60 protein-coding genes and 1 tRNA gene (1 of these 61 only partly in view) are annotated in these 54450 nt (G+C 71.0%); 33 read left to right on the top strand and 28 right to left on the bottom strand.

Going from position 1 to position 54450, the window contains the following annotated elements:
- Together EYW40_RS00305 and EYW40_RS00300 are read right to left on the bottom strand one after the other, a co-directional pair.
- Positions 1 to 658, bottom strand: partial view of a 2Fe-2S iron-sulfur cluster-binding protein gene (locus EYW40_RS00305; RefSeq protein ID WP_135819633.1) — the 5' portion only. It extends 302 nt beyond the left edge of the window; the window shows 658 of its 960 coding nt (coding positions 1-658); the start codon lies at positions 656 to 658; the stop codon falls past the left edge of the window.
- Complete coding sequence (locus EYW40_RS00300; protein ID WP_237560545.1) at positions 655 to 2052, bottom strand: NADH-ubiquinone oxidoreductase-F iron-sulfur binding region domain-containing protein; 1398 nt, start codon at positions 2050 to 2052, stop codon at positions 655 to 657. The genes EYW40_RS00305 and EYW40_RS00300 overlap by 4 nt, the downstream gene beginning before the upstream one ends.
- An 887-nt stretch (positions 2053 to 2939) precedes the next feature.
- Here EYW40_RS00300 and EYW40_RS00295 point away from each other — a divergent pair.
- From EYW40_RS00295 to EYW40_RS00275, 5 genes are read left to right on the top strand one after another with little or no spacing between them, the layout of a single operon-like run.
- Entirely contained in the window at positions 2940 to 4001 is a 1062-nt protein-coding gene (locus EYW40_RS00295) for a PstS family phosphate ABC transporter substrate-binding protein (RefSeq protein WP_135819631.1), read from the top strand.
- Between the two features lie 38 nt (positions 4002 to 4039).
- Positions 4040 to 4975, top strand: coding sequence for a phosphate ABC transporter permease subunit PstC (gene pstC / locus EYW40_RS00290; protein WP_135819630.1), 936 nt, complete (start codon positions 4040 to 4042; stop codon positions 4973 to 4975).
- A gap of 19 nt (positions 4976 to 4994) precedes the next feature.
- Entirely contained in the window at positions 4995 to 6722 is a 1728-nt protein-coding gene (gene pstA / locus EYW40_RS00285; RefSeq protein WP_135819629.1) for a phosphate ABC transporter permease PstA, read from the top strand.
- Between the two features lie 2 nt (positions 6723 to 6724).
- Positions 6725 to 7618, top strand: coding sequence for a phosphate ABC transporter ATP-binding protein PstB (gene pstB / locus EYW40_RS00280; protein WP_135819628.1), 894 nt, complete (start codon positions 6725 to 6727; stop codon positions 7616 to 7618).
- 54 nt (positions 7619 to 7672) lie between these two features.
- The gene (locus EYW40_RS00275) at positions 7673 to 8698 is read left to right on the top strand and encodes an AbrB/MazE/SpoVT family DNA-binding domain-containing protein (protein ID WP_135819627.1); all 1026 of its coding nucleotides are present in this window, start codon (positions 7673 to 7675) and stop codon (positions 8696 to 8698) included.
- Between the two features lie 21 nt (positions 8699 to 8719).
- Here the strand turns inward: EYW40_RS00275 and EYW40_RS00270 are convergent, their stop codons facing one another.
- Positions 8720 to 9964: an ATP-binding cassette domain-containing protein gene (locus tag EYW40_RS00270; RefSeq protein WP_135819626.1), complete on the bottom strand. Its 1245-nt coding sequence runs from the start codon at positions 9962 to 9964 to the stop codon at positions 8720 to 8722.
- Positions 9961 to 11067 carry a vitamin B12 ABC transporter permease BtuC gene (gene btuC, locus EYW40_RS00265; protein WP_135819625.1) on the bottom strand — a complete coding sequence of 369 codons (1107 nt, stop codon included), beginning with the start codon at positions 11065 to 11067 and terminating at the stop codon, positions 9961 to 9963. The genes EYW40_RS00270 and btuC overlap by 4 nt, the downstream gene beginning before the upstream one ends.
- A gap of 60 nt (positions 11068 to 11127) precedes the next feature.
- On the opposite strand from btuC, the gene EYW40_RS00260 reads away from it, so the two are divergent.
- From EYW40_RS00260 to EYW40_RS00245, 4 genes are all read left to right on the top strand, one after another.
- The gene (locus EYW40_RS00260; RefSeq protein ID WP_135819624.1) at positions 11128 to 12300 is read left to right on the top strand and encodes a PGF-CTERM-anchored ABC transporter substrate-binding protein; all 1173 of its coding nucleotides are present in this window, start codon (positions 11128 to 11130) and stop codon (positions 12298 to 12300) included.
- Between the two features lie 38 nt (positions 12301 to 12338).
- Positions 12339 to 12620 carry a signal recognition particle subunit SRP19 gene (srp19, locus tag EYW40_RS00255; RefSeq protein ID WP_135819623.1) on the top strand — a complete coding sequence of 94 codons (282 nt, stop codon included), beginning with the start codon at positions 12339 to 12341 and terminating at the stop codon, positions 12618 to 12620.
- Positions 12620 to 12847: an H/ACA ribonucleoprotein complex subunit GAR1 gene (locus EYW40_RS00250; RefSeq protein WP_135819622.1), complete on the top strand. Its 228-nt coding sequence runs from the start codon at positions 12620 to 12622 to the stop codon at positions 12845 to 12847. The genes srp19 and EYW40_RS00250 overlap by 1 nt, the downstream gene beginning before the upstream one ends.
- Positions 12848 to 12938: 91 nt before the next feature.
- On the top strand, positions 12939 to 13988 hold the full coding sequence (locus tag EYW40_RS00245; RefSeq protein WP_135819621.1) for a presenilin family intramembrane aspartyl protease PSH: 1050 nt from the start codon (positions 12939 to 12941) through the stop codon (positions 13986 to 13988).
- A 7-nt stretch (positions 13989 to 13995) separates the two neighbouring features.
- Here the strand turns inward: EYW40_RS00245 and EYW40_RS00240 are convergent, their stop codons facing one another.
- Both EYW40_RS00240 and EYW40_RS00235 read right to left on the bottom strand, forming a co-directional pair.
- The gene (locus EYW40_RS00240; protein ID WP_135819620.1) at positions 13996 to 14994 is read right to left on the bottom strand and encodes an ornithine cyclodeaminase family protein; all 999 of its coding nucleotides are present in this window, start codon (positions 14992 to 14994) and stop codon (positions 13996 to 13998) included.
- A 114-nt stretch (positions 14995 to 15108) separates the two neighbouring features.
- Positions 15109 to 15330 carry a DUF8015 family protein gene (locus tag EYW40_RS00235; RefSeq protein WP_135819619.1) on the bottom strand — a complete coding sequence of 74 codons (222 nt, stop codon included), beginning with the start codon at positions 15328 to 15330 and terminating at the stop codon, positions 15109 to 15111.
- Between the two features lie 387 nt (positions 15331 to 15717).
- Here EYW40_RS00235 and EYW40_RS00230 point away from each other — a divergent pair, with 387 nt between their 5' ends.
- Complete coding sequence (locus tag EYW40_RS00230; RefSeq protein WP_135819618.1) at positions 15718 to 16932, top strand: MFS transporter; 1215 nt, start codon at positions 15718 to 15720, stop codon at positions 16930 to 16932.
- Here the strand turns inward: EYW40_RS00230 and EYW40_RS00225 are convergent.
- Both EYW40_RS00225 and EYW40_RS00220 read right to left on the bottom strand, forming a co-directional pair.
- Positions 16929 to 17348 (bottom strand): DUF3054 domain-containing protein, encoded by a 420-nt coding sequence (locus tag EYW40_RS00225; protein ID WP_135819617.1) that lies wholly within the window; start codon positions 17346 to 17348, stop codon positions 16929 to 16931. The genes EYW40_RS00230 and EYW40_RS00225 overlap by 4 nt on opposite strands.
- Before the next feature lie 23 nt (positions 17349 to 17371).
- A complete protein-coding gene (locus EYW40_RS00220) occupies positions 17372 to 17947 on the bottom strand; it encodes a class I SAM-dependent methyltransferase (protein ID WP_237560544.1) in 576 nt (191 codons plus the stop codon).
- Positions 17948 to 18026: 79 nt separating this feature from the next.
- Here EYW40_RS00220 and EYW40_RS00215 point away from each other — a divergent pair, with 79 nt between their 5' ends.
- The 3 genes from EYW40_RS00215 (at position 18027) to EYW40_RS00205 (ending at position 20197) form a co-directional block, all read left to right on the top strand.
- Positions 18027 to 18593, top strand: coding sequence for a DUF2391 family protein (locus tag EYW40_RS00215; protein WP_135819616.1), 567 nt, complete (start codon positions 18027 to 18029; stop codon positions 18591 to 18593).
- Positions 18594 to 18782: 189 nt separating this feature from the next.
- Entirely contained in the window at positions 18783 to 19763 is a 981-nt protein-coding gene (gene corA / locus EYW40_RS00210; RefSeq protein ID WP_135819615.1) for a magnesium/cobalt transporter CorA, read from the top strand.
- Between the two features lie 119 nt (positions 19764 to 19882).
- Entirely contained in the window at positions 19883 to 20197 is a 315-nt protein-coding gene (locus EYW40_RS00205) for a HalOD1 output domain-containing protein (RefSeq protein ID WP_135819614.1), read from the top strand.
- A gap of 24 nt (positions 20198 to 20221) precedes the next feature.
- Here the strand turns inward: EYW40_RS00205 and EYW40_RS00200 are convergent, their stop codons facing one another.
- The gene (locus EYW40_RS00200) at positions 20222 to 20926 is read right to left on the bottom strand and encodes a helix-turn-helix domain-containing protein (protein WP_135819613.1); all 705 of its coding nucleotides are present in this window, start codon (positions 20924 to 20926) and stop codon (positions 20222 to 20224) included.
- 80 nt (positions 20927 to 21006) lie between these two features.
- Positions 21007 to 23310, bottom strand: a complete 2304-nt coding sequence (locus EYW40_RS00195; protein WP_135819612.1) for a heavy metal translocating P-type ATPase — start codon at positions 23308 to 23310, stop codon at positions 21007 to 21009.
- Between the two features lie 180 nt (positions 23311 to 23490).
- On the opposite strand from EYW40_RS00195, the gene EYW40_RS20130 reads away from it, so the two are divergent.
- Complete coding sequence (locus EYW40_RS20130; RefSeq protein WP_135819611.1) at positions 23491 to 24189, top strand: J domain-containing protein; 699 nt, start codon at positions 23491 to 23493, stop codon at positions 24187 to 24189.
- 30 nt (positions 24190 to 24219) lie between these two features.
- On the opposite strand, the gene EYW40_RS00185 is transcribed toward EYW40_RS20130, so the two are convergent.
- Complete coding sequence (locus EYW40_RS00185; RefSeq protein WP_135819610.1) at positions 24220 to 24834, bottom strand: toll/interleukin-1 receptor domain-containing protein; 615 nt, start codon at positions 24832 to 24834, stop codon at positions 24220 to 24222.
- Positions 24835 to 24969: 135 nt separating this feature from the next.
- Between EYW40_RS00185 and EYW40_RS00180 the strand changes: the two genes are divergently transcribed.
- Positions 24970 to 25269, top strand: a complete 300-nt coding sequence (locus EYW40_RS00180) for a PadR family transcriptional regulator (protein WP_135819609.1) — start codon at positions 24970 to 24972, stop codon at positions 25267 to 25269.
- 52 nt (positions 25270 to 25321) lie between these two features.
- A complete protein-coding gene (locus tag EYW40_RS00175; protein WP_135819608.1) occupies positions 25322 to 25708 on the top strand; it encodes a DUF8048 family protein in 387 nt (128 codons plus the stop codon).
- Here EYW40_RS00175 and EYW40_RS00170 read toward each other — a convergent pair.
- The 6 genes from EYW40_RS00170 to hisC form a co-directional block, all read right to left on the bottom strand.
- Positions 25698 to 26063, bottom strand: a complete 366-nt coding sequence (locus EYW40_RS00170; protein ID WP_135819607.1) for a DUF8159 domain-containing protein — start codon at positions 26061 to 26063, stop codon at positions 25698 to 25700. The two genes, EYW40_RS00175 and EYW40_RS00170, sit on opposite strands and share 11 nt — an antisense overlap.
- 63 nt (positions 26064 to 26126) lie before the next feature.
- Complete coding sequence (tpiA, locus tag EYW40_RS00165; protein WP_135819606.1) at positions 26127 to 26771, bottom strand: triose-phosphate isomerase; 645 nt, start codon at positions 26769 to 26771, stop codon at positions 26127 to 26129.
- A 69-nt stretch (positions 26772 to 26840) separates the two neighbouring features.
- On the bottom strand, positions 26841 to 27380 hold the full coding sequence (locus EYW40_RS00160) for a multiprotein bridging factor aMBF1 (protein WP_135819605.1): 540 nt from the start codon (positions 27378 to 27380) through the stop codon (positions 26841 to 26843).
- 43 nt (positions 27381 to 27423) lie between these two features.
- Positions 27424 to 28032 (bottom strand): CDP-alcohol phosphatidyltransferase family protein, encoded by a 609-nt coding sequence (locus EYW40_RS00155; protein ID WP_135819604.1) that lies wholly within the window; start codon positions 28030 to 28032, stop codon positions 27424 to 27426.
- On the bottom strand, positions 28029 to 28535 hold the full coding sequence (locus tag EYW40_RS00150; RefSeq protein ID WP_135819603.1) for an adenylate kinase family protein: 507 nt from the start codon (positions 28533 to 28535) through the stop codon (positions 28029 to 28031). The genes EYW40_RS00155 and EYW40_RS00150 overlap by 4 nt, the downstream gene beginning before the upstream one ends.
- Positions 28532 to 29653, bottom strand: coding sequence for a histidinol-phosphate transaminase (gene hisC / locus EYW40_RS00145; RefSeq protein ID WP_135819602.1), 1122 nt, complete (start codon positions 29651 to 29653; stop codon positions 28532 to 28534). The genes EYW40_RS00150 and hisC overlap by 4 nt, the downstream gene beginning before the upstream one ends.
- A 175-nt stretch (positions 29654 to 29828) precedes the next feature.
- On the opposite strand from hisC, the gene EYW40_RS00140 reads away from it, so the two are divergent.
- Entirely contained in the window at positions 29829 to 30509 is a 681-nt protein-coding gene (locus EYW40_RS00140) for a hypothetical protein (protein ID WP_135819601.1), read from the top strand.
- A gap of 30 nt (positions 30510 to 30539) precedes the next feature.
- On the opposite strand, the gene EYW40_RS00135 is transcribed toward EYW40_RS00140, so the two are convergent.
- Genes EYW40_RS00135 through EYW40_RS00125 form a run of 3 tightly spaced genes read right to left on the bottom strand, consistent with a single transcriptional unit; the run spans position 30540 to position 33466 of the window.
- Entirely contained in the window at positions 30540 to 32147 is a 1608-nt protein-coding gene (locus EYW40_RS00135) for a GMC family oxidoreductase (RefSeq protein ID WP_135819600.1), read from the bottom strand.
- Positions 32144 to 32686, bottom strand: coding sequence for a gluconate 2-dehydrogenase subunit 3 family protein (locus EYW40_RS00130; protein WP_135819599.1), 543 nt, complete (start codon positions 32684 to 32686; stop codon positions 32144 to 32146). The genes EYW40_RS00135 and EYW40_RS00130 overlap by 4 nt, the downstream gene beginning before the upstream one ends.
- A gap of 48 nt (positions 32687 to 32734) precedes the next feature.
- On the bottom strand, positions 32735 to 33466 hold the full coding sequence (locus EYW40_RS00125) for a fumarylacetoacetate hydrolase family protein (protein ID WP_135819598.1): 732 nt from the start codon (positions 33464 to 33466) through the stop codon (positions 32735 to 32737).
- Positions 33467 to 33594: 128 nt separating this feature from the next.
- On the opposite strand from EYW40_RS00125, the gene EYW40_RS00120 reads away from it, so the two are divergent.
- The 4 genes from EYW40_RS00120 to EYW40_RS00105 all read left to right on the top strand — a co-directional run bounded on the left by EYW40_RS00120 (position 33595) and on the right by EYW40_RS00105 (position 36097).
- A tRNA-Glu gene (locus EYW40_RS00120) sits at positions 33595 to 33669 on the top strand.
- Positions 33670 to 33855: 186 nt separating this feature from the next.
- Positions 33856 to 34728 carry a nuclear transport factor 2-like protein gene (locus EYW40_RS00115; protein WP_135819597.1) on the top strand — a complete coding sequence of 291 codons (873 nt, stop codon included), beginning with the start codon at positions 33856 to 33858 and terminating at the stop codon, positions 34726 to 34728.
- 69 nt (positions 34729 to 34797) lie between these two features.
- Positions 34798 to 35586, top strand: a complete 789-nt coding sequence (locus tag EYW40_RS00110; RefSeq protein WP_135819596.1) for a hypothetical protein — start codon at positions 34798 to 34800, stop codon at positions 35584 to 35586.
- 52 nt (positions 35587 to 35638) lie between these two features.
- Positions 35639 to 36097 (top strand): phosphopantetheine adenylyltransferase, encoded by a 459-nt coding sequence (locus EYW40_RS00105; RefSeq protein ID WP_135819595.1) that lies wholly within the window; start codon positions 35639 to 35641, stop codon positions 36095 to 36097.
- A gap of 22 nt (positions 36098 to 36119) precedes the next feature.
- On the opposite strand, the gene EYW40_RS00100 is transcribed toward EYW40_RS00105, so the two are convergent.
- On the bottom strand, positions 36120 to 37073 hold the full coding sequence (locus EYW40_RS00100) for a TIGR03557 family F420-dependent LLM class oxidoreductase (protein ID WP_135819594.1): 954 nt from the start codon (positions 37071 to 37073) through the stop codon (positions 36120 to 36122).
- A gap of 127 nt (positions 37074 to 37200) precedes the next feature.
- On the opposite strand from EYW40_RS00100, the gene EYW40_RS00095 reads away from it, so the two are divergent.
- The 6 genes from EYW40_RS00095 to EYW40_RS00070 all read left to right on the top strand — a co-directional run bounded on the left by EYW40_RS00095 (position 37201) and on the right by EYW40_RS00070 (position 44146).
- Positions 37201 to 37476, top strand: a complete 276-nt coding sequence (locus EYW40_RS00095) for a DUF8152 family protein (protein WP_135819593.1) — start codon at positions 37201 to 37203, stop codon at positions 37474 to 37476.
- A gap of 69 nt (positions 37477 to 37545) precedes the next feature.
- Positions 37546 to 39945 (top strand): amino acid permease, encoded by a 2400-nt coding sequence (locus EYW40_RS00090; RefSeq protein WP_135819592.1) that lies wholly within the window; start codon positions 37546 to 37548, stop codon positions 39943 to 39945.
- A 59-nt stretch (positions 39946 to 40004) separates the two neighbouring features.
- Positions 40005 to 41666 (top strand): potassium channel family protein, encoded by a 1662-nt coding sequence (locus EYW40_RS00085; RefSeq protein WP_135819591.1) that lies wholly within the window; start codon positions 40005 to 40007, stop codon positions 41664 to 41666.
- Positions 41667 to 41768: 102 nt separating this feature from the next.
- The gene (gene sucC / locus EYW40_RS00080; protein WP_135819590.1) at positions 41769 to 42917 is read left to right on the top strand and encodes an ADP-forming succinate--CoA ligase subunit beta; all 1149 of its coding nucleotides are present in this window, start codon (positions 41769 to 41771) and stop codon (positions 42915 to 42917) included.
- On the top strand, positions 42914 to 43783 hold the full coding sequence (gene sucD, locus EYW40_RS00075) for a succinate--CoA ligase subunit alpha (RefSeq protein ID WP_135819589.1): 870 nt from the start codon (positions 42914 to 42916) through the stop codon (positions 43781 to 43783). Before sucC ends, sucD begins: the two co-directional genes overlap by 4 nt.
- Before the next feature lie 51 nt (positions 43784 to 43834).
- Positions 43835 to 44146 (top strand): nucleoside triphosphate pyrophosphohydrolase, encoded by a 312-nt coding sequence (locus EYW40_RS00070; RefSeq protein ID WP_135819588.1) that lies wholly within the window; start codon positions 43835 to 43837, stop codon positions 44144 to 44146.
- A 35-nt stretch (positions 44147 to 44181) separates the two neighbouring features.
- Here the strand turns inward: EYW40_RS00070 and EYW40_RS00065 are convergent, their stop codons facing one another.
- The 3 genes from EYW40_RS00065 to EYW40_RS00055 form a co-directional block, all read right to left on the bottom strand.
- Entirely contained in the window at positions 44182 to 45021 is an 840-nt protein-coding gene (locus EYW40_RS00065) for an aldo/keto reductase (protein ID WP_135819587.1), read from the bottom strand.
- Positions 45022 to 45049: 28 nt separating this feature from the next.
- Positions 45050 to 45505, bottom strand: coding sequence for a hypothetical protein (locus tag EYW40_RS00060; RefSeq protein WP_135819586.1), 456 nt, complete (start codon positions 45503 to 45505; stop codon positions 45050 to 45052).
- A 64-nt stretch (positions 45506 to 45569) separates the two neighbouring features.
- Entirely contained in the window at positions 45570 to 46052 is a 483-nt protein-coding gene (locus EYW40_RS00055; RefSeq protein ID WP_135819585.1) for a hypothetical protein, read from the bottom strand.
- 94 nt (positions 46053 to 46146) lie between these two features.
- Between EYW40_RS00055 and EYW40_RS00050 the strand changes: the two genes are divergently transcribed.
- On the top strand, positions 46147 to 47124 hold the full coding sequence (locus EYW40_RS00050; RefSeq protein ID WP_135819584.1) for a Gfo/Idh/MocA family protein: 978 nt from the start codon (positions 46147 to 46149) through the stop codon (positions 47122 to 47124).
- 45 nt (positions 47125 to 47169) lie between these two features.
- Here the strand turns inward: EYW40_RS00050 and EYW40_RS00045 are convergent, their stop codons facing one another.
- A complete protein-coding gene (locus EYW40_RS00045) occupies positions 47170 to 47448 on the bottom strand; it encodes a DUF7577 domain-containing protein (RefSeq protein WP_135819583.1) in 279 nt (92 codons plus the stop codon).
- Positions 47449 to 47499: 51 nt separating this feature from the next.
- A complete protein-coding gene (locus tag EYW40_RS00040; RefSeq protein ID WP_135819582.1) occupies positions 47500 to 47991 on the bottom strand; it encodes a metal-dependent hydrolase in 492 nt (163 codons plus the stop codon).
- 84 nt (positions 47992 to 48075) lie between these two features.
- On the opposite strand from EYW40_RS00040, the gene EYW40_RS00035 reads away from it, so the two are divergent.
- The 5 genes from EYW40_RS00035 (at position 48076) to EYW40_RS00015 (ending at position 51686) form a co-directional block, all read left to right on the top strand.
- Positions 48076 to 48648, top strand: coding sequence for a peroxidase-related enzyme (locus tag EYW40_RS00035; protein ID WP_135819581.1), 573 nt, complete (start codon positions 48076 to 48078; stop codon positions 48646 to 48648).
- Positions 48649 to 48734: 86 nt separating this feature from the next.
- Positions 48735 to 49325, top strand: coding sequence for an AsnC family transcriptional regulator (locus EYW40_RS00030; RefSeq protein WP_135819580.1), 591 nt, complete (start codon positions 48735 to 48737; stop codon positions 49323 to 49325).
- Between the two features lie 62 nt (positions 49326 to 49387).
- A complete protein-coding gene (locus EYW40_RS00025) occupies positions 49388 to 49585 on the top strand; it encodes a heavy-metal-associated domain-containing protein (RefSeq protein ID WP_135819579.1) in 198 nt (65 codons plus the stop codon).
- A gap of 102 nt (positions 49586 to 49687) precedes the next feature.
- Entirely contained in the window at positions 49688 to 50347 is a 660-nt protein-coding gene (locus EYW40_RS00020; protein WP_202614396.1) for a uracil-DNA glycosylase family protein, read from the top strand.
- Between the two features lie 85 nt (positions 50348 to 50432).
- Complete coding sequence (locus EYW40_RS00015) at positions 50433 to 51686, top strand: glycosyltransferase family 87 protein (protein ID WP_135819578.1); 1254 nt, start codon at positions 50433 to 50435, stop codon at positions 51684 to 51686.
- Here EYW40_RS00015 and EYW40_RS00010 read toward each other — a convergent pair.
- Complete coding sequence (locus EYW40_RS00010; protein ID WP_135819577.1) at positions 51658 to 52830, bottom strand: J domain-containing protein; 1173 nt, start codon at positions 52828 to 52830, stop codon at positions 51658 to 51660. The two genes, EYW40_RS00015 and EYW40_RS00010, sit on opposite strands and share 29 nt — an antisense overlap.
- A 42-nt stretch (positions 52831 to 52872) precedes the next feature.
- Entirely contained in the window at positions 52873 to 54177 is a 1305-nt protein-coding gene (dinB, locus tag EYW40_RS00005; RefSeq protein WP_135819576.1) for a DNA polymerase IV, read from the bottom strand.
- Between the last annotated feature and the right edge of the window lie 273 nt (positions 54178 to 54450).

The following is a 54450-nucleotide window of genomic DNA, read 5'->3' as shown; positions in this document are numbered from 1 at the left end:
CGTCGTTCTGGAAGCCGATCCGCGTGTCCTGCCCCGACCCCTCCATGCGGAGGACGCCCTCGACCTGCACGTCGTTGCAGGCCTCGACGCAGCGGTTACAGAGGATGCACTTGTTGCGGTCTATCTGGATGAACGACGAGGAGTCGTCGATCGGCTCGTACTCCTCGCGGTCGTCCAGCACCCCGTAACGCGGCTCCTCGACCTCCTGATCGATGGCGGCGTCCTGCAGTTCGCAGCGGCCGTTCTTCCCGCAGGTCGTACAGCGCAGGTTGTGGTCCGACAGCACCAGGTCGAGGTTCACGTCGCGCGCCTCGGCGGCCGCCTCCGCCGCGGTGCTGACCGTCATGCCGTCCTCGACCGGGAAGCTACAGGCCGGGACGACGCCGTACGCGTCGGTTTCGACCATGCAGGTCCGGCACTCGCTCCGCGGGCCGATCTCCTGTCTGTCGTAGCTACACAGCGCCGGAACCGACTCGTCGGGCTCGACCGCCTCGACGGCGTCCAGCAGCGTGTCGCCCGCGTCGAGCGACACCTCGATCCCGTCGACGGTCACCGTGGCCGGCTCGTCGCTCGATACGTCCGGGTCGGTCGCGGTTCCGGGCGCGATCCCCTCCGTCAGCGGCGGGACGTCCGCCGTATCCGTGCGTTCCGAACTCATTGTGCGATCCCCTCCGTGGTCTCCATGCAACGACCCGCCGGACAGCGCCCGCGGGCGTGGGCCTCGAACTCCGATTCGAACGCCGCCATCGCGGTCCGGGCGGGCCGGCCCGCGTCCTCCCCGAACGCGCAGATGCTCGACCGCTCCATCACGCGGACGAGCTCCTCGATCCCCGCGGCGTCGTAGTTCCGGTCGTAGACGTCGCGGAGCCGCTCGGCGAGCTGGGTCGTCCCCTCGCGACAGGGGACACAGCGGCCGCAGTTCGTCTCGGACGCGAACTGCGCGCGCTTCCCGACGAACTCGACGATGCAGCGGTCCTCGGCGAGCACCTGCACGACGCCTTCGGTGCCGAGGCCCGCCTCCGCGAGGTCCTCGGGCGCGTGCGCGACGTCGAGCGACCGCGTGACGCCGCCGAACCGCCCGCCGACGCAGGCGGCCTTGAACTCGCCGTCCACGGTCGCGGCGTCGACCGCGGCGGCGAGCGTCTCCGACTCGGGCAGTTCGACCGTCGCGGGCGCGTCGACGTCGCCCGTCACGGTCACGGCGCGCGTGTCGGCCGGCCCGCCCTCGCGGAGCGCCACCGCGAGGTAGGCCAGCGTCCGCGGCGTGTGAACCAGCGTCGGGCAGCCGTGGAGCCCCTCCTTTTCGGGGCCGGGCGGGCGGAGCCGCGCCTCCAGCCGGTGGTTCCCCTCGATCGCTTCGAGCGCCATCGTCGGCTCGGCCGCGCGGTACTCCGGCGGCCCGGCGACCACGTCGACGCTCGCCGCCGGGTCCGGGTAGCGCTCGGCGGCCTCGCGGACCGCCTCGACCGCGCGGGCGTCGTCGCTCGACGCGTACACGACCACGCGGTCGCCACCGACGGCGCGGGCGGCCGCCTGCGCCCCCTCCAGAACCTCGAAGGGCGCGCTGGCGAGCAGCAGCGCGTCGGCGGGGTTGCCGTGGCCGTTGACGACGACGCAGGGGTCGCCGTCGGCCGCGCGGGCGGCGTCCCACGTCCCGCCAAGCGGGCGGTCGCGACACCAGTCGCCCCACCCTCTGCCGCGGAGGTCCGCGGCGGCGTCCCGGACGGCGGTCGCCTCGTGCTCGGCGAACCCGCCGGCGGCCTCGTGGTCGGCCGGTTCGGTCGGCCGTCGCCACCCGCACGCGCCAAGGACGCGCCGGTCGCCCGCGTCGAGGCCCGAGAGGTCGAGCGCCGGGAGCCGGGGTCGTCCGGGCTCGTGTTCGACGACGGCGTCGGCACCGTCCGCGATCCCGTCGGGGTCGTCGGCCGCCGCGGCGACCACGTCCGCGGCGCGGTCGGGCGTGCAGCGCGCGTGGGCGGCGGTCCGACCGTCGTGGGTCACCAGCACGAGCGGCTCGACTGCCCCGACCCCCGTCGAGCCGACTGCCGCCACTGGGAGGTCGGTGTTCGGTACGGCTTGCAGCGTTTCCGTCGGATCGCGGTCGGCGATCCGAACCACGGGGTCTCGCCCCGATGTGATGATTGTCATCTACTACCGTGTCCAACCCAACCATCCGATTCCAACCAATAAATACCCGTGGTCGGCGTCAACCCTCGCGACGTCCGGCGTAACCGATACCGGTTAGTCCCCCGTCGGGTCGACTAATTTCAACCGACGACCGCCGCCGACCCGGGGGCGAAGACAGGGACGACGTCGGCCGGCGGCCTCGCGCGCGGCGAACGTGTCTCGGGTGCCGCCGGACGGCGCGTGACGGTCCGAGGATCTATATAGAAACGTGTTCCCGAACTCCCACGGGCTTGGCGCGTCGGATCGCACGGCCTGGACTAAACTCGCCAGTTCCGGTGGATCGCCGACCACAGGCGTGATCCGGGGGTCGGGGTGCGGAAGGAGACGAAGTCCCGTAGCCCCGAAAGCGGCTCCGAGGACCGTCGTTATTTGATCTCCGAGCCGGGATCCGAAGTATGGGCGATCGGTCCCCGTTCGTGCCGGTAACGTAGGCCGCCGCGGACATCCGGGACCGCTCGTTGCTCGACTGCTGGCGGTTCCACGGTGAGTTCTCGGCTTCGTCGATATCGACGGGACACCTCACCGGGTCGGCTGATTGCTGGTCGACGGCTCCACCGTCCCGCGGTTTCTTCTTGCCAGCTCCCGTACTCATGTTCGGACGCCGCCCCGGGTATGTACCGATATATACCCTACATATTGGGCATGTATGCTATAGTCCCGACTGTATCAGTAACCCCCGTTACCCACCCGCGGGTAGCGACCCGTACCCCTCATATAAGACTACTTTAACTACTGCTACCCCCGATTAATCGATGACGCCCGACTTGACGCGTCCGCTCGATTCGGTATCGCGGAGAGACTTCCTGGCGGCGACCGGCTCCGCCAGCGCCCTGGCAATCGCGGGCTGTACGGAGGAAACCGACGCCAACAACGACAGTAACGATGGCGGCGGCGGTGGCGGCGGCGGCGGTGGCGGCGGTGACGACGACGGAAACGGCGGTGGCGGCGGTGGCGGTAGCCTGTCCGGTGACGTCGTCATCACCGGGAGCAGCACGGTGTTCCCCATCTCCGACGCGATGGCGGAGCTGTTCATGGAGGACCACCCGGAGGTCAACGTCACGGTGGACTCCACGGGGAGCGGCGGCGGGTTCGAGAACCACTTCTGCCCGGGCAACTCCGACATCAACGGCGCGTCGCGCCCGATCAAGGACGCCGAGACGGAGAACTGTCAGAGCAACGGCGTCGAGCCGGTCGAGTTCCACATCGCCGGCGACGCGCTGACGATGGCCGTCAACAACGACGCCGACTGGGTCGACAGCATGACCTTCGACGAGCTGTCCCAGATCTGGCGCGAGGACGGTGCACAGCAGTGGTCCGACGTCCGCGACGAGTGGCCCGACGAGGACCTCGAACTGTTCGGTCCGGCCTCGACCTCCGGCACGTACGACTGGTTCAACGAGAACGTCATCGGTCCGGACTACAACCACACGGCCCAGCACGAGCCCACGGAGGAGGACAACCTCATCGTGCAGGGTATCCAGGACAGCCAGTACGCGATGGGTTACTTCGGGTACGCCTACTACAACCAGAACTCCGACGCCGTGAAGGCGGTCAACATCGCGGCCGAGGAGGGCGACGAGCCCACCGAGCCGAGCCTCGCGAACGCGAAGGACGGCTCCTACCCGATGGCCCGCCCGCTGTTCATCTACCCGGCCCAGTCGTCCATTCAGAACAAGGAGCAGGTCTACGAGTTCCTCAGCTTCTACCTGGAGCAGGCCGAGACCGACATCGTTCAGGAGATCGGTTACGTCCCGTCCAGCCAGCAGATGCGCGACGACAACCTCAGCAAGCTCGACGAGATCGCGGGTAACTAACAGCTCCGTCCCACGGAGCCCGTTCGAACTTTCAACCAATGAGCAACGAATCGAGCCGTTTGCAGTTGACCGGGGGCCAGCAGCGGCGCGTGGTCCGGGAGCGGCTGTACCGCTGGATCCTGTTTCTCTGTGCGGCGCTGTCCGTGTTCGTAACCGTTAGTATCGTCGTGGCGCTGGCCGTCGATGCGGTGCAGTTTTTCGAGATGGTCCATCCCGTCGAGTTCTTCACCGGAACCACCTGGATCACCAACCGGGAGCAGTTCGGCGTGCTCCCGCTCGTCACGGGCACGGTGCTCGTGACCGCCGTCGCCGCGGTCATCGCGGTGCCGGTCGGGGTCGGCGCGGCCGTCTACTTGAGCGAGTACGCCAGCGACCGCGCCCGGGCCGTGCTGAAGCCGGGGCTGGAGATACTCGCCGGGATCCCGACCGTCGTGTACGGCTACCTCGCGCTCGTGTATCTCACTCCGTTCCTCCGGACGCTCGGGATCGAGCTGGGTACGTTCAACGTGTTGAGCGCCTCGATCATGGTCGGCGTGATGATCATTCCGATGGTGTCGAGCCTCAGCGAGGACGCCATGAGCGCCGTCCCCGACGCGCTTCGGGAGGCAGGGTACGCCCTCGGTGGCACGAAGTACGACGTATCGACCGGCGTGGTCATCCCCGCTGCTGTCTCCGGGATCTTCGCCTCGTTCATCCTCGCGCTGTCGCGGGCGATCGGCGAGACGATGATCGTCGTGATGGCGATGGGGCTCAGGCCGAAGATGCTCGACCTGACGAACCCGACCGCGAGCCTCACCGAGTCCGGACAGACGATGACCTCCGCGATGGTCCAGGCCGTCACGAGCGACGTCGGCGCGCAGTCCCCGACGTACAAGAGCATGTTCGCGCTCGGCCTGACGCTGTTTGCGATCACCTTCCTCATGAACTACCTCAGCAACCGCATCTCGGAACGATACAGGGAGGAGTACCAATGACCGACGGGGTGATCGCCTGATGGCGACCGAAGACGCGCCGGACGGGACGGGCACCGGGATCTCGTCGACCCAGGCGACGGTGAGCCGGGTCCGCGGGGTCGTCTTCGAGGCGCTGACGCTCGCCTCGACGGTGTTCGGCCTGGCGATGGTCGCGTTCATGCTGCTGTACGTGTTCAACGACGCGCTTGAGCCGCTGTCCGCGGACCCCGGCTGGCACCTGACGTTCCTGCTGACGTTCGTGTTGCCGGTCCTGCTGCTCGCCGGCTACTTCTACGTCCGCGACCCCGCGGCCGGGTCGGTCGCGTACGCGAGCACCGGCATCCCGATCGTGGGGCTGGTGGCCGGCGGCGGCCTGATCGTGTTGTTCGTGGAGATCATCACGCCGCTCGAGTGGCTCGGGATCGTCCTCGGCCTGCTCGTCGGCGTCGGCGTCATCCGCGCGCACCGCCGGTACCGCCCCGAAGCCGCGGTCCAGCGGCTGTTCGTGACCATCTTCGCCCCGATCGTCGGGGTGTTCGGTGTCCCGTCGTTCGCGATCGACTTCACCGCGACGACGCCGTTTACCGGGACCGAACTGTTCACGATCGACGTGACCACGCCGGCGTTGGTACCCTCGATGACAGACCTGCTCGCGCTGTTGCCGATGCTGCCGGTCGGCTGGATCCTCCTCGTGCTTACGCTGACGGTTCCCGCCGCGGCCGCCTTCGGCAGGTTCGTCGAAACGCGCCGCGAGGACGGCCGGGGACTCGTCGAGACGGTCGCCGTCTCGGTCGCAGTCGTCGCGGTCGGGGCGGTCGCCGTCGCGCCGCTGCTCAACCTGAACGCCGAGAACTGGGTCGTCATCGCCACGTCGACGCTGGTCCCGACCGGCGTCTACCTTGAGGGCGTCGTCAGGCGGCGCAAGGGGATGACGGGCCTGTTGTTCCCGGTCGTGCTGGTCGCGGGGGCGTTACTCGGCGCGGCGGCCGTCGACGCGTTCGGCTTCGCCGGCCCGACCACGTGGCTGGACTGGGGCTTCCTGACGAACGCCACGTCACGCTTCCGTCCCAGGGAGGCAGGCATCTACCCGCCGCTCGTCGGGTCGGTCCTGATGCTGGTCGTCATCATCGTCAGCGTGTTCCCGGTCGGCGTCGGCGCGGCCATCTACCTGGAGGAGTACGCGCCGGAGAAGGGCATCGCCGGGCGGGTCGTCGACCTGATCGAGATCAACATCGGGAACCTCGCCGGCGTTCCGTCGGTCGTCTACGGGCTGCTCGGCCTGGCGCTGTTCGTGAAGGGGATCGGGCTCGAGGCAGGCATCGTCATCGTCGGCGGCCTCACCGTCGGCCTGCTGATCCTGCCCATCATCATCATCTCGGCTCAGGAGGCCATCCGTTCGGTGCCCGACTCCATGCGGAAGGCGTCGTACGGGATGGGCGCGACCCGGTGGCAGACGACCCGCAACGTCGTCCTGCCGGAGGCGCTGCCCGGTATCCTCACTGGGACGATCCTCGCGCTCGGCCGCGCGATCGGCGAGACCGCGCCCCTGCTGATGATCGGGGCCGCCCAGAGCGTCCGGCTCCCGCCGGACGGGTTCTTCGCGAAGTTCAGCGCGATGCCGCGCCAGATCTACGGCTGGTCCTCGGAGTTCAACGAGGCCTTCCGCTTCGGCGTGCTCGCGGCCGGGGTCGTGACGCTGCTGCTCGTCCTGCTCATCATGAACGGGACCGCGATACTGATCCGCAACAGGTACCAGCGAGACGGTTAACAATGTCAAAGGAAGTATCAGCTGAAGACGAGGCGGGGAGCATCGTTCGGGACGACGAGAGCAGCGACGGTAGCGCAAGCGACGGCGAGCCGCTCATAGAGACATCGGTCGACGCGAGCGCGGCCCCGGAGCGGTCCGGGCCCTCCGAGACGGTGATCGAGTCCCGTGACCTGGACGTGTTCTACGGGAGCGAGCAGGCCCTGCAGGACGTGGACATCGCCATTCCGTCGGAGCGCGTGACGGCGATCATCGGGCCGTCGGGCTGCGGGAAGTCGACGTTCCTGCGGTGTATCAACCGCATGAACGACCTGGTCGACTCCGCCCGCATCGAGGGCGAACTGCGGTTCGGGGGCGACGACATCTACGCCGACGACGTCGACCCGGTCGCGCTCCGGCGGCGCATCGGCATGGTGTTCCAACACCCCAACCCGTTCCCGAAGAGCATCTACGACAACGTCGCCTACGGCCTCCGCGTCCAGGGCAAGACGGAGAACGTAGACGAGACGGTCGAGGAGGCGCTGAAGGGTGCCGCGCTGTGGGACGAGGTGAACGACCGGCTGGACGAGAGCGCGCTCGACCTGTCGGGCGGCCAGCAGCAGCGCCTCTGTATCGCCCGCGCCATCGCCGTCGACCCCGACGTGTTGCTGATGGACGAGCCGGCGAGCGCGCTCGACCCCGTCGCCACCTCGAAAGTCGAGGACCTCATCACGGAACTCGCCGAGGAGTACACGGTGGTCATCGTCACGCACAACATGCAACAGGCCGCGCGCATCTCTGACAAGACGGCCGTGTTCCTCACCGGGGGCGAACTCGTCGAGTTCGACGATACGAACACCGTCTTCGAGAACCCCGAACACCAGCGCGTCGAGGACTACATCACCGGCAAGTTCGGGTGAGGCGATGATGGCACACAGTCCGCCGGCCGGCCGCCGGCGCGGGAGGGTCGTACCGTGACCAGTTCGATCGACGAGTCCCCGGTGACGCGGAAGGTACAGATCGCCGGGAACTCGACGTTCACCGTGTCGCTCCCGAAGGAGTGGGCGACCGCCCACGGCCTCGAAACGGGGCGGGAGGTCAACCTCTACCCCAGCGACGACGGCTCGCTCGTCGTCCGCGTCGGCCCCCGCGAGGACGGGGGAGACGAGCGCGTCGTCCCCGGCGGCGACCTCTCGACGACGGACCTCACCCGGACCGTCCGCCAGCTGTACGCCGCGGGCAGCGACCGGTTCCGCGTCGTCGCGGAGGGCGAGGACGGGTTCGACCCGGAGCAGCGGCGGGCGCTCGCCGCCGCCGGCACGGACCTGACCGGGCTGGAGGTCGACGACAGGGCCGCCGACCAGGTCGGGTTCCGGAACGTGCTCAACCCGTCGAAGGTGTCGCTCTCCCAGACCGTCCTGAACCTCCAGCACGTCGCGCTCTCGATGCACCGCGACGCGGTCCGGTCGGCCGTCGAGGCCGACGCCGAACTCGCCGAGACGGTCCTCTCGGGGCCGGGCGTGACCCGCCAGTTCCTGCTCGTCGCCCGGCAGTTCGAGCGCTCGCTGGACGGGTACGACCGCCCGGCCGCGTCCGACGGCCCCCGCTGGCAGACGTTCGACAGGTACGCCGCCGCGGCTCAGCTACGCCGCGTCGCCGGGAACGCGGAGCGGATCGCGTCCGTGACGCCCCGGCTGGACGACCCGCCCGCCGAGGCCGTCGGCTCGAACCTCGCCGAGCGGAGCCGCGAGGCGGAACGGCTCGTCGAGGACGCCGTTGCCGCCGCGCTCGACGACGACCCGGCGGAGAGCCGGACCGCGGCCTACGAGGTGCTCGCGGGCACCGACGCGTTCCGGGAGGACCTCGACCCCGTCGACGCGGCCGCCGACGCCGCGGACCCGGCGGCGCTTGCGGTCGTCTACGAGACGCTGCTGGCGACGGCCGACTGCGCGACGGCCGTCGCGAAGCGGTCCGTTCGGCAGGCCGGCCACGACGAGTAGCGCGCGCCGTTTACCCCGACGTCACTGTTCTATCTCCGCCGGCACCGTCCCGCGTAGCTCCCGCGCCGCCGCGGCCACGTCGTCGGCCGTCACGACCGTCGCGCGCCGCCGCAGGCGCTCGTAGCGCTCCCGGGCGCGGTCGCCGGCCCGGTTGCGCTCCGCGAAGGGCCGGGTCTCCACGACGACCGGCCGGTCGGCCTCCGCGACGGCGTCCAGCACGTCGCGGTTGCCGGGCGTGACAGCGAGGTCGGCGACGACCGTGACGTCGGCCGCCGCGACGCGCTCGCGGACCGCCTCGACGGTCCCCCCGTCGACGGCGGAAAACGGCGGCGTCGTCACCGCGTCGACGCCCTGGGAGCGTGCGGTTTCGGCGGCCGCGTCGCCGACCGGGAGCGGCCCGGCCGTCCGGTCGAAGCCGGCGGCCCCGAGGGCGTCGATGGCGCGCGCGCCGGTCTCCCCGCCGCCGACGACGTGGACGGTCGCGTCCGCCGACGGGCGGTCCGGCAGCGCCGTGACCGAGAGGCTCCCCGTCGCGCCGTCCCGCGAGACGACGGCGTCGGCGTCGAAGGCCTCGGCGAGGTTGGCCTCCGACACCACCTCCGCCGGCGGGCCGGACGCGAGGACGCCGCCGTCCGAGAGCATGACGAGTTCGTCGCAGTAGCGGGCCGCGAGGTCGAGGTCGTGGATGGCCGCGACGGCCGTCTTCCCGTCGGCGACCAGGTCCGCGACGAGTTCGAGCGTCTCGACCTGGTGGTTCACGTCGAGGCTCGCGGTCGGTTCGTCCAGCAGGAGCGCGGGCGCGTCCTGTGCGACGGCGCGGGCCAGCAGGACGCGCTGGCGCTCGCCGCCGCTGACCGCGCCGACCGAGCGGTCCGCGAACCGCGCGACGCCGGTGCGCTCCATCGCGTCGGCGACGGCCTCGCGGTCGCGCTCCGAGGGGCCGCCGAAGCGCGAGCGGTGGGGGTGCCGGCCCATCCCGACGACCGTCTCCACGTCGAACTCGAAGGCGAGGTGGGTCTCCTGCGGGACGACCGCGACCCGGCGGCTGGCCGCCTTCGAGGGCAGGTCGTGGACGGCGTCCCCGCCGATCCGGACCGAGCCGGCGTCGGGCGCGAGTGCCCCGCTCATCGTTCGGAGCAGCGTCGTCTTGCCCGCGCCGTTCGGGCCGACCAGCCCGACGAACGAGCCGCGGTCGACCGCCGCGTCGACGTCGGACAGCACCTCGGCCCCGCCCAGCGAGACGGAGACGCCGTCGACCTCGATCACAGCGCGGTCACCTCCCGGCGGCGGAGCAGGAAGAGGAAGAAGGGCGCGCCCAGCGCCGCGGTGACGATGCCGACCGGCACCTCCGCGGGGCCGGAGCGCGCGAGCGTGTCCGTGGCGACGAGAAAGGAGGCCCCGGCGAGCGCGCTCGTCGGGAGCAGGATGCGGTGGTCCGGGCCGACGATAAGCCGCAGCATGTGGGGGACGATGAGGCCGACGAAGCCGACGACCCCGACGACGGCGACGGAGGCCGCGGTGACGACGCTCGCCAGCCCGAGCAGCAGGCGCTTCGTACGCTCTACCTCGACGCCGAGGTGGGTCGCGTCGGTCTCCCCGAGCAGGAGGACGTTGAGGTCCCGGGCGAACGCGAGCAGGACGAGAAAGCCGGCGAGGACGACCGGCAGGGCGAACTCCACCTCGCCCCACGTCGACGCGCGGAGGTTCCCCATCAGCCAGTACACCGCCTCGCGGAGCTGGCGGCCGCTCATGACGAGCAGGTACGAGATGACCGCGCCGAGGAACGTCTGGACCGCCACGCCGGCGAGCAACAACGTCGCCACGGGCGTCCGCCCGCCCTCGGTGGCGATGGCGTAGACGAGGAAGGCGGTCGCCAGCGCGCCGGCGAACGCCGCCGTCCGCGGGCCGACTGGGAGCATCCCCGGGACGGCGATGGCGGCGACCGCGCCGACGGCCGCCCCCGACGAGACGCCGATGATCGACGGGTCGGCCATCGGGTTGCGGAAGAAGCCCTGCATCACCGTCCCGGCCGCGCCGAGCGCGAAGCCGACGACGGCACCGAGGACGATCCGCGGGAGGCGGAGCTGGCCGACGATGCGCTGGGCGGTCTCGGGGGTCGACAGCGAGAACGGGCGGACGTAGCTCACGTCGAGGCCCGGCACCGGGACCGACGCCGGGAGGTACGGAAGCGGCGTGGACGAGACGGTCAGGTCCAGCGACGACGGGACGGCGACCGCGTTGACCGCCGCCTTCGCCACCACGACGTAGTCGAGCGTCACCGGACCGATGGCGGCACTCACGACGACGACGGCCGCGAGGAGGGCGGTGAGGGCGGCCGACCAGGCGGCCGCGCGAGCGCCGGTTCGCATACTACGCAATCTGAGTTGGGTTAGATAAATATTTATTGACTCCCCGGCGAAGGGCGGACGATGCCACGAGACGGAGTTCGACGGATGGTTGCACTGCTTGTCGTCGCGGCGAGCGTCGTCGCCCTCGCCGCGCCCGCCGCCGGCGCGTCGGCGGCCGGCACGGCCGCGGCGACGCCGGCGAGCGCCGACGGGGCGTTCGCCGCGTCCGCGACCGCACAGGAGAACTGCTCGTTCCCGGTCACGGTGACCGACGCGAAGGGGAACGAACTGACGCTGGAGGAGCGCCCGGAGTCGGTCGTCGCGCTCCAGCCAAGCGCCGCCCAGACGATGTGGGAGATCGGAGCCCAGGGGCAGGTGACCGGGCTGCCGATCAGCCAGTACACCGACTACCTCGACGGGCGCGAGGGCAAGACCGACATCAGTCAGGACGACGGCGTCTCCGTGAGCATCGAGACGGCCGTCGCCACGGACGCCGACCTCGTGCTCGCGCCGAACAGCACGCCCGACTCGACGATCAGCCAGCTCCGCGAGGTCGGGATGCCGGTGTACGAGTTCCGCATGGCGGAGTCGATAGGGGACATCTACGAGAAGACAAACACCACGGGTCGCCTCACTGGTAACTGTGAGGGCGCGGCCGAGGCCGTCGGCGAGATGCGGACCGACATCCGGGTCGTGCAGGAGGCCGTCAGCGGCGAGGAGCCCGGCACGGTGTACTACCAGATGACCGGCGGCTTCACCGCCGGCGAGGGGACGTTCATCAACCGGATCATCGAACTCGGCGGCGGCGAGAACATCGCCGCGTCGGCCAACGTCACCGGCTACGACACCCTGTCGAACGAGGTTGTCGTCGCGCAGAACCCCGAGTGGATACTGGTCCAGGAGCAGTACGGCCTCCAGCAGACCGAGGCGCTCTCCGCGACCACCGCGGTCCAGGAGGACCAGATCATCGAGGTGAACGCCAACTACCTCAACCAGCCCGCGCCGCGGGTCGTGATCCCGATCAGCCAGGTCGCACAGTCGATCCACCCCGAGGCGTACGCCGAGGCCAACGCCAGCATCCGCGGGGACGCCGGAACGGACGGGACGACCACGACGACGGATAACGGCGGTATGGGCGACGACGGCGGCAGCGACGACACCGAGACCAGCGACGGCGGCGGCCAGCCCGGCATGGGCGTCGGGGCCGCGGTCGCCGCGCTGGTGGCGGCGCTGGCGCTCGCGCGTCGCCGCTGACCGGAAAGGTTGTTAACGCGGCGAGACGAGCGGGCCGTATGGTCGAAAACGTCATCTGGCCCGCGTATCTCGACGCGGACCTGAGCCGCACCGAGGGCCGCCGGGTTCCGGCGGACGTCGCCGTACCGAAACCGACGGTCGACGAGATAGCCGAGGCGGCCGGACAGGTGGGCTACGACGCCGTGATCGAACGCGACAAGGCCTACTCCCGCGAGGGGTACGAGGAGCGCGGCCGGGTGCTCATCAAGAACGCGGACGACGACGCGAAAAACGACATCGTCCAGGCGGTCGCCGCGTACGTCGCCGCCCTCCGGGACTGATGGACCGGCTCGGCGAGGTCGTGCGGACGGCACAGGGCCTTTTGATCCTGCGTGTGCCCGACGACGCGACACCCGACATCGGCACCGAGGCGGTCGACGAGTCGCTGAACGAGGTGGGCCGCGTGGTCGACGTGTTCGGCCCCGTCTCCCGCCCGTACGTCGCCGTCTCCCCGGACGACGACCGCCGGCTCGCGCCCATGCTGGGTGAGAAGCTGTACGCCCGGTAGCGGCGGGCGCGGCCGACCCGTTCGGCCGGCCGAGAGGGCGGGACGGACGGAACGCAACTGCAATACCGCGGGCGGCCCAACCGGCGCGCACATGGAACAGCGACATCGCGCGTACGCCGCGGTCGCCGCGACCGTCGGCATCTTCCTTCTGGTACAGGTCGGCGCGCTCGCGCTGGTCGAACCGTTCCAGTCGGCGGGGTATCAGGCGACCGAGGACCCCGGGGACACGACCAACAGCTTCGCCTACCTCGGGGCGATCCTCGTCGCGACGGTCGTGATGCTGGCCGCGATCAAGTTCGACGCCCGCTGGTTCATCCGCGGGCTGATCGTCTTCACCAGCGGCCTGCTGTCGTGGTACGTCCTGAACGTCGTCGTGCCGCCGGTCGTCACCGTCCCGGCCGGCGGCGCGGCGGTGAACGTCCTCGCCGTCGCGGGCGCGGCCGCCATCGTCGTCGGTCTACTCGTCCACCCCGAGTGGTACGTCATCGACGCGGCCGGGATCATCATGGGGGCGGGCGCGGCGGGCATCTTCGGGATCAGCTTCGGCATCTTGCCCGCCATCGTCCTCCTGACGGCGCTCGCCGTCTACGACGCGATCAGCGTCTACGGCACCGAACACATGCTCACGCTCGCCGAGGGCGTGATGGACCTGAACGTCCCCATCATGTTCGTGGTCCCGACGTCGCTGCCGTACTCCTTCCTCGACGCCGGGGACGGCGCGGACTCGACCGACGGCGAGGGGGCCGACGACCCCGAGGGAACCGCCGACGCCGCCGCGGCTGCGCCGAACGGCGGCGAGCCGGCGGCCGACGGGGACGCCGACTCGGTCACCGACGAAGGACCGATGGAGCGCGACGCGCTGTTCATCGGCCTCGGCGACGCGGTGATGCCGACGATCATCGTCGCCAGCGCGGCCTTCTTCGTCGACGCCGGGACGATAGAAGTGCCGGGCATCGCGCTCAACCTCGCGGCGCTGTCCGCGATGGTCGGGACGACGCTCGGCCTGCTCGCGCTGATGACGATGGTGCTGAAGGGGCGGGCACACGCCGGCCTCCCGCTGCTCAACGGCGGTGCGATCGGCGGCTACCTCGTCGGCGCGATGGCGAGCGGCCTGACGCTCGTCCAGGCGCTCGGGCTGTAACCGGTCGCTACTCCCCCGTCAGCGCCTCGCTGGCGGGCGCGAACTCGATCTCCGACCCGAGGTCCCGCTCGGCGGCTCGTTCGTACAGCATGTGGGCGGCGGCGACCGTCTCGATCCCCGTGCCGCCGCTGTCGAACACGGTCGCCTCGTCCGGGCTCTCGCGGCCGGGGGCCTCGCCGGCGACCACCTCGCCGAGTTCGGCGTGGACGTGGTCCTCGCTCACGACGCCTTCCTCCAGCGCGTGAATGAACGAGCCGGCGTCCTGCGTGACGCGCTCGCGCAGGTCGGGGACGTACGTCGCGCGTTCGATCGTGGTAGCGTCGAGTTCGCGCTTCTCGGGGTCGTACTGCCCCATCGCCGTGACGTGTGCGCCGTCGGCGAGCATCCCGCCGTCGAACACCGGCTCGCTGGCCGTCGTCGCCGTGATGACGACGTCGGCCTCCTCGACGGCCGCGGAGCTGCTGGCGACGGCGGCGACGGAGGCGTCGAGGCGCTCATTCATCTCCGCCGCGAACGACTCGCGGTTCTCCTTGGTGGGCGAGTAGACGTCGACGGTCTCGACGTCCCGGACCGTCACGGTCGCGCGCAACTGGCCGCGGGCCTGCGCGCCGCTGCCGATCAGCGCGACGTGGCTCGCGTCCGGCCGCGCGAGGGCGTCGACGCCGACCGCGCCGGCCGCCCCGGTCTTGAAGGGGTTCATGCTCGCGCCGTCCAGCAGCGCGAGCGGCTCGCCGCTTTCGGCGTCGAACAGCGGCGTGACGAACCAGGCGTCGGCCGCGCCGAACCCCGCGGCGTACATGTATCCGCCCATCGCACCGGTGTCGGGCAGCACCGCGGAGTACCCGGTCAGCATGCCGGGCGGGGACTCGTTTCGGAGCTTGGTCCGCGGTTCGGCGGGCGCGCCCTCGCCGCGCTGGCGGTAGCCCTCGCGGACCGCGTCGACGTACTCCGCGGGCGAGGCGAGGCCGGCGACGTCGTCGCTCGTCAGGAACCGTGTGCTCGTCATGCGCGGACCAACGGGGACCGGCGGCAAAAACGTTGGTAGACGGCGTTCGGAAAAGGGGAGAGGAAACGAGGAAAAGCGGAGAAAACAGGGAGAGCGTAGACGGCGGCGAACGGCTCAGTCGGCGTTGACCGGCGCGACGTTCGCGGAGGCGTTCGTCGACGCGCCCTCGTCGGTCGGGGCGTTGACGAACATCGCGTGCCCGATGAGGCCCACGGAGACGGTGGCGGCCACCGGGACGGCGGTCGTCAGCCCGAGTCCGGCGACGGTGAGCGCGCCGGTGAGGCCGAGGAGTGCGAGCGGAATGAGGCCGAGAACGAGGTCGTAGTATCCGGTCATGATTTCTATTACATAGTATGCAGGATACGCATATAAGTGTTCCCCATAGGCACCTGGTATTTCATGCGTTGGCGACTGGTATTCGGTGTAGATAATCGCCATAAGTTATCAATCAGTTATAGACGCCGTTCCGGCCCGTAGACGGCCTCTAACGGCCGATCTATCGAGGTCGCCGACGGTCGTGAACAGTAAACGGCGAAACCGTTCGAACGCTTGGCATTATTTGGGGCGTTCATCCGCCTATTAGTGACTGTGTGCCATACTATCGAGTGCGCGCGGAGGGGGGCCAGCGGGGTTCCATCCGAGCGCCCGATCCAGCCCCGGAACCGGGCTGTCATCCCACCTTTCGACGGCTTCAAATCGGGGGGAGCCGTACGCCTCGGGCACGTGAACGGCAACGACAGGTCCATCGTCGGCCTCGTGATGGTCGGCCACGCGATGGTGCACACGTACGAACTCTCGATCCCGATCCTGGTGTCCGTCTGGCTGGTCGAGTTCTCCGTCACCGAGGCGACGATCGGACTGGTCGTCACCGCAGGGTACGCGCTGTTCGGGATCGGCGCGCTGCCGGGCGGCGTCGTCGCCGACGCGGTCGGATCGCGGCGGGTGATCGCCGCCTGCCTGCTCGGGATGAGCGGCTCCTTCCTCGTTTTGAGCGTCGCGCCATCCATCCCGGTGATCACCGTCGCGCTCCTGCTGTGGGGGACAGCGGCGTCCGTCTACCACCCGTCGGGGCTCTCGCTCATCAGCACCGGCGTCAGCGAGCGCGGGAGCGCCTTCGCCTACCACGGGATCGCCGGCAACGCGGGCATCGCGGTCGGGCCGCTCGCGACCACGCTCCTGCTGATCCCCTTCGGCTGGCGGACCGTCGTCGGCCTGCTCGCGCTCCCCGCGGCGGTCGGCGGCCTGTACGCGCTGCGAGTCGACGTCGAGGAGGGCGCGGCGGTAGCGGCCGACGGCGACGGGCGCGCCGACCCCGTCTCCTCGCTTGCGGAGTTCCTCGCCGGGAGCCGGTCGCTGTTCGCCGGGGCGTTCGTCGGCGTCTTCGCCGTCGTCGTCGCGTCCGGGCTGTACTACCGCGGCGTCCTCACCTTCCTCCCCGAACTGCTGGCCGACGTGGAGGCGCTGTCGCCGGTCCCCGTCGCCGGGACGACCCTCGAACCGGCGCGCTACGCGTACGTCGGCCTGCTCACGGTCGGGATGGCCGGCCAGTACGTCGGCGGACGGCTCACCGACCGGATCCGGACGGAGGCGGGGATCGCGGCGGCGTTCGCCACGCTGGCCGTGCTCGCGGTCCTGTTCGTCCCGGCGGCCGACGCCGGCCTAATCCCGCTGGTCGCGCTCGGCGCGGCGCTTGGCTTCACGCTGTTCGGCGTCCAGCCGCTGTATCAGGCGACTGTCGCGGAGTACACGCCGGCCGGGACGCGCGGGCTCTCCTACGGGTTCACCTACCTCGGCACGTTCGGCGTCGGCGCGTTCGGCGGGACGCTCGCCGGCGCGGTGCTGACGTACGCGACGCCGACGGCGCTGTTCCTCGCGCTCGCGGGCGTGGCGACGGTCGGCTCGCTGGTCGGCGTCGCGCTGTACTACGCGACGGGTTAGCGCCCGGAGAGCACGCGCCCGGCCGCGACCCGCCACGTCACGAGAAACAGCAGCCCGATCCCGGTGATGACGAGCGGGAACGGCCAGGTCGTCCCGCCGACGAAGTACGGCGACCCGCGGAGCAGGAGGCCGACGTTCGCCGCGCCGAGCCACGCCGCCGTCGTCAGCCGGACGGTCCGCGTCGGCGTCGCCAGCGCGCCGTCGTCGTAGAGGCCGACCAGCGGCGCGGCGACCGCCCAGCCGACCAGGAACGGCGCGATCGTTTCGAGCACGTGGAGCGGCTGGGCGACCGGGTCGATGCCGTGGCTCAGCTCACCGACGATCAGGAACGCTGCGACCACGAGCGCGTCGCCGGGGACGAGCACGCTCACGGACCGGCGGGCGGGCGACCGGTTTCCGGCGTCGTGCGAGGCCATGCCGGAAACTGCGGCCTCCCGGGTTATCCATCCGACGGTTTCACGCCCGCCACGACGTACGCGAAGCCGGGTTCGGGCACCAGCGTCGAGAAGCCCGCGCGCCGCAGGTCGGCCGACAGCGCGGTAGGCTCCCGGAACGTCGAGTCGAACCCGACGGCGCGCTCGGCCGCCACGAGCGCGCGGCCGCGGACCGTCCGGGGGTCGAAGTCCGCCACCGCGAGCACGCCGCCCGGGCGGAGGACGCGGTACGCCTCCCGGACCGCTTCTGACTGGTCGGCGACGTGGTGGAGCGCGTCGACGACGACCACCGCATCGACCGACCCCTCGCGGACCGGGAGCCGCGCCGCGTCGCCGCGCACCGCCGCGAGGTCCCGGTCCGCCGCGCGGGTGAGCATGCCCTGCGCGGCGTCGACGACGGTCCACTCGACGTCCGGCAGCCCCCGGGCGGCGCGTCCCGTCCCGCCGGCGACGTCCAGTCCCCGCCGGACCGGCCGCTCGGCGAGTTCGAGCGCGCTCCGGAGCGCGTCGGCGTCGACACCGGGCATCGCGAGGTCGTACCACCGGGCGAAGCGGTGGAACGGTCGGACGTCCCCCGTCACGGATCGTCCGTCGGTGCGCGGGCGCTTCCCTCTTGGGGCGACGGGCGTTTTATCCCGGTCGCGTCCCCTCGGATCAGGTATGTCTCAAGCCGACGACCGACCGCCGGACCGACCCGGGATCGACGACGCGATGGACGAACTGGAGGAACTGGAGGGGATCGTCGACTCCGAGGACGAGCGCAAGCAGGTCAGGGAGACGATGCGGACGCTCCGGAAGGCCGAGAACCCGCCCCTGTTCGGCCGGATCCGGTCGAGTTTCGACGTTCGGGACGCCGGCGAGGCGCTGGTCGGCAGCCTCATCTTCGGCGTCCCGATGCTGGTCGAGGACGGCACGCTCGACGTCGGGCGCTACATCGCCGATCATCCGCCGTACTTCCTCGTGACCGTCCTGATCGGGCTGGTCGTCACCGTCGGCATCCTCCACGCCGTGGGCTTTGCGGACGTCGAGAGCGACCTCCTGTTCGGGGTGGTGCCCCGGCGCCTCCTCGGTATCCTGGTCGTCTCCGGCGCGACGGCCCTCGTCCTGATGACCGCGTGGGGCCGCGTCGACTGGGCCGAGCCGTGGGTCGCGACGTGCCAGACGACCGTCACCGGCGTCGTGATGGCGATCGGTGCCGCGCTCGGCGACATCCTCCCCGAGGGGTGAGACGGACCGCCGTTCCCGTGTTCGGCCGTCGTCCGGGGAGCGGCTACCGACGGTACCGTACGGCAGTCCGTAAACGCGGCGACGTTTTATGTACCGGTCAGCCGATAGGTGAGCCATGAACCGACCGCCGCCCGTCGGGGGCGCGAGCGCGACCGCGGCTGTCACCGGGGCGTCCCGGGGGGACCGGCCGTGACGGTCGAGACCATCGTCTACGACGAGGCCGGGGCGTCGTCGTACGACGACGTGGCGACGGCCCGCGACGCCCCGGGGACGACGTGGGTCCGCGTCGTCGGCCCCACCGAGGCCGAACTGACGGCGATCAGGGACACCTTCGGGATCCATCCGCTGGAGACGGAGGACGTGCAAAACGGCGTCCGGCCGAAGGTGGAACTGTTCGACGACCACACCTTCGTGCTGGTCAAGGAGGCCGAACTCGCCCGCGGGGAGACGACGTTCGAGGAGGAACTGGTCGAGGACCCCATCGGGATCTTCTTCGGGGACGGCTGGGTCGTCACGCTGGCTCCCAACCGCATCGACGCCGTCAGGCGCGCCTGGGAGGCCGTCGGGCGCGGCGACGCCCGGCTGGTCGCCCGCGGGGCGGACTTCGCGGCCTACCGGATCCTGGACGGCATCGTCGACGACTACTACGGCCTCTTGGACGAGATAGAGGACGACATCGAACGCGTCGAGGACGAGGTGATCGACTCGCCCGACGTGGGGACGCTGGAGCGGATCCAGAGCCTCCGGCGGGAACTGCTCTCGCTTCGCCGCCTCGTGTGGCCGGTCCGGGACGCCGCCAGCGTGCTCGCACGCGGCGACCCCGACCAGGTCACCGAGGAGGCCGAGAAGTACTACCGCGACGTGTACGACCACGTCGTCCAGCTGGTCGACCTCGTGGAGACCTATCGCGACCTGGCCAGCGGCGCGCGGGACATCTACCTGAACTCGCTGTCGGCCTCGACCAACGAGGTGATGAAGAAGCTCACCGTCGTCGCCACCATCGTCCTCCCGCTGACGTTCGTCGCCGGCGTGTACGGGATGAACTTCGACGGGAGCCCGTACAACATGCCGGAGCTGACGTGGCGGTACGGCTACCCGGCCGTGCTGATAGTGATGGCCCTGCTCGCGGTCGGGATGGCGGCGTACTTCCGGCGCGAGGGGTGGCTATAGCCCGCCCGACCGCCGTGTCCCGATCCGGACTGCCGTCCGGGGACCGCAAGGGGCGTCCCTTGAGTTGTAGGGTGACGAACTAAGCCCGTCCGCCGGCGTGGTTCACCGGGGCACCCGGCATGGACAGCACAGATACGGTACGGTACGATCCCGAGTCCGAGACGTACACGGCACGCCACGCACAGGGAGGCGGGCGGACGGCCGTCCACAGCGTCGTCGAGGCGGTCGCGGCGGCGACCGACAGCGAGCCCACGGCCATGGAGCCGCTGTACGAGACGCTCGACCCGCACGCGCTGGACTGGCTGTGCGGGCGGGGCGGCGAGCGCGGTCGAACGTCCCCGGGGACGGTCGTCTCGTTCCGGTTCGAAGGCTGCGCCGTCTCCGTGCACGCCGACGGCCGGGCCGTGGTGTCGAAACGCGGCGACCGTCCGTGAGGCCGTCGCGGCCCGAGCGGGCCGTCAGTTCGCGCCCGAGCCGTCGAAGACCGCCGCGAGGAGCTTGCGCTCGGCGGCGTGGATGTGTTCCGAGAACGTCGCCGAGGAGATGCCGAGCGACTCGGCGACCTCCTCGCCGGTACAGTCGCGGGGCCAGTCGTAGTACCCCGCCTCGTAGGCGGCACACAGGACCTCGCGCTGCCTGTCGGTGAGCCGCTCGGCCAGCAGTTCGGTGAACCCCGACTGTGGGAGCAGCGGGGTGACGGCCTCTTTCCGCTGCTTCCTGACCACCTCCGCGCCGGGGGACTCGTCGAGGAACCGGTCGACGACGTCGCACGGGTCGTGCCGCGGGGGTATCTCCGCGACGATCCGCCCCTCGCCGTCGGCGGCGTACACGTCCCGCGGGAGCGCGCCGAGTTCGGCGAGCGCGAAGGCCGGGCAGTCCCCGGAGACGAGGAACTCGAACAGCCCCCCGTGCTCGTACTCCCTGAGCAGGGAGACGTCGACCGTCTCCCGGTCGGCCGTGAGGTCGAGGATCCGCCCGGGCTCGACGTCGGTCACGTTGAAGAACTCGGCGTAGCGACCGCCGTCCCGGGGCACCATCTCGGCGAGTTCGAAGACGCACTCCTCCGAGTCCGACGCGGACACGAACGGGTACTCCGGGTCGCGAAAGGAGAACTCCACCTCGGCCACCGGGCCGGTCTGCCGGTCGAGCGGCTCTCGGGACATGGTCGGACGGTGGCCGCTACTCCGCCGATGGTGTTAGTCGTACCGGCCGTGGTAATGTGTTGCACGGGCGGCGTCGACGCCTACGGCCGGACGCGCGAGAGCCGCATCGCGTTGCCGGTGACGGCCGTCGTCATGCCGACGTCGCCGGCCAGCACCGCGACGACGAGGCTGACGTAGCCGAGCGGGATACCGACCGCGAGCAGCGCCTTCACGCCGAGGCTCGCCCAGATGTTCTGCCGGATGACCCCGTTGGCGGTCCGGGAGAGGTCGACGAGGTAGGGGAGCTTCGAGAGGTCGTCGGCCATCAGGGCCACGTCGGCCGTCTCGATGGCCGTGTCGGTGCCGGCCGCGCCCATGGCGATCCCCACGTCCGCGGCGGCGAGCGCCGGCGCGTCGTTGATCCCGTCGCCGACCATGGCGACGGTGCCGAACTCCTCGCGGAGTTCCTCGACTGCCTCGACCTTCTCCTCGGGGAGCAGGCCGGCCTCGTAGCGATCGATCCCGAGTTGGCCCGCGATGGCCGCGGCGGTGCCGGCGTTGTCGCCGGTGAGCATGACCGGCTCGACGCCGGCGTCGCGGAGCGCCGCGACGGCGGCCGTCGCGTCCGGCCGGACCGTGTCCGCGACGGCGACGACGCCCTCGATGGCGTCCTCCGTGCCGACGAGGATCACCGTCTTCCCCTCCTCCTGCAGGCGCGGGATGGTCCCCTCGACGAGGTCGAGACAGCCCTGGCGCTCGCACTGGCTCCGGAGTTCGTCGGCGACGGCCCCGCCCGACCCCGCCGCGCCGGCGTCCGCGAGGGCCGCGCCGCCGTCCGTCGCGACGTGGACGTGATCGAGGTCGAAACCGAGGTCCTCGAAGAACGCAGGCTTGCCGGCGTAGTGGGTCGTCCCGTCGAGGTCCGCGCGGACGCCCTGCCCGGTGATCGCCTCGAAGTCGGAGACGTCACCGGCCTCGGCCCCCTCGGACTCGGCGTGCTCGACGATGGCGTCGCCGATGGGGTGCTCGCTCCGGGATTCGACGCCGCGGGCGCAGGCCAGCACGTCGGCGGCGTCGTTGCCGGCCAGCGGCACCACGTCCGTCACCGACAGTTCGCCGGTCGTGAGCGTCCCCGTCTTGTCGAGGGCGACGGCGTCGACCTCGCCCATCGTCTCCAGGTGGTCGCCGCCCTTGATCAGGACGCCGTTGCGCGCCGCGCTCGTGACCCCCGACACCACCGAGACCGGCGTCGAGATGACGAACGCGCAGGGGCAGGCGATCACCAGCAAGGCGATGCCGCGGACGGCCCACGTCACCGGGTCCGCGCCGAGCAGGGGCGGCACCGCGGCCGTCAGTATCGCCGCGGCCGTCACGACCGGCGTGTAGTAGCCGGCGAAGCGGTCGACGAACTGCTCGCGGTCGGTCCGGTTCTCCTGTGCGCCCTCCACGAGGTCGATGATCCGGGCGAGCGTGCTGTCGTCGGCCTGTGCCGTGACGCGGATCTCCAGATACCCCTGCTGGTTTATCGTGCCCGCGAAGGCGTCGTCGCCCTCGCGCTTGTCGACGGGGACGCTCTCCCCGGTGATCGGGGCCTCGTTGACCGCGCTCTCGCCCTCCGTGACCACGCCGTCGAGGGGCACCTTCTCGCCCGGCTCCACGACGACTGTCTCGCCGACGCCGACCGCGTCGACCGGCACCTCGACGAGTTCCCCGTCGCGCCTGACCACCGCGGTATCCGGGGCCAGCGAGAACAGTTCCGCCAGCGACTGGCGCGCCCGCGTGACGGAGTAGCGTTCGAGCACCTCCGCGAGGTTGAACAGGACCGCGAGCGACGCCGCCTCGACCAGGAAGTTCTCGTCGGGCACCGCGAGCGTCAGCCCCGTGGCCGCGAGTATCGCCACGGTCATCAGGAAGTCGATGTCGAGGCTCAGGTTCCGCGCCGAGTAGTAGCCGTTGCGGACGATCACCTCGCCGCCGACGGCGACCGCCCCGAGGAAGAGCGCGTCCGCCAGCGCCCACTCCCCGCCCAGCGCGGTCACGAGCGTCGCGTTCGCGCCGGGGACGCCCCACTGCACGACGAGGGCGAGCGCGAGGAACGCGCCGGCGACGCCGGTCTTGACAGCGCGGGCGCTCCGCCAGACGGCGGCCGTGTCGGCCCCCGGTTCGTCCGGGCCGCCCGCCGCGACCTCGTAGCCGGCGGCCTCGACGGCGGCGGTCACGTCGGCGGCGTCGGCGGCGGCCGGGTCGAACGTCACGTCGAGTTTCCCGGTCGTCGGGTTCGGGCTGATGGCCGTGACGCCGTCGACCTCCCCGACGCTGCCCTCGACCTTCGACGCGCAGGACGCACAGTCCATGTCGGGGACCGAGAGCGTTATCGACCGCCCGTCCGCAGTCTCGTTGCTCATTGGCGGTGAGTACGAACCGTTCGTTTATTAATCCTCCTGCTATCAGAGCGGCCGGGGATCGCAGTAGTAAATAAAGAACTGGATCCGAGTTATTAACTCGTGGGCAGTGACGCCGTCCGGAACGGACGCCCATCCTGCCACCTGCAAGACATATATACGACGAGAGTCAAACGGCCGACGATGGCTGTGACCGACAGGCGGGGCTGTGACGGCTGCGGGCGAAGCCTGCCGGTCGACGATCTGTACTCCGTGACGATGCCGGACGGCCACACCGCGGTCTGCTGCCCGGAGTGTCGCGAGTACGCCGAGACGGCCGCCGAGAAGGCGGCCGGGCTGGACCAGCGACGCCGCTCCTGTGACGGCTGCGGGGCCGAGCACCGCGTGGCGGACCTCACGGAGGTGACGCTGTCCGACGGGACGTCCGTGCTGTGCTGTGGGGAGTGCGAGCGGCACGTCCCGGGCCGCGGCGACGACCGCACGTCGACGACGGGCGACCGGGCGGCGGCCGACGACACCGACGGGGCGGCCGACCGCTCGGCCACGGACGAGACGGACGAGACGGCGGTCACGCGAAACGCCTGCGACGGCTGTCGCGAGGAGTTCACCGTCGAACTGTACCGCGTCGAGATGGTCGACGGCCGGACGCAGTCGTTCTGTCCGGACTGCAAGGACGAAGGCTTAGCGGACGGCATCGTGAAGGCGGTGCGGATGCGCCGGGCCGAGGCGTACGCGACGCTCGGCGTCGACGGCGATGCCGACGACGAGGCGATCCGGTCGGCGTTCCTGGAGAAGGTAAAGGAGGCGCATCCGGACCGCGCGGGCGGCAGCCAGTCGGAGTTCAAGGCCGTCAAGCGGGCGTACGAGCGGCTCACGGAGTGAGCCGCGGGCGGGGGCGACGCCCGCCCCGCCTCACTCGGCGCGTGGGGTCTCCCGCCGGAGGAAGGCCAGCGTCCCCGGGTCGAAGTGGTACCGCGCGCCGCACTCGCCGCAGTCGACGTGGATCGTCCGCCCGTGGTCGTGGAGCCGCCACAGGCCGGGCTGGTCGCGGTCGACGTCGAGCGTCACGGCGGCCGAACAGCCCTCGACGGTGCAGTGGAACGGGAGGTACCACTTCGGCGTGTCCAGCCCCCCGACCGGGGCCAGCAGGCTCCGCAGGGCCGAGAGGAGTTCGAACACGGACCGGTCCATCGACTCGCCGTCGAGCGTGACCGTGTCGGACCCGGCGAGGTAGCCGCCGAGCAGGTCCGCGCTCGACGTGGCCGGCACGATGTCTACCCCCCGAGCGACGGCGTACCCGATCTCCTGGTTGACCCACTGGTTCGACGCCCCGGCCGGGGTCAGCACCGCTACGGTGACGGAACTCTCGTCGATGCGGCCCCTGAGGCTCCCCCTGTCGCGGCCCCGCTCCACCTCCTCGCCCGCGACGTGGACGTCAAAGGGCAGGTTCCGGATCGACCGGAACAGCCGCCCGACGAGTTCCCCATCCCCCGGCGCGTGCGAGACGAACACTCGCTCGTCGCTCATGAGGCCAACCTGTATCGGTCGAGGCTTAAACCCTCTCCCGACGGCCGGATCCCGTCGTCTCGGATCCGCGGGGTGTGGTGTGATACCCCCATACGTTTATGCCGAGTGTGATATTACAGTACGGTGGGGGGAACGATGCACGATCTAACAGGGTTCCAGCGGGATCTGCTGACGGTCATCGCTGGCTTGGACGACCCACACGGACTCGCTATCAAGGACGAACTCGAGAAGTACTACGAGACGGAGATACATCACGGTCGGCTGTACCCGAACCTCGACACGCTGGTCGACAAGGGGCTGGTCGAGAAGGGGGAACTCGACCGCCGAACCAACTACTACGCGCTGACCCAGCGGGGGAAACGCGAGATAGAGGCGCGCCGCGAGTGGGAGGAGGAGTACCTGGAGAGCGACTCCGAGTCCGCGACGGTCTCGTAGGCGACCCCGCCGAAGCGAACGATACGTGTTCGTGGAGCACGCAGGGACGCCCATGAGCGACAGTCCGGCATTTTTCGCCGACGAGCGGGTCCGGAGCGCCGCGGCCGACGCCGGCGTCGACGCCGACGACCTCCGGGCGCTGCTTTCGCGCCACCAGGAGGGCATGTCCGACCTGCCCGGCGTCGACGGCCTGGTGTACGAGTGGCGGACGACGCTGCGCGAGGACCCGCTCGCCTTCGCCGACGGCGAGGCGTACTACGTCGCGCTCCCGCGGCGGATCTGGCGGCAGTTCGCCGACCACCACGACATGAGCGACGCGGAATTCGAGGCGGTGCTCTCGGTCCACGAGGCGACCGCCCGGGCGGCCGCGCCCGACGACGGCGGCGACGGCCCGGCGAGCCTCGACGACGGGCACCCAATGGCGCTTCTCAAGGCGTAGCCGACGGCTCCTCGACGGTGTCGAGCACCCGCTCCGAGAACTCCGTCTGGGTCAGGTCGTCGCCGAGCCGTTCGACCCACTCGGCCTCCGCGCGCCAGGTGCCGCGAAGCTCCCCGTCGTCGTCCGTCACCGTCGCGTCGACGCTGACGGGGTCGGCGTCCTCGCCGCGGACGGACCAGACCGTCTGGAGCACCTGGCCGACCTGCCGCCCCGGGACGCCGTCGCCGGGCGCGACCGTCTCGTACTCTATCGCCAGTCGGTCGTCCCCGGCCTCCACGTCGGTCAGGTAGACGCCAAGTCCCATGAGCTGTTCGTCGAGTCGCTCCGCGAGCGGGCGGTCGTCGGGATCGGTCATACTCACCCTCGGGCGCCCGGGAGGATAGAAGTGCGGGTCGTCGGCGACCCGGGTCGACCGTCGTTACAGCGGGTCGACGAGGTCGGCGAGCGCGGCGGCCGGGTCGTCGGCCTTCGCCACGCCGCTGGCGAGCAGGACGCCGTCGGCCCCGAGGTCGCGGGCGGCCACGAGGTCCTCGCCCGTACTGATCCCCGCGCCGCAGTACACGTCGACGCTCTCGTCGACGTCCTCGGCGGCCGCGACGGCGTCCCGAACGATGTCCGGGTCGGCCTGGCTGACGGGCGTCCCGGTGCCGATCAGTTCCGGCGGCTCGACGGCGACGCCGTCCGGGCCGAGCGCGGCCGCCGCGGCGACCTGCTCGGGGTTGTTCGCGCATACGCAGGTGTCGAAGCCGACGCGCTCGGCGGCGTCGAGCGAACCGTCGATGTCGGCGAGCTTCAGCCGGTTCTCCGAGTGGTTGAGCAGCGTGCCGGTCGCGCCGGCGTCGGCGGCCGCCTCGGCGAGCGTGCTGCCGGTGTGGCTGCCGTGCTCGACGGGGCTGACGTGCTGGGCCCACGTCGTCACGCCGGTGTCGGCCACGGCCGGCAGGTGGGCGGCCTGTGGCGCGATGACGATCTCCGCGTCGGTGTCGTCGTCGACGTCCGCCGCGGCCTCCGCGACGGCGACGGGGTCACACGGGTACGCCTTCAGGTTGACGAGAACGAACATACTCGTACCGCATCGGCGGCGGGACAAATAGGTTGCGAGAACGGCAGGCGTCGCCCGAGCCGGGCGGGCTCAGTCCTTGCGCTTGACCACGTCGCCCAGCGTGTACTCGCCGGTCGAGGAGCCGCCCTCCCACTCGGTGTCCTCGCCGCCGCCGCTGCCGCTCAGGGTGATGTCGAGGTAGCCCTCCAGTTCGGACTGCACCTCGTCGCTGGGGAGCGTGTCGCCCCGCTCTAACTTCCGGATGAGGCTCGCCTTCTCGTTGAGCTCGTTGGCGAGGTCGGCCTGCGAGAGCCCGCGGTCCTCGCGGGCGTTGCGGATGCGGTCGTCGTAGTCCTGCGCGAGCTCGTCCATGTCGTCGAACATGTCCGACCGGCTCCGGGAGCCGCCGCCGGTGGAGCTCGTCGTCGAGGTGCTGCCCGAGGCGCTGGACGACGAGCTGGACCCGCCGGACGACGTCGAGTACTTGGTCGACGTCTCGCCGGACGAGGACTGGGTCTTGACCTCCGTCCCGAAGTCGGCGCAGTCGCTGCAGACGTCCAACTCCGCGCCTTCGACTTTCACCTTCTTCGGCGACGAGGTCTCCGCGCCGCACATCTCACACTGAACCATGCGTGAGGGTATATCGCGCCGCTGTATAAATGATGCGACGGGGTCAGTCGAGCCGGCCCCACGCCTCGTAGAACCGCTGGACTGCGGTGAGGTGGCCGACGACCGCGAGGAAGACGAGCAGCCACCCCGGCAGCCCGAGGCCGTAGGCCGTCGGGTCGACGGCCGCCGCCGCGAAGCCGACCGCCGCGATGATCACCAGCCGGTCGGCGCGACCCACGAGGCCGGCGTACAGGCGGTCCAGCCCGACGGCCTGGGCCTGCGTGCCGAGGTAGGAGGTCATCAGGACGCCGGTCACCGCCGCGAGGCCGAGGTCGTAGCGCCCGACGCCGGCGGCGACGCCGGCGATGATGACGATGTCGGCGTAGCGGTCGAGCACGTGGTCCAGCAGGTCGCCGGCCTCCGAGTCGACCGACTGCCGGCGGGCGAGCGCGCCGTCGATCACGTCGAACCAGCCGTTGAGCACGACCAGCGCCGAGCCGACGGCGTACCAGACTGGGTCGGCCCCGGCGAGGTAGTACGCGACGCCCGCGCCGACGGCGACCAGCCCCGCGACGGCGCTGACGCCGTTGGGCGTGAGGCCGACGCGGTCGGCCGCACTCACCCACGGGTCGAGCAGCCCGTCGACGTAGGGGCGCAGTTGGTCCAGCGTCATAGGTACTCGACGAAGGAGACGGTGCCCGCGCTCGGTTCGCGCTCGCCCGCGACGACGGCCTCGACGGCGGCGGCCACCTCGTTGGGGTCGCGGTCGGTCGTGTCCACCTCGTACACGCGCTCCTCGCCGTGGGCGTCGACCGCCTCCGCGAGGATCACGTCCAGCGCCTCGCTCTCGGCGTTTTCCTCGGCTTTCTCGGGGGGTTCGCCCCGCTCGCGGAGGCGGCGCTCGATCTCCTCGGGACGGCAGCGCAACACAACGACGCGGTCCGCGTCGAAGTGGTGCGCGAGGTGGGAGTCTATCACGGCGTCGTCGTAGTCGCCGAGCCACTCGGCGACGGCGTCCATGTCGGCGACGACGCTGCCGCGCTCCTCGTCGACCTCGTCGTAGAGCCCCTCCTCGCGGAGGACCTCGTTGAGGTGGACCACGTCGAGGTCGACGTCCAGCCGCTCGGTCGCGGTCGTCTTGCCCGTCCCGGGCGTGCCGGTGACGGCGACCCTCATGCGAGCACCTCGTTCAGTTCGCTCACGGCGGTTCTGGTCTCCTCGCGCGTGCCGCAGGTGAGCCGCACGTACTCGGGGAGGCCGTAGCTCGACGTGTCACGGACGATGACGCCGCGGCGCTTCAGCGCCTCGTACGTCCCGGTCCCGTCGCCGACCTCCACGAGCACGAAGTTCCCCGAACTCGGGAGCGTCGGCGCGTCGACGTGGTCGCTGACGTACTCGCGGGCCCACGCCGCCGTCTCCACGGACTCGCGGACGTGCTCGCGGTCGCCCATCGCCGCGAGGCCCGCCCGGCAGGCGATCTCGCTGGCCGCAAACGGCGTGTTGACCCGCGCGTACGCGTCGGCCCACGCGTCCGGGACGACGGCGTAGCCGAGGCGGACGCCCGCGAGGCCGTACGCCTTCGAGAACGTCCGCAGGACGGCGACGTCGTCGCGGGGGGCGCGGTCCTCGGCGGCGTCCGAGAGGCCCGCCTCCTTGCTCGCCACGCCGCCGACCAGCGAGACGGCGGAGGGTTCGGCCGCGTACTCGCCGTAGGCCTCGTCGACGATGACGAGCGTCTCCTCGTCCGTCTCGGCCGCGACGCGCTCGATTTCGTCCAGCGCCATCACGCGCCCCGTCGGGTTGTGCGGCGAGGTGACGTAGACGACGCGCTCGCCGTCGTAGGCGTCGAGCACGGTGTCGGCGTCCATCGCGTAGTCGTCGGCCGCCGCGAGGGGGTAGGACCGGACGGCCCCGTGGTGGTAGCGGGCGCTCATCGCGTAGTAGGAGAAGCCGGGGTCGGGCACGAGCACGTCGTCGCCGGGCGACAGCGCCGCGCGGGCGAGGTAGTCGAGCGCGCCGTCGCCGCCGTTGGCGAGCCACACCTGCGCCTCGGCGACGTCCCAGGCGTCCGCGACGGCGGCGGTCAGGTCCGTGTGTGCCGCGGTCGGGTACGAGTTGGCCCGGCCGGCGGCCTCGCGGATCGCGTCGGCGGCGTCGGGGCTCGGCCCGAGCGGGTTCTCGTTCGACGCCAACTTGACGAACTCGTCGGGGTCCCGCCCGAGTTCGCGGGCGACCTCCTCTATCCCGCGGCCCGCCTCGTAGGGGTCGTGGGCCGACAGGTCTCGCGGTTGCATAGTCGGGGGAAGTGGGCGGCGGGTCTTAAGGTTGCTCAAGCCCGTTGCCGGCGGCCACGCTCCCCGGGGCGGCGTTAATCCCCGCGTTCCGCCGGAGTACGACCGGCTTACCCGAACGGCACTGTGGTAACGGATGTCATAACGAAATGATCCGGCGTGGGACAGATCGGTAACGATGACAGAGGAGGTCACGAGGCGGACGGTCCTGCGGCGCGGCGTCGCCGCGAGTGGCGGCCTGGCGGTCGGAATCGCCGGGGCGACGGGTACCGCGGCGGCGACGCTCGACTGTCCGCGCCCGTTCCAGTACTGGAAGAACCACCCCGCCAAGTTCGGCGACACGCGGACGCACTTCCGCCTCGACCGGAGCGGGGCGCGGTACGACAGGGAGACGACGTACGCGGTCCTCCGGGATCCACCCGGGGCCGACAAGGCGCTCCAGTTGGCGCGGCAGGTCGTCGTCGCGCAGGCCAACGTCGCCGCGATCCGAGTCGGTGAGGGCGGCGCGTGCGAGGAGGCGGCGACCGAGATCAAACCCCGGATCGGCGACGCACTCACGTGGCTGGCCCGGTCCGACGACGCGTCCGACGACAGGTGGGCCTACGTCGCCGCGCCCGACGACTACACGCTCACCTGGACGTGGGAGGACGCCCGCGGCGTGGACGGCGAGCCGATCCGGGACGACCTGCGGGCGTTCAACCGGGGGGAGACCTGCGACCACTGCGGCGGGAGCGGCGAGGACGAACCCGAGACCGAAGACGACGCGGAGAGCGGCCCCGAACCCGGGGACGAGTCCGGACCTGACTTCCCCTTCCGACCCTGGCGGACGTTCGTCGACACGCACCTCCGCCGCGATTGAGCCCGGGGGACGCCGGATCGCGGGGCGCGCCTACAGCGCCTCGTCGACGTGATCCGCCGCTTTCAGCGCGAGCGCGGCGATGGTCAGCGTCGGGTTCAGCGCGCCGCCCGTGACGAAGACGGAACTGGAGGGGATCCACAGGTTGGCCAGGTCGTGGGTCCGGAGGCGCGGGTTCACCACGCTCTCGGACGGGTCGGTTCCCATCCGCGTCGTGCCCATGTGGTGGAACGCGGGGCCGGTCGACGTCGGGCCGACGACCGTCCCGACCTCCGCGCCGAGTTCCTCCAGTATCGACCGCTGGACCTCGTTCGCGCGGCGGATCGTGCGCTTCGTCCGGTCGTCCAGCGACCAGCGGATCCGCGGGACCGGGTTGCCGTGGTCGTCGGTGGTCGAGGGGTCGAGCGTGACGCGGTTTTCCTTCCGCGGGAGCTGGCCGACGAGGCCGCCGACGGCGACGTGGTCGCCGTACGCGCCCCGGAGCGAGCCGAGCAGGTCGTCGCCCCACTCGTCGCCCGAGAGCGCGAGTTCGACCGGCGAGGGGCCGGCGTAGTTGAGGAACTCCAGTTTGAACGCGCCGACGTCGGCGTCCCCGTCGTCGTAGAACTGGTGGGACTCGCTGGTGACGAAGCCGACGTGGTTCTGCCGGGTCGGTTCACCGAGCCGCCCGCTCGTGCCGGCAAAGAGGTGGTCCATGAAGTACCGGCCGACCGCGCCGCTGGAGTTGGCGAGGCCGTCGGGATACTGCTCGGATTTCGACAGCAACAGGAGGCGCGGTATCTCGACGCCGCCCGCAGCGAGGACGAACTCCCGGGCCTCCTGGCGGTGTTCGCGGCCGTCCGGCGTCGCGTAGACGGCGGCCTCGACGCGCTCGCCGTCGTCGCCGTGGACGAGCCGCTGGACCGGGGCACGGTCGACTACGCGCGCGCCCTCGCGCTCGGCCTTGCGGACGTGCACGTCCGCGGAGTACTTCGCGCCCGACGGGCAGACCGGCTTGCAGGTACCGTAGCCGACGCACTCGCTCCGGTCGTCGTAGGGCTCGGAGTTGCGCGCGTTCGGCACGGAGTGCATCGCGATGCCCAGCTCCTCGCAGGCATCCGCGAACAGCGAGTCGCTGTACGACGGGCGGAACGCGGGCATCGGGAACGGCTCCTCGCGGGGCGGGGCAAAGGGATTGTCGTCGGCCCCGGCGACGCCGAGTTCGGATTCGGCCTCGGCGTAGTACGGGCGCAGGTCGTCGTAGCCGATGGGCCAGTCCCGCCCGACGCCGGCCCGCGAGCGCAGTTCGAAGTCCCGCTCGTGGAACCGCATCACCATGCCCTGCCAGTGGAGCGTCGTGCCGCCGACCCCCTTGACGCGGCCGGCGTTCAGCGGGTAGAACCGCTCGCCGTCGGCGGTGTAGGCGTCGCGCGTTCCGCCCATGTCCCACACCTCAAGCGGGTCGTGGCCGGGGCGGATCGCCCGCTCCATCCGCTCGGGGCGGTCGGCGGCGTCGAACCGCTCGCCGGCCTCCAGCACCACCACGTCGTACCCGCGGGCGCTCAGCCGGTGGGCGACGAGCGCGCCGGCCGGCCCGGCACCGACGACGCAGACGTCGGCGCGCTCGGACGGCGTGCGGTCGACGTCGCCGTCCGCGCTCATCGCGGCCCCCGCCGGTAGGTGTCGCCCCCGCCGGGGTGGCCCTGCGGGTTCTCGATCCCGACCAGTTCGCCGCCCGTCGGGGAACTGTACAGCGCGTACAGCAGTTCGTTGACGACGTAGTAGCGGATCCGGGCGGACTCGTAGCCGTCGGGGTCGGCGTCGGCGCTGTGCAGCCCCATCTCGCGCAGGTGGGCGTCGCGTTCGTCGGGGGGCAGCGCGGGGAACTCGGCGTCCCGCCACGTCCGGGCGCGCTCGTCTATCGTCGCCAGCGCCTCGCGGGTCGCCGCCCGGTACCCGTCGCGGTCGTCCGCGCGGCCGGCGACGTACGTCTCGACGAACTCGCGCACGCCGTCGAGTTCGGACGGGTAAACGACCTCGGCGACGGCGAAAAGCAGGTCGCGCTCGCGCTCCGCGGAGAGGTCGACGCCGTCGTCCGGCGCGTCGGCGAGCGACCGCCGCAAGCCGGCCGCGCCCGCCCCGACGACGACGCCGCCGGAGGCCAGCGCGGCGAGCGCGTCGCGTCGCGTCAGCTCCGTCATCAGCGTGATTAGGCAAACCTAAAACTTAGGACTTGTCGTTCGGTCTGCTCAGTCCCGTGTCGCCGTGTGGGCCAGCGTTCCGACGCCCTCTATCTCGACCTCGACGCGGTCGCCGTCGGTGAGCGGGCCGACGCCCTCGGGCGTTCCGGTGGCGATCACGTCGCCGGGTTCGAGCGTCATGTAGGTCGTTATCTCGGCGATCAGCTCCGGCACGCGGAAGATGAGGTGTTCCAGCGAGGAGTCCTGGCGCGTCTCGCCGTTCACGCGCAACCGGATCCGGGCGTCCTCGGGCACGTCTTCCGGCGGCGCGACGACCGGACCGAGCGGCGCGGCCCCGTCGAACGCCTTCCCGCGGACCCAGTTCTGTTCCCGGGACTGGTCCTCGCGGTTCGACACGTCGTTCATGCAGGTGTAGCCCGCGATCACCTCTGCGGCCTCGCTCTCGGGGACGTTCCGGCACTGCTGCCCGATCACGACGGCGAGTTCGGCCTCGTGTTCGATCCCTTCTTTCCCGGCCGGCAGGCTGATCTCGTCGCCGTGGCCCGCGACGGCGTTGGGCGGCTTCAGGAACAGCAGCGGGCGGTCCGGTACCTCCTCGTTTCGCTCCTCCGCGTGTTTCGCGTAGTTGCGGCCGATACAGACGATCTTCGAGGGTTCGGACGGGGGGAGCACGTCGACGGCGTCCGGGTCGTACGTCTCGCCGCCGAACTCGATTCCCTCGTCGGTCCACTCGCCCGTTCGCACCGCGCCGGCCTGGTCGCGAAAGCGCACGCGTCTCATGTCCGGGGAGACGGGTGACCCCCGCTAAGCCTTTGGGAAAGCGGTAGCCGACCGTGGCGTGGCCGCCCCGCTGTGAGCCCGATCCGATGGGCATATAAGCAAAAACCCGGTACGGTCTGATGCAGCCCGCTCCGTTGGTGTAGTCCGGCCAATCATTTCGGCCTTTCGAGCCGATGACCTGGGTTCAAATCCCAGACGGAGCACTTCTATCAGTTCAACTCGCGAGCGCGGCGTCCGGCGCAACGGCGGTGTCCGGCGGTCTCCGTCGACGTGGCACTACACAGGTAGCGTCTCAACTTTACTTGTCCCCTCGAAAACGGGTCCGATAGAATATAGTTCATGTCCCACACCAACGTAGCGCAACCGAACCGGACTGGGGGTGTCGACGGATGACGGAGGAAAGGACCGACCGATGGAGCCGACGCCGGGCGCTCCGGGCGGTCGGGGCGACGGCCGTGGTGACGGGGGTCGCCGGCTGCTCGGGCGGCGGCGACTCGGGCGACACGGGCGATGACGGCGGCGATCCGGGCGACTCCACCGACGGCGGCGGAGTGGACACGTCCGAATCCGACGGGAGCACGGAGGGCGGGGGCGACGGGACCTCGACCGACGACGGCACGACGGAGGAGGGCGACGACGGGTTCGAGACGGTGTTCGACGAGCGGGTGACGGAGACGAACCGGTTCACCCTCGAGTTGGAAGCCGGGGCGCGGGTCCGGGTGAGCGTCGACAGCGAGAACGACGCCACCACGCTGGCGTTCATCAGCAGGAGCGGGCACTTCCTGCTGAACGCCGGGACGGACTCGTCGGACACGTGGCTCAGGGAGATCCCCGAGAGCGGCGAGTACAAAGTCGAGATATCCCCGAACGAAGCGGCGTCGGCCACGGTCGAAGTGGCCGAACCGTCGGGCGACGGCGAGTCCGGTGGCGGTCAGGTCGGCGACGGCGCGGCGTCGCCCCGGGAAGCCGTCGAGGCGTACGTCGAGGCCGGGCAGCAGGACGACGCCGAAGCGATGGCGGCGGTCGTCCACCCGGACGGGACCGCGACCACCTCGCCCGAGGAAAGCGGCTCCGGCGGCGAGATCACCGTCCTGTCGATGGACATGGAGGAGATGTCCGAAGACCGCGCGTCCGTGGCGGTGGAGTTCGAGATGACCTACACCCAGGACGGCGAGGAGCAAACGACGACGTTCGAGACGGTGTACCAGGTCCGCACGTACGAGGGGAACTGGTACGTCTACTCCATCGACGGCGGGACGTAGCCGCTCCGTAGGTCAACCGGCGATTTGAGTCTACAGAAGGGATTCATACCTTACCGCCCACCGTGGCGTATGGAACTGAACCGGAGACGAGCACTCGTCGCGGGCGTCTCGTTCGCGAGCACCGCGCTCGCTGGGTGTCTGTCGGAGGGCGGTCCGGGCGGTGACGCCGACGGGAGCGACGACCCGGAGACCGACGACGGCGCGACGACCCCCGACCGCACCGAGACGGAGGACGACGGGAACGGCGAAAACGGCGGGACCGAACTCGACGGCGAACTGCCCGACGGCGTCGCCCGCGTCGACGAACCGCCGTACGAGATATCGGAGCCGGACTGCGACCCGCCGGAGGACGGCCGCGACCCGCTCTGGCTCTGCGAGAACATGGCCGCGGAGCCGTCAGTCGCGTTCTCGCAGGCGAACGGGCGGGGGTCGTGTCTCGCCGACGAGGGGCTCCGGCTGGACGAGTCCAACGAGAACTCCCAGTACTATGCGACGCTGTTGACCGACGAGTCGGACCTGGAACGCCTCGAGGACTCCGACTCCGAGGCGGTCGCGCTCGTCGAGGGGACCGACTTCGGGAGCGAGGCCGTGCTGGTCGCCCAGACCGGCTGGGGGTCCGGGACGGTGACGCCCCACGTCAAGCGGGTCGAGGCGACCGACGACGGGATCCGCGCGTTCGGCTGCGAGCGCCACCCCTGCGTCTACACGGCGGACCTGACCTCACGGACGGTGGCCGTGCGCTTCGAGCGCCCGGAAACGCTCGATGCGGCGACGGTGAGCCTGACCGTCGGCGAGGAGAAACGGGTCAACTTCGCCGCCGGCGAGGGCGTCGTCACGCTCGGTAACGGGTCCGACTAGCTCCGGCGGAGCGCGGCCGACCGTATAAGCCGCTCCGGGACCAACTCCCCTTATGCGAGTCGTCGTCGCCGGCACGTTCGGCCCGATCCACGACGGACACCGCGCCCTGTTCGAGGCGGCGCTGGAGCGCGGCGACGGGGGCGTCGTGGTCGGGGTCACGAGCGACGACCTGGCCCGGTCGTCCCGGGACCGCCCGGTGCCGCCGTTCGAGGAGCGCCGCGAGCGCGTGGCGGCCGAACTGGACCGCCTCGACGGGCGCGGCTGCGACGTCGAGATCCGGCGGATCGACGACGAGTACGGCTTCGCGGACGACGACCCGGCGCTCGACGCCATCGTCGTCTCGCCGGAGACGGACGACCGGGTGGCGGCGATCAACCGCCGGCGCGAGGAACGGGGGTTCGAGCCGCTGGCGGAGATAGTCGTCCCGCACGTCCTCGCCGACGACGGGGAGCGGATCTCCTCGACGCGCGTGGTTCGCGGCGAGATAGACGAGCACGGCAACGTGCTCTGAACTCGACGGGGCGTCCCCGCCGTCAGAACGACGGCATCACTTCCTCGGCGTAGAACTCCAGTACCCCCTCCACGTCCGGGGCGACCTGCATGAGCGTCACGCGGTCGTACCCCGCGTCCTCGAACGCGCCGACGTTCTCGACGTGGGCGTTCGGGTCTGGGTCCGTGACCATGCTCCCCTCGGCGATGTCGGCGGGTTCGACCATCTCGCAGGCCTGGTCGAAGTGGGTCGGGGTCGGCAGCAGCGAGCTGAGTTCGCCCGTCAGCGCCGTGTTCGGCCAGCGCTCGTAGGCGGCCTCGACCGCCTCGTCCTCTGTCTCGGCGTAGGAGAGGCTCAACTGGCCGTACTTCGGCCCCTCACCGCCGGCGTCCGCGAAGGCTTCCGCGACGTCCTCCTGCGGGCCGACCGAGACGAGGCCGTCGCCTATCTCGGCGGCGGTCCGGGCGGCGCGCTCGCCGTACGCCGAGACGTGCACGTCCGGCTCCTCGTCGGGGAGCGTGAACAAGCGGGCGTTCTCCACGTCGAAGTGGGTGCCGTGGTGGCTCACCTGCTCACCGGACCAGAGCTTCCGGACCACCGCGACCGCCTCCTCCAGCATCTCCAGGCGGACCGGCTGCTCGGGCCAGTGGTCGCCGAGTACGTGCTCGTTCAGCGCCTCGCCGGTGCCGACGCCGAGCGAGAACGTCCCGGGGTGCATCGTCGCCGCCGTCGCGGCGGCCTGCGCGACTATCGCCGGGTGGATCCGCATGATCGGGCACGTGACGCCGGTCTCGACCGGTATCCCGTCGACGGCCCGCGATACGCCGCCCAGCGTCGACCAGACGAACGGGCTCTCGCCCTGTGCGGGGATCCACGGGTGGTAGTGGTCGGATATCGTCAGGTAGTCGAAGCCGAGTTCCTCGGCGCGGACCGCGTGGTCGACGAGTTCGTTCGGGCCGTGGAGTTCGCTCGACAGGGCGAAGCCGAAGTCGGGCATGGCCGCGGTTCCACGGGGAGCGGGTTAAGCGCCAGTCCACGCTCGCGTTACCTGTCGGGCCGGGGGGAAGCGACGCCGGCCGGCCGCGGGCATAACCCACACGGCGCTGGCGGTTCGATCCCGTGTCGTGAGCGACCACGACGCGACGCTCCGGGAACTGTACGAGCGCCTCGCCGCGACGGCCGAACTACCGGTCGAACGCGACGCGAGCCGGTGGATCGGCGAGGCGGAGGCCGTGGCGGCGGACCTCGCCGGGAGCGACCTGCCGCCGGGGACGGTCGCGGAGCGCGTCGGCCACGTCCAGGACCTGCTCGCCGAGGTGGAGGGGACCGGCCACCCGGAGGCGGACGAGCACGTCGAGCGTGCGCGGGCGCTGGCCGACGCGATCCTGCCCGACGGGTGACCGGTACGGACCGGGACAGGTAACCGGCCGGACACTGGCGCTTTACCGGGTCCCCGACGAACCGATCGTATGGTCGAACACACCCGTACGCTCGGGTTCTGGGTCGCGTTCGCGCTCGGGCTTGGGACGATGATAGCGGCGGGCATCTTCTCGCTGTCCGGGCAGGCGGTGGCCGTCGTCGGGAGCAGCGCGATACTCTCCTTCGTCATCGCCGCGCTCATCGCCGGCGTGACCGCGGCGTCGTACTCGGAGTTCGCGTCGATCTACGCGGAGAACGGCGGCGGCTACCTCTTCAGTTCGCGGACGTTCGACCGCGACCTGCTGGAGTACGGCGTCGGCGCGTCGCTGTTTCTCGGCTACACCGGGACGACGGCGTTCTACCTCGCGACGATGGACGAGTGGTTCTTCGAGTTCATCGTCCCGCACGGGTGGCCCATCCCCCACGGGACGATCGGGGTCCTGGCGGCCGTCCTGCTCGGCGCGCTCAACGCGCAGGGGACCGAGGAGAGCGGGGCGTTCCAGGTGATCGTCAGCGGCGCGAAGGTGGCGGTCCTGATCGCCTTCATCGGCGGCGCGTTCGCGTACAAGGCCCCGGCGGAGACGGTCGGGTCGTTCACGGCGGCGTTCTCGACGGACGTGGGCGGGATCGTCTCCATCGCGGCGCTGGCGTTCATCACGTTCTTCGGGTTCTCCGCCATCGCGGCCAGCGCGGGGGAGATCATCGAACCCCGGAAGACGGTCCCGCGGGCTATCGCGGCGAGCATCGTCACCGTCACGATCCTCTACGCGTTCGTCATCGTCGCCATGGTGAACGCGCCGATCCCGGCGGAGGTCATCGCCGAGGAGGGCGAGACGGCGATGGGCACCGTCGCGAACGCCTTCCTCGGCAACGTCGGGATGGCCCTGATCGTCGCCGGCGCGATCTTCAGCATGGTGAGCGCGTCGAACGCGAGCGTGCTCGCCGCCAGCAGCATCGGGTCGCTGATGGGCCGACAGGGGCAGGCACCGCGGCCGTTCTCGCGGATCCACCCCGTCTACGGCACGCCGTTCTGGAGCGTCGGGACGGTCACGGCGACCATCGTCGTCATGATCGTCGCGTTCATCATGGCGTTTCCCGCCGGGGGCGGCCCGCTCGGCCTCGGCCTCGGACTGGACGCGCTGACCGGCTTCGCGACGTTCAACCTGCTCGCGCCGCTGTCCGTTGTCAACGTCGCGCTGATCGTCTCGCGGCGGCGCTTCCCGGACATCGAGCGACCGGTCCGCGTCCCGCTGGTCCCGCTCCTGCCGGTCGTCGGCATCCTCGCCAACCTCGCGCTGATCACGAACCTTCCGGTCACCGGCGTCGTGGTCGGCACGATCGTCATCACGGGGCTCGTGGCCGCCTATCTGGTCTGGGGCGGCGCGCCCGAGACCGGGGAACTGTTCGAGCGCGTCGTCTCGCCGTACTCCCCGGAGGAGGCGGCCAGGCGGTCGGTCGGCGGCGGTGGCGGCGGTCGGGACCCCGACGAGGCGCCGGTGGCGTCGACGGCGGGCGAGGGCACGGGGACGGGGGACGAGGACCGGTTCCGGATCGTCGTCCCTGTTCGCCGTCCCGACCGTGCGCCCCGGTACGTCCGCCTCGCGGCGACCGTCGGGCAGCAGTACGCCGACGACCCCGTCGTGCAGGTGATAACCGTCACCGGGATCCCCGACCAGACGCCGAGCGAGATGGTCGTCGACACGGCGGAGGAGCGCGCCACCCGGATCGGCGACGAACTCGCCGCCGCCGGGGTCGAGGTGGAGTACACCGTCGAGGGGCACGTCTCCCGCGACGTCGGCTTCGGCATCGTCCAGACCGCGCGGAACCACGGGGCCGACCTCATCCTCATGGGCTACCCCGAGGACCACCCCGACATCGCCGAGCGGGTGGAGTACAGCGCCCCCTGCGACGTGCTGTACGTGAACGGGTTCCCCGACGCCGCCACCGGCGTTCCCTCCGTCGTCAACGTCGGCGCGGGCGGCGGGCCCCACCACGAGGCGCTCCTGCCGTTCGTCGACAGGCTGGCCGGTAACGGGGCCGCGGTCCACGTCGTCAACGTCGATCCGCGCGGCGGTGGCGGGACGGCCGAGGACCCCAGTTCGACGCTTAGCGGCCTGCCGTCGGCCGAGTCGGTCGAGGTCCACGACGTCACCGCCGACACCGTCGCCGAGGGGCTGGTGACGACGGCGGCCGAGAACGGCGGGATACTCGTCATCGGCGCGTCGCGCACCCGGGCGCTGCGCCAGTGGGTGCTCGGGAGCACGCCGGACCGCGTCATCGAGCGGGCGGCGGCGGCCGGCGTCCCCGTCGTCGTGTACGCCGGCGAGACGGGCGTCCGCGGCCGGATCGAAGGGCTGCTGTTCCCGCTGTACCGGGCCGTCGTCGGCCTGCGGAGCCGGAACCGCCGGATGGGGGTGCAGGGGACGAGTTCGACCCCGAGTCAGGACTGAGTCGTTGCCTGCTCCGACCGGTCATTTAACCTGCCGGGCGAACAGGGACGAACCAGCGAATGCGAGAACTTCGAGACATCGAGGGGTTCCGACCGAAGGACCTGACGCAGCGCCAGCGGCTCCTGGTGGTGTACGCGGTCGGGCTGGGGACCGTCGTCCTCCTGCTCACGGTGGTCTACAACTGGGGGATGGCGGCGCTGGAGGGCCGCCCCCAGTCGATCTTCCGGTCGTTCCAGACGGTCGTCGAGACGATGACGACGACCGGCTTCGGCGCGGACGCGCCGTGGGACACCCCGGCGATGAACGTGTTGATGGTGACGATCCAGGTGACCGGCGTGGTGATCGGCTTCGTCACGCTCCGGGTTCTCGTCATCCCGCTGTTCGAGCGAACGCCGCTCAACCTGGACGACCGGCTCTCGACGAAGGACGACCACGTCGTCGTCGCCGAGTACCAGCGGAACGCGGAGCTACTGCTCGACGAGCTAGAGGAACTGGACGTGGACTACGTGCTCGTCGACTCCGAGGAGGACGAGGCAAAGCGGCTCTCGGACGACGGCTACCAGGCGATAAACGGCGACCCGGAGGACCGCGACGACCTCCGCCGCGCCACCGTCGGCCGGGCCGACGTGCTCATCACCGACGCGGGCGACCGCACCGCGAGCATCGTCCTGACGGCCCTGGAGGAAAACGAGGACCTGCGGGTCGTCAGCTTCCTCGAATCGACCCGCCGGAAGGCGGCGCTGACGGAGGTCGGCGTGGATAGAGGGGTCGCGCCGAACGCGCTCATCGGCCAACGGCTCGCCGAGAAGGCGGCGACGCCGGTCGCGGTCGACGCGCCGGTCGACGACGACGGCGGCGTGGTGATCCGGGAGATACTCGTCCGGCGGGACAGCCCGCTGCACGGCGTCACGGTGCGCGAGTCGCCGCTCGCGAGTCACCCGAACCTGACGCTCGTCGCCGGCTGGTTCGACGGCGAGTTGCGGCTGCCGCCGTCGCCCGACGAGCGGCTCACGCCCAACACGGTGCTGGTCGTCGCCGGCCCGGCGGGCGAGATCGACGACGTGGCCAGCGACCTGAGCGACGTCCGCGTCAGCAGGACCGCCGCACATTCCCGGGTTCTGGTCGCGGGCTTCGGCGAGGGCGGGATGGCGGCGGTGAACGCCTTCCCCGACGACGTCGCGGCGACGACCATCGACGACGACGCGGCGGCCGACCCGGACGTCGTCGGGGACGTGACCGAACCCGAGACGCTCCGCGAGGCCGGCATCGACGACGCCTCCGCGCTCGTCGTCACGGTCGACGACGACGCGACGGCGCTTTTGACCGTGGCGATGGCCCGGTCGCTGTCGTCCGACGTGGAGATACTGGCCCGCGTGACGGACGCCGAGAAGGCGTCGGCCGCGTTCCGGGCCGGCGCGGACTACGTCCTCTCCGTCCAGCGGGTGTGCGCGCGGCTCGTCGCCTCCGAGGTCCACGGCGAGCGCGTGATGGACCCCACGAACCAGATCCGGCTGGTCCGGGCCGATGCCGCGCCGTTCGCGGGCGAGGCGCTCGGGGACACGCGCCGGGTCGGGGACAGGGGGTGGATGGTCGCCGGCGTCGTGCGCGACGGCGAGGTCCGCACCGACGAGCGCACCACGATCCGCGCCGACGACGAGGTGTTCGTCGCCGGCAGCGACGAGGGGATCGGCGAGTTCGAGCGGACGGTCGACGCGGCGTGACCCGGACCCAAGGCGGATTAGTGCGCGACGCACCTCGCGGCCACCCTGATAACTTTCGACACAACTAACTCGCCGTCCTCGGAAGTACTGCCCGAGCCAATAATGAAACTGCACGAGTACCAGGCGAAGGGAGTCTTCGCCGACGCCGGGATCCCGACGCCCGCCTCCGAACTGGCGGACAGCGTCGACGAGGTCCTGGCAGCGGCCGAGGAGATCGGCTATCCGGTGGCTGTGAAGGCGCAGGTACAGGTCGGCGGCCGCGGCAAGGCGGGCGGTATCAAACTGGTCGAGAGCGACGAGGAGGCCCGCGAGGCGGCCGAGTCGATCCTCGGGATGGACCTCAAGGGCATCCACGTCGACCGGGTCCTCGTCGAGGAGGCGGTCGACTTCGTCAACGAACTGTACGTCGGCGTCACCATGGACCGCGGCGAGGGCAAGCCCGTGGCGATGGTGTCGACCCGCGGCGGCGTCAACATCGAGGAGGTCGCCGAGGAGGACCCCGACGCCATCGTGCGCGAGCACGTCGACCCCGCGTTCGGGATGCACCCCTACCAGGCCCGGAAGGCCGTCTACGAGGCCGGCGTCGACCGCGCCGTCGCCAACGACGTGGCGAGCGTCCTGCGCACGCTGTACCAGCTGTGGGACGACAAGGACGGGGCCGACGCGGAGATCAACCCGCTGATGGTCACCAGCGACGACGAGGTCATCGCGGCCGACGCCGTGATGAACATCGACGAGGACGCCCTGTTCCGCCAGCCCGAGATCGCGGAGATGGAGGACGAGTCCGCGTCCGGCGACGAACTGGAGCAGAAGGCCGACGAGTACGGCTTCGACTACGTCCGCCTCGACGGCAACGTCGGCATCATCGGCAACGGCGCGGGCCTCGTGATGACGACGCTCGACCTCGTCGACTACTACGGCGGCGCGCCCGCCAACTTCCTCGACGTCGGCGGCGGCGCGAAGGCCGAGCGGATCGCCAACGCCCTCGACATGGTGTTCTCCGACGACAACGTCGACAGCGTCGTGTTCAACATCTTCGGCGGCATCACCCGCGGCGACGAGGTCGCCCGCGGCATCAACGAAGCCCTGGAACAGTTCGACGAGATCCCCAAGCCCGTCGTCGTGCGCCTCGCGGGCACCAACTGGGAGGAGGGCCTCGAGATCCTGAACGAGGACCTCGTCACCGTCGAGCAGACACTTGAGGACGCGGTCCAGCGTGCGGTCGACTACGCCGAGGAGGTGGAAGCATGAGTGTTCTCGTCGACGACGACACCCGAGTGGTCGTGCAGGGCATCACCGGCGGGGAGGGCAACTTCCACGCCGAGCAGATGATCGAGTACGGCACCAACGTCGTCGCCGGCGCGGTGCCGGGCAAGGGCGGCCAGGAGGTCCACGGCGTCCCCGTCTACGACACCGTGGAGGCCGCCGCGCGCGAGGAGAACGCCGACGCGTCGGTGATCTTCGTGCCGCCGGCCTTCGCCGGCGACGCCGTCTTCGAGGCGCTCGACGCGCCGATCGACCTCGCGGTCGCCATCACGGAGGGCATCCCCACGCAGGACATGGCCCGCGTGAACAAGCGCCTCGACGAGGTCGACACCCGCCTCATCGGGCCGAACTGCCCCGGCATCATCACGCCCGGCGAGGCGAAACTGGGCATCCTGCCCGGCAACATCTTCTCCTCGGGCAACGTCGGCCTCGTCTCCCGGTCGGGGACGCTCACCTACCAGGTCGTCGACAACCTGACCGACCGCGGCCTGGGCCAGACGACCGCCATCGGCATCGGCGGCGACCCGATCATCGGCACGGACTTCGTCGACGCCCTCGAACTGTTCGAGGCCGACGAGGACACCGAGGCCGTCGTCATGTGCGGCGAGATCGGCGGCGAGGACGAGGAGGAGGCCGCGGCGTACATCGGCGAGCACATGGACACGCCGGTCGCCGGCTTCATCGCCGGCCGCACGGCCCCGCCGGGCAAGCGCATGGGCCACGCCGGCGCCATCGTCTCCGGCAGCGGCACCGGCACCGCCGAGTCGAAGATCCAGGCGCTCAACGACGCGGGCGTCCCGGTCGGCGACACCCCCGGGGAGGTCGCCGACGCCGTCGAGGACCTGCTGTAGGCCGACGCGCGGTTCTCCCGGTTTTTTGCCCGCCGCCCGCGAGCAGCGGGTATGGCACGCGAGTACGACAAACTGGTCCGGGACCGGATCCCGGAGCTGATCGAGGCGGACGGCGAGCGGCCGGTGACACACGTCGCGGACGGCGCGGAGTACGAGCGCCGCCTGCGCGAGAAACTGGACGAGGAAGTTCGCGAGTACCGCGAGGACGGCGACCCCGAGGAACTGGCCGACGTACTGGAGGTCGTACACGCGCTCCGCGAGCTAGCGGGGCTGACGGAGGCGGAACTGGCGGCGTTGCGCGCGGAGAAAGCGGAAGACCGCGGGCGGTTCGAAGAGCGGGTCGTACTGGAGCGCGTCGAGTAGCCGCGGTCGGCGGCGGCCGCGCGGCCCCGACGGCGCTACTCCGAGATGCCGTACACGTCGCCGGTCCAGTCCCGCGACGGGTAGTCGTACACCGGCCGATCGCGGTCGGCCTCGTCGAGGCGCTGCCGGTCCGCGTCGTCGAGTTCCCAGTCGAACAGTTCGACGTTCTCGCGGACGTGCTCGGGCGTCGAGGACTTCGGGAGCGGCACCACGTCGTTCTCGACCGCCCAGCGGAGGACGACCTGCGCGGGCGACTTGCCGTAGGAGTCGGCGAGGTCCGCCACGACGTCGCTCTCGAATATCTCCGTGCGGGCGAGCGGCGCGGCGGCCTCGATCACGGTGTCGGTCTCGCGGCAGTACTCCACGAGGTCCGGGCGCTGGAACCACGGGTGGTACTCGATCTGGTTGACGGCGATGGGGACGTCGGAGACGTGCTGGGCGCAGCTGAGCTGGTAGGCGCTGAAGTTCGAGACGCCGACGTTGCGCACCTTCCCCTCGTCGTGCAGGGTCGCCATCGCGTCCAGCGTCTCCCGGAGGGATATCGCCGGGTTCGGCCAGTGGATCAGGTACAGGTCCAGGTAGTCGGTGCCCAGTCGCTCCAGCGACGCCTCGCAGGACTGGATCACCGACTCGTACGCGAGGTTCTTCGGGAGCACCTTCGACGTGAGGAACACGTCGTCGCGGTCGTAGTCCGCGAGGGCCTCGCCGATCTCGGCCTCGTTTTTGTACCCCTCGGCGGTGTCGACGTGCGCGTAGCCCGCGTCCAGGCCGGCGCGGACGGCCTCGCGGACGGTGTCGCCGCCGATGTTCCACGTGCCGACGCCGACCACCGGCAGTTCGTCGCCGCTCGGGAGCGTCTTGGTCGGGAGAGTCATGACGGTTCGATCCCCTCACGCGACGCCGTTAACTGTAGCGAAACCCCCGGTCGCCTTCCGTCATCGTCGCCCCCGCGGCGACCGCGCCGCCGGCGGCGTACGCGAGCGCCGCCGCGACGCCGACGCCCGCGAGGACGTAGTAGCCGTACGCGACGACGACGTCCGGCGGGGTGTTCGTGGCGACCGCGTAGTGGAGCCACCAGTAGACGGTGTGGCGCGGGGCGGCGCTCTCGTGGATCGCGTAGGCCAGCGACCCGCCGAAGAGGACGCCGGCGGTCCCGCCGCTCGCGAGGCCGTGGAGCGCGCGTCGTCGTCGGTCGCCGCCGGCGAGCGTCCCCGCGACGTAGCCGCCGGCCGCGCCCGCCAGCAGGAGCGCCGCGGCGGCCGGGAGCCGGACCCACGGCGGGACGGGCACCGAGACGGCGAGCAGCAGCGCCGCCAGCGGCGGCACCAGCCCGAGCGACAGCGCTTCAGCGTCGACCATGCGACCCCCTACGGCGGGGCGAAAGTAGGCGCTTTCGGGCGGTGACGCGACCCCGGTGCCGGCCTCAGCGTCGGCCGAACAGCGACCGAACCGCGCCGAGGATGCCGCCGCTCCCCGCGGACGACTCGTCGGCCGAGTCGGCGGACGCCTCGGTGCCGTCGCCGACGTCCGCGGCCTCGCTCGCGTCGTCCCCGCCGTCGGGGTCGACCCAGTGGAACTCGTCGCCCTCCTTTCGGTCCGGGATGAGGAGGTCGTCCAGTTCGCTCCCCGCCGCGATCGCCTGCCCGCCGTCGGTGAACCGTTCGTAGCTGTGTCCCTCAGCGTCGGCGACTATCTCGTCGGCGGACCCGTCGAACGTCGCGTCAAGCCCGTCCGTCTCGGCCTCGTCCCGCAGTTCGCGGAACAGTTCGCCCGCCGTCGTGTCCCGGACGCCGTCTTCCGCGTCGCCATCGTCGAACACGCCGCCGTCGCTGATCGTCGATACCCCTATCCCCCGGTCGGCCGCTCCCCCGTTCGTCGTCATGAACTGATTGGTCTTGGATACCACGTGTCTTCTTTTAAATCTTGGTACGATGAAAACCGACCCCCTCCCGCGGTGACGCTTTCCGCGGCTTTTTGACACCTCGCGCCGAAGCTGCGGTATGAACTTCGGCGTACTCAGCACGGCACACATCGCTCGGACGGCCTTCATCCCCGCGCTCGACGGCACCGACCACGACGTCGTGGCGATCGCGTCCCGGGACGGCGACCGCGCCGCGGCGGCGGCGGAGGACCACGGGATCCCCCGCTCGTACGGGAGCTACGAGGCGCTGCTGGAGGACGACGGGCTGGACGCCGTCTACAACCCGCTGCCGAACGCCCACCACGCCGAGTGGACGGAGCGGGCGGCCGACGCCGGCCTCCACGTGCTCTGCGAGAAGCCCCTCGGCGTCGACGCCGACGAGGCGCGCGAACTGGGCGAGTACTGCGACGAGCGGGGCGTGACGCTGATGGAGGCGTTCATGTACCGGTACAACCCCCGCACGGAGCGGGCCATCGAAGTCGTCGAGGAGGAACTGGGCGAGGTGCGCTCCGTGCAGTCGCGGTTCTCGTTCCGCATGGGCGACACCCCCGACGACATCCGCCTCTCCCCCGACCTGGCCGGCGGGAGCCTGATGGACGTGGGCTGTTACGCCATCCACGCGACCCGGCAGTTCCTCGGCGAGCCCGAGCGGGTCGTCGGCACCACGAACGACGCGCGGGGCGCGGGCGTCGAGACGGAGGCCGCCGCGACGCTGGAGTACGAGGGCGGCGCGACGGCGCAGGTGTCGTCCGGGTTCGAGACGCCGGAGACCCAGTACTACCGCGTCGAGACGACCGACGGCTGGCTGGAGGTCACCGACGCGTTCAACACGTCCGACGTGACCGAGCCGACGCTGACCTACGCGGTCGACGGGCGGACCGTCACCGAGACGTTCGAGCCGGTCGACCAGTACGCGCTGGAGGCGGACCACTTCGCGGACTGCGTCGCCGAGGGGCGGACGCCGCTGACCGACGCCGAGGACGCCGCGGCGACGCTCGCGGTCATCGACGCCATAAAGGAGAGCGCGGCGACCGACGCGCCCGCGACGCTCGACTAACTTCGGGCCCCCAGCCGGTCGGTCGACTGGCGACGCGGGCCGCCGTCAGCGCCCGCCGAGCCGGTCCGTACACTCGTGGCAGAACGTGTACTCGGCCCCGTTGAGCGCCCCGCAGGTCCGGCACGCGACGGCGTCTCCCGCCCCGTCGTCCGACCCCCGGGACCGCTCGTCGGACGTCCGCGGGAACCCCGAGCCGGCGGCCCGGTTCGGGAGGCTCCTGCCGTCGTCCCGGCTGCGCTCCAGCAGGAGCAGGGGGAGCACGACGAGCAGGGGCACCAGCACGACGACGCCGGCGTACAGGACCGCCGTGACGAGGGCGTTCATGCTAGCTGTTAGCAGACGACAATACTTAGTTGATACGGCCGCGAAGCGCGGTCAGGCGACCCGGGCGAGGCCGACGACCGTCACCGCCGTTGCGAGCACGCCGAGCGCGAACAGGCCGTAGTTGGCGACCCGGTTTTTCGCGGGCGTCAGGTTCAGCGAGTAGCGGCGGCGCGACAGCGGCCACAGCGGGCGGATCCCCATCGGCGTCAGCACGTCGCCGAGCAGGTGGGTCGACACCGATAGCGTTCCGAGCGCGAACCCGAGGACGGCCGGGTCAAGGCCGAGCACCCCGTCGACGGCCGGCGCGAGCGCTGACCCCGCGACGGCCAGGACGCCGCCGACCAGCAGCGCGAACGCCAGCGAGTGGGTCGGCCCGCGGTGCTCGACGAGCGGCAGGCGGTGGTCGCAGTCCGGGAGCGTCGCGGTGCCGACCATCACCGCGCCGCCGACGTACGCCGCGAACGGGTGCCCGGCGAGCACGAGCGCCGCGCCGACCGGCGCGTACACGAGCATCGCGATCCCGTAGTGACCCAGCTGATACACGGCCCGGGGTACGCGCCGGACGCTCGGAAAGCTGTCGGTCCGCCGGTCGAAACCATCATAATCGTTAGTGCCGAACCGCCGCGCATGGCCGAGGACGTAGACGCCATGACGCGGTTCCCCGTACCGGACGTCGAGGACCTGCCCGCGGACCTGCGGGAGCGCATCGAGGCCGAGACCGAGCGCGCCGGCTTCACGCCGAACGTGTTCCTCGCCTACGCCTACCGGCCCTCGCAGTTCCGGGCGTTCTTCCAGTACTACGACGCGCTGGTCGAGGACAGCGACCTGACCCGCGAGGAGATTGAGATGATAATCGTCGCCGTCAGCGGCGTCAACGATTGCTATTACTGCAACGTCGCCCACGGCGCGCTGGTCCGTATCTACGCGGAGGACCCGCTGCTGGCCGACCAGCTCGTCTCCAACTACCGGAACGCGGACGTCAGCGACCGCCACCGCCGGATGCTCGACCTGGCGGTGGAGCTCACCGAGAACCAGGCGGCGGTCGACGAGGACGACTTCGAGCGCCTCCACGAGGCCGGGTTCAGCCGGCGGGAGATCTGGGACATCGGGGCCGTCGCCGCCTTCTTCAACCTCTCGAACCGGATGGCCCAGCTTGCGGACATGCGGCCGAACGAGGAGTTCCACACGATGGGCCGATGACCGCCGACAGTCGCAACAGCCGCGCGGCGTTAAATTAACCGTCGCGTGTCGAAAAGCGTTTGGCGGCGACGGCACAACGCCGGGGCATGCACGAACTCGACGACACCGACCTCGGCATTCTGCGCTTGCTGGCCGCCGACGCCCGCCGCCCGTACAGCGAGATCGCCGAGCGGGTCGGCGTCTCGCCGCCGACCGTCTCCGACCGCGTCGACCGGCTCGAGGAACTCGGCGTCATCGAGCGGTTCACGCTCGACATCGACCGCTCGAAGCTGAGCGACGGCGTGTCGGTACTCGTCGACGTCGACCTCCGGCCCGGATCCGTCGGCGACGTCAAGCGCCGCCTCGCCGAGGTCGACGAGGTCGAGCACGTGTTCGCCACCGCCGACGCGGGCGTCGTGGCGAAGGCGACCGTCCGGCCCGACGAGGTCGGAGCGATGCTCGCGGACGCGGTCGACGCCGACCAGGTCCGCGACTACGACGTGCGCCTCCTCGCCGACGCCGAGCGGAGCCCACAGGTCGACGCCGCCGAGTTCGCCCCGAACTGCGACGAGTGTGGCGACACCGTCACGGCCGACGGCGAGTCGGTCCGGATCGACGGCCGCCTCCATCACTTCTGCTCGTCTGCCTGCCGGAGCGACTTCGCGGAGCGCTACGAGCCGTTGGAAGACCCAGCCTGAGCGGCGCGGGCCGGAGCGTCCGAGCCGTAACTGTTCTAAAGGAACGCTCCGTTCCCCCGGGTATGGCGACAGAACTCACGGTCGACGGGATGACCTGCCAGGGCTGCGAAGCGGTCGTCGAGAAGGCACTGGAGATGGCCGACGGCGTCGACGACGCCTCGGCGGACCGCTACGAGAGCGTCGCCGAGGTGCAGGGGGACGCCGACCCCGAGACGCTGGTGACGAAAGTCGAGATGGCCGGCTACGAGGCCTCGACGTAACCGGGTCGTCGGCTGGGGACATCGGGTCGAGGTGCGTGGCCGGCGACCGCCAGCGACCGCCGAACCGCGGCCGTTTTAGGCGTCTCCGTCCTACCGGTCCCCGTGCAGAACGTCACCGACCGGACGCGGAACCCCTTCGGCATGTCGCCGCCCTGTGAAGCCGCCTGCTCGGCGAGCCACGCGGCCGTCCTCGGCTACGGCGACGCCAACGCGGACTTCCACGTCGTCGGCGACCACCCGGGCGTCCACGGCGGCGGGGGGACCGGCGTCCCGTTTACCGGCACCGCGGGGGCCGAGCGCCTCCAGTCGGTGCTCCACGAGGTCGGCCTCCTCGGTGCTCCCTACGCCGACGAGCCGACGGCCGAGAACCTGTTTCTGAGCTACCTCCACGCCTGCTGTCCGCCCGACGGGGCGACACCCGACGCCGACGCGTACGCCCGGCTCGAACCGTTCTTCGACGCCGAGTTCCGGGCGATCAACGCCCACGTCATCCTCCCGGTCGGGGAGCGCGCGACCGACCACGTCCTCGCGGAGTTCACCGCGAAGGCCAACCAGGTCGAGACGGACATGCCGGCGATCCACGGCTCCGAGGTCCGCGGCCGCGGCTACCTCGTCGTGCCCGTGCGCGACCCGGGCGAGTGGGACGACACGGATGCCGACCGGCTCCGCGCGCGCCTGGAGGCGATCCTCGGCTCCGACTACCGACAGGAGAGCGACCTCGGGCGGTTCCTCCCCGGGAGCGAACCGTACCGGGTCCGCTGACCGCGGCCGATCGCCCCGCGCCGGCCGACCCCGGCGGTTCCGTCGATTCCACAAAACACGTATGGGTTCCCGCGGAGCGTGACGTATGGACCGGTTTCGCGGCTACCCGCTCGGCGCGTGGTTCGTCCTCGCGACGGGCGTCGTCTTCGGCCTCCGCACGGCCGCGGTGATGTGGTTCGGGCGCGCCGACATGTTCGCGCTCAACTTCAAGGTGTACTACTACGCCGCCGAGACCGCGATGGCCGGCGGCGACTTCTACGCCGCGACGCCGCCGGACTGGCCGGCGTACAGATACCTCTACCCGCCGCTGTCCGTCCTCGCGTTCTACCCCGCCGCGGTCCCCGGAAGCTGGGTCCCCGGCTTCCTCGTCCACACGGCCGGCGCGGCCGCGTTCGGCGCGGCCGGCGGCGTCCTGCTCGGGCGCTACGTCGAGCGCGCCGGGCGCTCGCTCTCCCGCCTCGACTACGGCCTGATCGTCGGCTTCCTCGTCCTCTCGATCCACTCCGTCCCGTCGGTGTTCTACGGCAACGTCAACGTGCAACTGGCCGCGCTCACCGTCGCCGGCTTCGTCGCGCTGGACCGCGGCCGCGAGGAACTGTCCGGGGTCGCGTTCGCGCTGGCCGCGTTCATCAAGGTGTTCCCGGCGCTGTTCGGCGTCTGGTTCCTCCGCCGCCGCGCGTGGCGCGCCGTCGGCGCGGCCGTGGGGACCGGCCTCGGCCTGCTCGCGCTCGGCGTGCCCGTCTTCGGCGTCGGGACGACGCGGACCTATCTAGAGGAGGCGCTGTTCCCGCGGAACCGCGCGGAGCTGTTCCAGGGCGGACTGGACCCCAACAGCGCGTACATCACGCTCCGCCGGCCGCTGTCGGTCGCCTTCCCCGAGATGGACCCGACGCTGCTCGTCGCGCTCCCCTTCCTCCTGCTCGCGCCGGTCGTGTGCTACCTCTACACCGGGGTCGACGACCGCGTCGACCGCCTCGTCGCCATCCACGGCACCGTGACGGCGACGCTGCTCGCGCTGCCCTCCTACTTCATCTACTACGTGTATCTGGCCTTCCCGCTCGTCGCGCTGCTGTACCTCATGGACGACCGCCCCTCGCGGACGGCGTTCGTCGCGGGCGCGTTCGTGGCGAACCTCTCCTTTACGCTCAACAACGCCGAGAACGTCGTCCGACTGCTCCCCGAGGCCGTCCGGCCGGCGCTGTTCGCGGTCGTCCGCCCGCTTTTCACGTTCGCCTCGCCGATCGAGTACGGGATGTTGCTGATGCTCGCGGCGTGTGTAGTCTACCGCCGACGGCAGGGCGGCGCGGCCGTCAGAACAGACGCTTCAGCCGCGGCGTGACGAAGGCGTTGAACGGGAGGGCGACGACCGCCAGCAGCGGCAGGACGCCGAACGCGACGACGGTCACGACCGGCCAGTCGTACTCCGCCGCGCCCGCGCCGAGGCCGAAAAGCGGCGTGAGGACCGCCACGACGTAGAGGTAGGTGGGCTGCCAGGCGAACGACCGCCGCGTCGTCCTGACCACGACGAAAAACACCGCCGGCAGCGCGACGGCTCCGAGGGCGACGAGCAGTCCGGCACCCGGGAGCCCGTCGGAGACGGCCGTCGTCCGGACGTACTCGAACACCGACGTCAGCCCGTACTCGCCGGCGACCAGGGCTTCGCGGAGCGCCGTCGTGTCCGTCCCCGCCGCGCGCACCGCCGCCGCGAACTCCCGGAGCGCCCCGACGTGCCCGCGGGCGTACAGCCCCACACCCGCGAGGTAGACGAGCGACGTGAGGAACACGACCGGCCAGCCGTAGTTGAGCGACCGGAGGCGCTCGACCAGTCCGGGACCAGACGTCGTATCGCTCGTGGGGGTGCTCGTCGAGGACGCCTCCGACGACGCGTCGCTCGTCCCGGCCGCCGCCTTGCTGGTGCTCGTCGACGCGCCCGCGTTCGTCCCCCCCGAACTCGTCGTCCCGGTTCGCGTCCCGCCTGCGGTCGCGCTCCCGGTGCTCGTCCGCGTGCGGGTGTTCGTCCGCGACGACGACCCCGACCCGGTGCCCGTACTCGTCGACGTGTCCGCCGACGCCGAGCCGCCGGAGGAGGCCGTTTTGCCGGCGCTCCCGGCCGTCGTGCTCGTGGTCGACCCGCCGCTCCGTCCCGCGGTCGTGGCTCCCGTCGAAGCCGACCCGCTCGTGGTCCCCGATCCGCCGCCCGCGTCGCCGTCCGCGTCGGCCGGCTTCCACTGGTCGGGGTCGGGCAGCCCCTCCAGCCGCTTCGCGACGTAGTCCTTGTGTCCGAGCCTGTCGTACGCCTTCCGCTCGACGGGGTCTTTCAGCGTGTCGTACCCCTTCTTCAGAGCGGTGAACTGGGCCGGTGCCCGGGGGTCGTCGTTCAGGTCGGGGTGTACCTCCTGTACCTTCTTCCTGAACGCTTCCTTGATCTCGTCCTGGGAGGCGTCGGCGGGGACTCCGAGGAGATCGTAGAAGTCGTGCGTCATAGAGAGTGTTCGGTTCCCGAAACGTACCCAGGGTTTATAGGTTCAATGCAAGTAATCCTGTCGGCCGCGGAAGTCGCTCAGCGTCGTCTGTCCGGAGAGGGCCGGGCGATCAGCCGACTCGTCGACCGCGCTCTCGGTTCCAGTCCGATCCGCTGCGGCGTCGTCGCCGCTCGACGCGCCGTCGTCCGTACCGCCACCCCAGCCGTCGAGGCTCGCCTGGTCGCCCGCCGAGAAGCTGAGGTTCGAGACGCGCACGCCGACCTTCCGGACCGGCTCGTCGGCGAACTCCGTCAGCAGGTCCAGCGCAACGTCCTCGACGAGTTCCGGCTCGTCCACGGGACCGGGCAACGACCGCGCGCGCGTGTTCACGTCGTAGGGCGGCGTCACCGCCTTGATGCCGATAGTCCGATACAGTGCGCCCTCCCTCTGGGCGCGGTCGGCGACGGCCGTCGCCAGCGTGCGTACCTGCTCCCGTTTCGGGTCCGGGTCCGTGACCGCCTCCGCGAACGCCGACTCCCGGGAGAGGCTCTTCGGCCGACCGGTCGGCGTCACCTCGCGGTCGTCGGCCCCCCTCGCGCGGTCGTACAGTTCGCGGCCGCGGCTGTCGAACGCGGCTTCCAGGTCCCGCGGGTCCGCGTCGGCGACGTCGCCCGCCGTCTCCAGCCCCATCTCGCGAAGTGTCCGCGCGGTCACCGGGCCGACGCCGTGGATCTCCTCCACGTCCAGCGGTGCGAGGAAGTCCGCCACCTCGTCGGGGTCGACCACGACGAGGCCGTCCGGCTTGTCCCGGTCGCTGGCGACCTTCGCGGTGCTCATGTTCGGCGCGACGCCGACGCTGGCGACGACGCCCACCTCACGCTCGATCCGGTTTTTCACGTGGCGCGCGAACCCCTCCGCCACCTCCCAGGCGGTGCGGTCGGTCACGTCGAGGTACGCCTCGTCGACGCTCACCTCGCGGACCACGTCCGCGCAGTCGTGGAGGATCGCCTTCACGTTCTCGCTGATCGACTCGTAGAAGTCCATGTCCACCGGCCGGTAGTACCCCGCGTCGGCCGGGTCGAGGTCCGGGTCCTCCCGGGCGTCGACTTTCCGGGGCAGCCGCTCCAGCGCCGTCGAGATGGCCTGCGCGCTCTCGACGCCGTACGCTCGGGCCTCGTAGCTCGCGGTCGCAACCGCGCCGATGTCGTCGTCCGGTTCGTACCCCATCCCCACGACGAGCGGTTCGCCGCGGAGCCGTGGCTCCCGGAGCCGTTCGCAGGCCGCGTAGAAGCAGTCCATGTCGACGTGGAGGACGATCCGGTCGCGGTCCTCCGCGTCGGGGACGCCGGGGAGCTGCGGCCCGTCCATGGCCGGCGGTTGGTAGCCAAGCGGTATTAATGACGCGGCGCGCGGACGGCGGTCGCGGTCCGCTGTCGGTACTGGGCGGTGATGGTCTCATCGAGCGTGCTACTCGACGGGAGAGGTGTGGCGGAGCCTGATGGCTCCGTGGATGGTATGAGAAAAGCCCAGTCGGCGGGTGCCGACTGGGCTGTAGTATGAGTGGGAGGCGGCGATCCGGTGGTCCCAGAGGCTCGCGCACTCCAGTACTTGCCGGAACGCTGGCGGGCTTAACGTCCGTGT

The organism is Halostella litorea, from assembly GCF_004785955.1.
Classification (GTDB): Archaea; Halobacteriota; Halobacteria; order Halobacteriales; family Natronoarchaeaceae; genus Halostella; species Halostella litorea.
Note: the sequence above shows the minus strand (reverse complement) of the source record. Positions and strands in the feature narration are given on the sequence as shown.

Bases quoted from the DNA above. Each gene is read 5' to 3' on its own strand.
- srp19 (WP_135819623.1), top strand. From the start codon at position 12,339: ATGGTCGAAAACGTCATCTGGCCCGCGTATCTCGACGCGGACCTGAGC.
- pstA (WP_135819629.1), top strand. From the start codon at position 4,995: ATGGCGACCGAAGACGCGCCGGACGGGACGGGCACCGGGATCTCGTCG.
- EYW40_RS00195 (WP_135819612.1), bottom strand. From the start codon at position 23,310: ATGAGCAACGAGACTGCGGACGGGCGGTCGATAACGCTCTCGGTCCCC.
- EYW40_RS00205 (WP_135819614.1), top strand. From the start codon at position 19,883: ATGGACAGCACAGATACGGTACGGTACGATCCCGAGTCCGAGACGTAC.
- EYW40_RS00115 (WP_135819597.1), top strand. From the start codon at position 33,856: ATGACGGAGGAAAGGACCGACCGATGGAGCCGACGCCGGGCGCTCCGG.
- EYW40_RS00010 (WP_135819577.1), bottom strand. From the start codon at position 52,830: ATGACGCACGACTTCTACGATCTCCTCGGAGTCCCCGCCGACGCCTCC.
- EYW40_RS00235 (WP_135819619.1), bottom strand. From the start codon at position 15,330: ATGACCGGATACTACGACCTCGTTCTCGGCCTCATTCCGCTCGCACTC.
- EYW40_RS00045 (WP_135819583.1), bottom strand. From the start codon at position 47,448: ATGAACGCCCTCGTCACGGCGGTCCTGTACGCCGGCGTCGTCGTGCTG.
- EYW40_RS00295 (WP_135819631.1), top strand. From the start codon at position 2,940: ATGACGCCCGACTTGACGCGTCCGCTCGATTCGGTATCGCGGAGAGAC.
- EYW40_RS00240 (WP_135819620.1), bottom strand. From the start codon at position 14,994: ATGACGAGCACACGGTTCCTGACGAGCGACGACGTCGCCGGCCTCGCC.
- EYW40_RS00135 (WP_135819600.1), bottom strand. From the start codon at position 32,147: ATGAGCGCGGACGGCGACGTCGACCGCACGCCGTCCGAGCGCGCCGAC.
- EYW40_RS00105 (WP_135819595.1), top strand. From the start codon at position 35,639: ATGCGAGTCGTCGTCGCCGGCACGTTCGGCCCGATCCACGACGGACAC.
- EYW40_RS00155 (WP_135819604.1), bottom strand. From the start codon at position 28,032: ATGACGCTGGACCAACTGCGCCCCTACGTCGACGGGCTGCTCGACCCG.
- dinB (WP_135819576.1), bottom strand. From the start codon at position 54,177: ATGGACGGGCCGCAGCTCCCCGGCGTCCCCGACGCGGAGGACCGCGAC.
- EYW40_RS00140 (WP_135819601.1), top strand. From the start codon at position 29,829: ATGACAGAGGAGGTCACGAGGCGGACGGTCCTGCGGCGCGGCGTCGCC.
- EYW40_RS00160 (WP_135819605.1), bottom strand. From the start codon at position 27,380: ATGGTTCAGTGTGAGATGTGCGGCGCGGAGACCTCGTCGCCGAAGAAG.
- EYW40_RS00085 (WP_135819591.1), top strand. From the start codon at position 40,005: ATGCGAGAACTTCGAGACATCGAGGGGTTCCGACCGAAGGACCTGACG.
- EYW40_RS00200 (WP_135819613.1), bottom strand. From the start codon at position 20,926: ATGTCCCGAGAGCCGCTCGACCGGCAGACCGGCCCGGTGGCCGAGGTG.
- EYW40_RS00050 (WP_135819584.1), top strand. From the start codon at position 46,147: ATGAACTTCGGCGTACTCAGCACGGCACACATCGCTCGGACGGCCTTC.
- EYW40_RS00260 (WP_135819624.1), top strand. From the start codon at position 11,128: ATGCCACGAGACGGAGTTCGACGGATGGTTGCACTGCTTGTCGTCGCG.
- EYW40_RS00245 (WP_135819621.1), top strand. From the start codon at position 12,939: ATGGAACAGCGACATCGCGCGTACGCCGCGGTCGCCGCGACCGTCGGC.
- btuC (WP_135819625.1), bottom strand. From the start codon at position 11,067: ATGCGAACCGGCGCTCGCGCGGCCGCCTGGTCGGCCGCCCTCACCGCC.
- EYW40_RS00225 (WP_135819617.1), bottom strand. From the start codon at position 17,348: ATGGCCTCGCACGACGCCGGAAACCGGTCGCCCGCCCGCCGGTCCGTG.
- sucD (WP_135819589.1), top strand. From the start codon at position 42,914: ATGAGTGTTCTCGTCGACGACGACACCCGAGTGGTCGTGCAGGGCATC.
- EYW40_RS00060 (WP_135819586.1), bottom strand. From the start codon at position 45,505: ATGGTCGACGCTGAAGCGCTGTCGCTCGGGCTGGTGCCGCCGCTGGCG.
- pstC (WP_135819630.1), top strand. From the start codon at position 4,040: ATGAGCAACGAATCGAGCCGTTTGCAGTTGACCGGGGGCCAGCAGCGG.
- EYW40_RS00150 (WP_135819603.1), bottom strand. From the start codon at position 28,535: ATGAGGGTCGCCGTCACCGGCACGCCCGGGACGGGCAAGACGACCGCG.
- EYW40_RS00110 (WP_135819596.1), top strand. From the start codon at position 34,798: ATGGAACTGAACCGGAGACGAGCACTCGTCGCGGGCGTCTCGTTCGCG.
- EYW40_RS00175 (WP_135819608.1), top strand. From the start codon at position 25,322: ATGAGCGACAGTCCGGCATTTTTCGCCGACGAGCGGGTCCGGAGCGCC.
- EYW40_RS00185 (WP_135819610.1), bottom strand. From the start codon at position 24,834: ATGAGCGACGAGCGAGTGTTCGTCTCGCACGCGCCGGGGGATGGGGAA.
- EYW40_RS00170 (WP_135819607.1), bottom strand. From the start codon at position 26,063: ATGACCGATCCCGACGACCGCCCGCTCGCGGAGCGACTCGACGAACAG.
- sucC (WP_135819590.1), top strand. From the start codon at position 41,769: ATGAAACTGCACGAGTACCAGGCGAAGGGAGTCTTCGCCGACGCCGGG.
- tpiA (WP_135819606.1), bottom strand. From the start codon at position 26,771: ATGTTCGTTCTCGTCAACCTGAAGGCGTACCCGTGTGACCCCGTCGCC.
- EYW40_RS00015 (WP_135819578.1), top strand. From the start codon at position 50,433: ATGGACCGGTTTCGCGGCTACCCGCTCGGCGCGTGGTTCGTCCTCGCG.
- EYW40_RS00125 (WP_135819598.1), bottom strand. From the start codon at position 33,466: ATGAGACGCGTGCGCTTTCGCGACCAGGCCGGCGCGGTGCGAACGGGC.
- EYW40_RS00035 (WP_135819581.1), top strand. From the start codon at position 48,076: ATGGCCGAGGACGTAGACGCCATGACGCGGTTCCCCGTACCGGACGTC.
- EYW40_RS00025 (WP_135819579.1), top strand. From the start codon at position 49,388: ATGGCGACAGAACTCACGGTCGACGGGATGACCTGCCAGGGCTGCGAA.
- EYW40_RS20130 (WP_135819611.1), top strand. From the start codon at position 23,491: ATGGCTGTGACCGACAGGCGGGGCTGTGACGGCTGCGGGCGAAGCCTG.
- EYW40_RS00250 (WP_135819622.1), top strand. From the start codon at position 12,620: ATGGACCGGCTCGGCGAGGTCGTGCGGACGGCACAGGGCCTTTTGATC.
- hisC (WP_135819602.1), bottom strand. From the start codon at position 29,653: ATGCAACCGCGAGACCTGTCGGCCCACGACCCCTACGAGGCGGGCCGC.
- pstB (WP_135819628.1), top strand. From the start codon at position 6,725: ATGTCAAAGGAAGTATCAGCTGAAGACGAGGCGGGGAGCATCGTTCGG.
- EYW40_RS00090 (WP_135819592.1), top strand. From the start codon at position 37,546: ATGGTCGAACACACCCGTACGCTCGGGTTCTGGGTCGCGTTCGCGCTC.
- EYW40_RS00100 (WP_135819594.1), bottom strand. From the start codon at position 37,073: ATGCCCGACTTCGGCTTCGCCCTGTCGAGCGAACTCCACGGCCCGAAC.
- EYW40_RS00030 (WP_135819580.1), top strand. From the start codon at position 48,735: ATGCACGAACTCGACGACACCGACCTCGGCATTCTGCGCTTGCTGGCC.
- EYW40_RS00070 (WP_135819588.1), top strand. From the start codon at position 43,835: ATGGCACGCGAGTACGACAAACTGGTCCGGGACCGGATCCCGGAGCTG.
- EYW40_RS00130 (WP_135819599.1), bottom strand. From the start codon at position 32,686: ATGACGGAGCTGACGCGACGCGACGCGCTCGCCGCGCTGGCCTCCGGC.
- EYW40_RS00215 (WP_135819616.1), top strand. From the start codon at position 18,027: ATGTCTCAAGCCGACGACCGACCGCCGGACCGACCCGGGATCGACGAC.
- EYW40_RS00180 (WP_135819609.1), top strand. From the start codon at position 24,970: ATGCACGATCTAACAGGGTTCCAGCGGGATCTGCTGACGGTCATCGCT.
- EYW40_RS00065 (WP_135819587.1), bottom strand. From the start codon at position 45,021: ATGACTCTCCCGACCAAGACGCTCCCGAGCGGCGACGAACTGCCGGTG.